Raw genomic sequence first — 54119 nt, 5'->3', positions numbered from 1 at the left:
TTCTTCTTCGTTCCACGCGATGCGCATGCCCTTGCCGCCGCCGCCTGCCGACGCCTTCAGCATCACCGGGTAGCCGATCTGGCCAGAGATCTTGATCGCTTCCTCGGCATCCTCGATCAGGCCCATATGGCCGGGCACCGTGGACACGCCCGCCTCGGCGGCGATCTTTTTCGAGGTGATCTTGTCACCCATGGCCTCGATGGCCCCCGCCGGCGGGCCGACGAAGGCCACGCCAGCGGCCTCCAGCGCCTGGGCGAATTTCATGTTCTCCGACAGGAAGCCATACCCGGGATGCACCGCCTCGGCGCCGGTCTCCTTGATCGCGGCCATGATCTTGTCGATCACGATGTAGCTTTCAGAGGCGGGCGGCGGGCCGATATGCACCGACTCGTCGGCCATCTTGACATGCAGCGCGTGCTTGTCCGCATCCGAATAGACGGCGACCGTCTCGATCCCCATTTTCCGCGCGGTCTTGATCACCCGGCAGGCGATCTCGCCCCGGTTGGCGATCAGCAGCTTCTTGAACATGCGTCCTGTCCCTTCCTTTTGGCCCGGCGCGGCGCGCCCGCGGCATCTCCCAAACAAAAAGGGACCAGCGGGGCGCGATGGCCCCGTTGGTCCCGTGTCAGACGATAAGGGGGACGGGCGGTCAGACGGCCCGCGCGGCCCCGATCAGCAGAGGTTGACGTCGTCGCACAGCGCCCCACCGGCCGCGCCGATGAGGATGCCCGTGCCGACATTGCCGTTGAGCGCGGCAGCAGTGACACCGCCCCCAAGCGCGCCGATCCCGGCGCGTTCGAGGTCGCTGGCCATGCAGCCCGAAAGCGCGATGACAGCGGCGAAAAGGGTCGTGGGAAGAATGAGTTTGGCGCGCATTTTGCGTCTGCTCCTGTCGATATGCCTCGTGCGGTCAGGCATACACGGAACGGGCGTCGTGCAACAGCACCACTGTTGAACGCAACGCGATCGGCGCGGTTCTGCCGAAAAAAAGGCGGTCGGCACAGAAAGCTGGCCGACCGCTTTGAAGGGGAAGGGTAACACGTCTTGTCGTTGCCGGCCCGGAAACCGTTGGGGACAGGGGCCGACATGACGACAATGCCACGGTTTTCAGCACGCAGAAGGGGGCAATCGACTTGCCCGGCGCGATGCGCGCGAAATTGCCCAAGCTGATGATGGCTGCGCGAAATCATGCCGAGCCATCCTCCCATACACCCGAGCCGTCGAAGGCCTCGGGGAAGGAGGCGCGCGCCACATTCTCGTCGATGACCAGAAGCGCCTCGTAGCTTTCGGGATCGAACGGGTCCTCGGCGGCGATCACCTCGCGCCCGAAGAGCCACGACAACCGGCCCGCGTCGAGATTGCCGCGCTCAAACGGCTCATCCCCGAAGAACAGCCACAGCGCCTCCATGAAGGCGGCATCGGCGCGGCGGTCGGCGGGACGCCGGTCGGCATAGCGCTCGCGCCGGATCAGCCTGGTCGCGCCGGACTTGTTCTCGCGGCGGATGGTGAACTGGTAATCCGTGCCCGGCAGGCGCGAGGGGAAACCGCGATGCTTGATCATTGCGCGCCCTCCGAATGAGGCGCGGCAGGTGCAGCGCGCGAAACAGGGTGCGTGACCGGGCGCTCAGACCCGGCCACGACCCGAGGTACAGCTGCAATTGAGCAGCCGAGATCGAAGATACCTTGCCGCGCGACCGATCCACAGAGTTTTCCACAAGCAAACCGCGCCTGTGACTCCGCTGCATCACCTTTCCATTCACATGAAGTATGGATCGCAAGATCTTGTAGCTGCATCACAAAAGTTCCCACATGCAGGAACCGGTCGCGATTGTATAAGCCTCGATGGCCTGCCGAATGCCGGGCGCGGCCTCGCCCCGCGGAAAGGGCGCGGTCATCAGCTGGACCACGATGCGCTCGGGCGGGCGTGCCAAGGCCTCGGCCTGCGGCAGGCCAAGCTCGGTGCAGATCCAGTCGTGATCGCCATGCGTGCCATCGGCATCCGCGGGCGGCAGGTCGGGCGCCACCACGCGCAGGACCAGCCATGTCGCCTCGGTGAAGGGTTGCGGTTCCGGCACCACCTCGCACAGTGTCGCCGCCTGCCCCGAGGGCAAGGTCAGCGCCCGATCCAAGGGGCAGGCAAACGGCGCCTCGCCCCGTGGCCAGAGCAGCACCGTCACCCCAAGCGCCACCGCGCCCAAGGCCGCCCATCCCAGCGGGCTGAGGGGGAGACGGGAGAGGACGTTCATGCACGATCAGCCCCCTCCGGTCGGCGCGCGATGCAGTCGATCTCGACCAGGGCCCCCACCGCCAGGGCGGTCACGCCCACGGTCGTGCGCGCAGGCCGGCGGTCAGGCGCGAAGAAGCCTTGGTAGGTCTCGTTGAAGGCGGCGTAGTCGCGCTCGAACTCGGTCAGGTAGGCGCGCATCTGCACCACGTGCTCCAGGTCCAGCCCCACGCCCCGCAACACCACGCGCAGGTTCTCCATCACCCGCCGCGTCTGCGCCTCCACCCCCTCGGGCAGGGGCGCGTCAGGGGCGGCCGGATCGGTCGGCATCTGGCCCGTCAGGATCACCCAGCCATCCACCTCCACCGCATGGGAAAAGGGGGCAACCGGGCGCGGGCCGCCGGTGATCATGTGAAAGATGGGGTCAGACTTCGATTGCTTGCTTGGCAAACCGCGATAATGCTCATGAACCAAAACCCGATCGACGAGCTCTTTTGATGATATTTTTTCCCTCTCTAAAATCATCCCGCGGTCAATTTGTCGGCCACGAAGGCCCCAGAAACCGTGGTCTAGGTGTTCAAACAGATCATCGGAACGAAAATTAAGGGAGTCACTGGAATGGTCTTCAATTGTCCGGCGTACAGTCGCTTTCCATTGCAGCGTTAATTCACGGTCGGTCGTACGCTCAATATACTCGTAGAGATCCGAATATCGAGCGGCACCGTCTAGAGCTTCAAACGCTCCGACAATTTCTTCAACCCATTTCAATTTAGGTGCCTCACAGCGGGATGTTGTCGTGCTTCTTCCACGGCATCTTCTTTTCCTTGCGCCGCAGCATGGCGAAGGCCCGGGCGACCCGTTTGCGCGTGCTGCGCGGTTGGATCACCTCGTCGATGAAACCACGCTCGGCCGCGACGAAGGGGTTGGCGAAGCGGTCCTCGTATTCCTGCGTGTGATGCGCCGTTTTCTCGGGGTCGCCCAGGTCCGAACGGTGCAGGATCTCGACCGCGCCCTTTGCCCCCATCACCGCGATCTCGCTGGTGGGCCAGGCATAGTTCACGTCGCCGCGCAGGTGCTTGGACGACATCACAACATAGGCCCCGCCATAGGCCTTGCGGGTGATGACCGTGACCTTGGGCACCGTCGCCTCGCCATAGGCGAACAGCAGCTTGGCACCGTGCTTGATGACGCCGTTATATTCCTGCCCCGTCCCGGGGAGGAAGCCGGGCACGTCCACGAGCGTCAGGATCGGGATCTCGAAACAGTCGCAGAAGCGCACGAACCGCGCGGCCTTGCGCGCGCTGTCGATATCCAGCACGCCCGCCAGAACCATCGGCTGGTTGGCGACCACGCCGACCGTCTGCCCTTCGAGCCGGATGAAGCCGGTGATGATGTTGCCCGCGAAATCCTGCTGGATCTCGTAGAAATCGCCCTCGTCCGCGATCTTGGTGATCAACTCCTTCATGTCATAGGGCATGTTGGGGTTGTCGGGCACCAGCGTGTCGAGGCTGTCCTCGATCCGGTCGGGGCTGTCGTAGAAGGGGCGAACGGGCGGCTTTTCGCGGTTCGAGAGCGGCAGGAAATCGACCAGGCGGCGAATTTCGCTCAGCGCCTCGACGTCGTTCTCGAAGGCGCCATCGGCGACCGAGGATTTGCGCGTGTGGGTCGTGGCCCCGCCCAGTTCCTCGGCGGTGACATGCTCGTTCGTCACCGTCTTCACCACGTCGGGGCCGGTCACGAACATGTAGCTGCTGTCCTTCACCATGAAGATGAAGTCGGTCATGGCGGGCGAATAGACCGCGCCGCCCGCGCAGGGGCCCATGATCAGGCTGATCTGCGGCACCACGCCCGAGGCCTCGATGTTGCGCTGGAAGACCTCGCCATAGCCCGCGAGGCTGTCGACGCCTTCCTGGATGCGCGCGCCGCCGGAGTCGTTGATGCCGATCACGGGCGCGCCGTTCTGCATCGCCATGTCCATGATCTTGCAGATCTTCTGCGCATGGGTGGCCGAGACCGAGCCGCCCAGAACCGTGAAATCCTGGCTGAAGACATAGACCATGCGGCCATTGATCGTGCCCCAGCCGGTGACGACACCATCGCCACGGGGCTTGTTCTCCTGCATGCCGAACTCGGTGCAGCGGTGGGTGACGAACATGTCGTATTCCTCGAAGCTGCCCTCGTCGAGCAGCAGTTCGATCCGCTCGCGCGCGGTCAGCTTGCCCTTGGCATGCTGGCTGTCGATCCGCTTCTGTCCGCCGCCCAGACGCGCCTCGCCGCGGCGCTCCTCCAACTCATGCAGGATGTCTTTCATCTCGGTCCCTTCCGTGGCTGGCCTTCCCCCGGGCGGCCGCCTTATGCTGCGCACGCGCCCCCTTTGGCGGCGCACCCTAATGAGGCGCCGGGCATCGGGCGAGTCTGAACTGGCATATTTGCAAATAAATTTGCGAATGACTTTAGAAAACTGCGTAATTGCAAATAATGCAATCAACTGCGCGGTGCTGGAAACCGATGTGCATGGCCGCACATGGACAAGACCCACGCCACGACCTAAGCCCTAGGGAATGAGTATTTCCCCGACGGTCCGCTTTCTCGACCGCTCCACGCCACCGCATATTTTCACCCTCATCGTGCTGACCGGGATCGGCGCGCTGTCGTTGAACATCTTCCTGCCGTCGCTGCCCGCGATGACGACGTTCTTCGACACCGACTACCGGCTTATGCAACTGTCGGTGGCGCTGTACCTCGCCGTGAACGCGGTGTTGCAGGTGGTCATCGGCCCCGTGTCGGACCGCTTGGGCCGACGCCCCGTCCTGCTGGGCAGCGTCGCGATCTTCATCCTTGCGACCATTGGCTGCCTTCTGGCGACGACGGTCGAGGTCTTTCTGGCCTTTCGCATGTTGCAGGCGGTGATCGTGGCGGGGCTTGTCCTTGGCCGCGCGGTGGTGCGCGACATGTACCCCGTCGACCAGGCCGCCAGCCAGATCGGTTATGTCACGATGGGCATGGCCGTGGTCCCGATGATCGGCCCGGCCATCGGCGGCGCGCTGGACGAGACGCTTGGCTGGCAAGCGAATTTCTGGCTTCTGGCCGTGCTCGGTCTGGCCGTCTGCATCCTGATCTGGCGCGACCTGGGTGAAACCGCCGCCCCAGGCCATGGCAGTTTCCGCGACCAGTTCGCGCAATACCCCGAGTTGCTGACCTCGCGCCGCTTCTGGGGCTACTGCATGGCCGCTGCCTTCGCCGGGGGCGCGTTCTTCGCCTATCTTGGCGGCGCGCCCTATGTTGGCTCGGAGGTGTTCGGCCTGTCAGCGGCCGAGGTGGGGTTCTATTTCGGTGCGCCCGCCGTCGGCTATTTCTTCGGCAATTTCATCTCGGGCCGCTTTTCCGTCCGCGTGGGCATCAACGGGATGATCCTGTGGGGCACGGTCCTGACGGCGGGCGGTCTTTGCACCTTGCTGCTACTGTTCCTCCTGGGGTTCAAGACGGCGCTGGTCTTCTTCGGGTTCATGACCTTCGTGGGCCTGGGCAACGGCATGGTCCTGCCCAACGCGACCTCGGGCATGTTGTCGGTGCGGCCCCATCTGGCCGGAACCGCCAGCGGCCTTGGCGGGGCGATCATGATCGGCGGCGGCGCGGCCTTGTCCGCGCTGGCGGGGGCCCTTCTGACCGGGGGAAACGGGGCCTACCCGCTGATCTTCATCATGCTGACCACCTCGATCCTGGCCGTGATCTCGATCCTCTACACCATCCGCCGCGAGCGGCAGGTGAACCCCGGCTGAGGCCTGCGCTTCCATCTCTTTGCAAAACCCACTAGTGATTTTGCAAAGCACCTGGAGCCCCCATGCCCAATCGCAAGCTCTATGCCGGGGCCAAGCTGCGCGAAGTGCGCACGCGGCTTGGCCTCACGCAAAAGGATTTCGCCGGCAAGCTCGGCATCTCGCTGCCCTATCTGAACCAGATGGAGAACAACAACCGCCCTGTCTCGACCACGGTCGTGCTGGGACTGGCGCAGGAATTCGGCCTCGACGTGACCGAGCTGAGTTCCGGCGACACCGAACGCCTCGTCTCGGACATGCGCGAGGCGCTGGCCGACCCCGTCTTTGCCGAGGATAGCCCGCCCCTGGCCGACCTGCGCCTTGCCGCTTCGAACGCGCCGGCACTCGCGCGCGCCTTCCTCGACCTGCACCGCGCCTATCGCCAGACGCACGAGCGGCTCGCCTCGCTGGACGAGGCACTGGGGCACGAGGGGCGCGCCACCCCCAGCCCGTGGGAGGAAGTGCGCGATTTCTTCCATTATTGCGACAACTACATCGACGCCGTAGACCGCGCCGCCGAACGCTTTGCCGGACAGGCGCAAGGGGACCTCGCGCAGCACACGGAGCGCGTCCTTGAGGGCATGGGCGTCCAAATCCGCCACGCTGCGGGCGAAGGCGTGCGCCATTACGACCGCGCCAGCCGAACCCTGACCCTGTCGCCCCGCGCAGCCCCCGAGACGCAGCGGTTCCAGCTTTTGCATCAATACGCGCTTCTGGCGCAAAGCCAGCTGCTTGAAGCCACGCTTGACCTTGCCCGGTTCCAGACCGACACCGCGCGCGAAATCGCCCGCATCGGCATGGCCAATTACTTCGCGGGCGCGGTTCTGATGCCCTACACCCGCTTTGCCGAGGCCGCCGAGGAAACCCGCCACGACCTTGAGCGCATGTCGATCCAGTTCGGCGCCTCGATCGAGCAGATCGCCCATCGCCTCTCGACCCTGCAGCGCCCCGGCGCTAAGGGCGTGCCCTTCTTCTTTGCGCGCGTCGACCAGGCCGGGACCGTCACCAAACGCCACTCGGCCACCCGCCTGCAATTCGCGCGTTTCGGCGGGGCCTGCCCGCTGTGGAACGTGCACCAGGCCTTCGAGACACCCGGGCGCTTCCTGCGCCAACTGGCCGAAACGCCCGATGGCATGCGCTACGTGATCCTGGCCCGCGACGTGTCGAAATCCGGCGGGGCATGGGGCACACCCACTCGCCGTTTCGCCATTTCGCTGGGATGCGAGGTGCGCCACGCGCCCAAGCTGGTCTATGCCGACGGGCTCGACCTCGACCGGGACGAGGCCTTCCAGCCCATCGGCATCTCCTGCCGGATCTGCGAGCGCGCGCATTGCCACCAACGCTCGGTCCCGCCGCTGGAACGGCAGTTGACGGTCGATCCGGACCATCGCGGCACCCTGCCCTACCAGATCGGTGGATAAGCAAAGCCGTTGACGCTTCGACCGTTGCGCCCCTACATCTGGACTGCGACGGACAGGGAGGACGGCCAGAATGGAAATGCACGCGACACGGACGCTGAACGCGGATCGTGAAACCGTTTGGGCGGCGCTCAACGATGCCAGGGTGCTGGAGGCCTGCATCCCCGGCTGCCAGGAACTCCACGGCTCGCCCGAGGAAGGTTTCCACGCCGAGGTGAAGCAAAAGGTCGGCCCGGTGAAAGCGACCTTCAAGGGCGACGTGACCCTGTCGGACGTGAAGCCGCTGGAAAGCTACGTCATCTCGGGCGAGGGCAAGGGCGGCGTGGCGGGCTTCGCCAAGGGCTCGGCCACGGTGATCCTGTCGGATGCCGAGGGTGGCGGAACGGACCTCCACTATGACGTTGACGCCAAGGTGGGCGGCAAGCTGGCGCAGCTCGGCTCCCGCCTGATCGACAGTTTCGCCAAGAAGATGGCCGACCAGTTCTTCGAGCGGTTCCAGGCCCATGTCGAGGGGACCGAGGACGATCCCCTTGCGCAAGGCGATGGCGACGACGCGCCAGCGACCAGCTAACGACCCCGACAGAACGGCGGGCACGGCACCGGTTGCGCGACGGCCGCGTAGCCGCTGCCGAACACGAGAAAAATATCGGAGGGCGCGGCGGCCGCGCCAGTCCCCCGGGCGCGGGGCCGCTGCCCCCCGGACCGCGCCTTCCGATCCACCCGCCAGCCGCCTTGGCCAGGTCGTCCCTTCGCGTGGGATCGGGGCGCAGACGCTGTTGCCGCGGTCAGGCCTTGGCCAGCATGCCCGCGATTTCATCCTTCAGGCGCATCCGCTCCTTGCGCATCTGCGTTTCCGCAGACTGGTCGATGGGCTCGACCCCGGTCTCGGCGCGGTGCACGGCGCGGTTCACCTCGTGATACTCGTCCATCAGCTTCGAAAAATGCGGGTCAGACATCTTGAGCGCATGGATTTTCTCGGCGTCGTTGGGGAATTCATCGGCCAAAAGATGTGGCGTGTTCGACATTGCGTGTCTCCTTCCTGTCGTGTCCGAGAAGGAAGATAGACGGCGCGCACGCAACACGGCCTTGAGCCAGATCAACCGTGGAATGAATCCGGGTCTATTCCGCTGCCGTATCGAGGGTGCCGCGCCAGGCCCGCATCACGGCCTCGGGGCTGAGGACATCGGCGACCGGCAGGCCCTCGAACCCATCGCCGTCGATCTGCGCCATCCGCCCCGGAAAGGCCAGCACCGGCAGGTCCGCCGCCCGCGCGGCCTGCGCCGCCACAAGCGTGTCAGCCACCACGACCGAGCGGCCATTACCGACGCCCAGGCGGCTGACGGCAAGCTGCATCGCCTCCGGGTCGGGGGCCATGCGCTCCACGTCGGGGCGCAGCACCGCCACGTCGAACGAGATCCCCGCCCGCGCCCGCGCCGTCGCCTTCAGAAGCGCGCCCACCGGGGCCTCTTCGGCCCGGCTGACCAGCGCCAGTTTCACCCCGCCGCGCGCCGCCCATGTCAGCACGCGCGCAACGCCCGAACGCAGGGGCACCTCGTCCACGATCATCGCCGCGAAAAGCCGCTGATGCGTCACATCCAAAACCTCGGCCTCGATCACCTGCCCCAGATGGGCGGCATAACGCGCGGCAAGTTGCCTGTCTCCGCCCGGACGCATCAACTCGGCATAGACATCCCAGGACCATTCCCACGGCACGTCGTGCATCCGGAACGCGGCGTTCCACGCGCGCCGGTCGATCTCGGCGCATTCGGCAAGACTTCCCATCCCGCCAAAAATCAAGGCTTCCAGTGTCATCGATACCTCCGTCCTTTCCAGAACGAAGACGTACGACTCTTTCATTCAAGCAACCGGGAGGCGTTTGCGGCAGCGCAGCATCGCCCTTTGTTGGCGCCATGGGCGCAGGACCGGGAGCCTGCCTAATTTACAGGCGCAATCGAAACCATTTCGGACCTATCGCCCCTGCGCCGCACGGCGACGCAACACCGCCTCGCGCCAGGTGATGTAGCTGACCGCCGCGATGATCAGCGCCCCGCCGAGGATCACGAAGATATCCGCCGGCTCGCCGAAAACGACCGCCCCCAGAAGGGTTGCCCAGACCAGTTGCAGGAAGGTGACGGGCTGCGTCACCGTCAGGGGCGCCGCCCGGAAGGCCAGCGTCATCGCGTAATGCCCCCCCGTCGCGAAAACAGCCGTCAGCGACAGCCAGCCCAGGTTCTCCCAGCTGACCGGCACCCAGACCCAGGCCGCGAAGGGCGCCAGCCCCAGCGTCACCGTCACCGACAGCATGAAGACCACCACCTGCGGCGGCGTCTCGTCGGCCATGATCTTGGCGATCAGGTAGCCAACGGCGAAACTCGCCGCCGTGAACAGCATGGCGAAATGGCCGGGGTTCAGCTCGCGGAACCCCGGGCGCAGGATGATCAGCGCACCAACCAGCGCCAGAACCACCGCCATGATCCGCCGAAACGCCATGCGCTCGCCCAGCACGAAGACCGCCAGCACCGAAACATAGACCGGGTTGAGGTAGTTCATCGCCGTCACCTCGGCGATGGGGATCATCGTCATGGCGTAGAACCAGCAGATCACCCCCGCCGTATGCGCCACGCCGCGCACGCCGAACAGGCGCAGGGCCCGCCCGCTCAGCCGCGTCGCGCGCACCGCCGGCAGCATGGGGATCAGGAACACCAGCCCCAGCACGTAACGCAAAAAGGCCGCCTGCGCCGCCGGCACGTCCGAGCCGACCATCTTCACCGTGGCCGTCACAGCGACGAAGCACAGGCCCGTCACGATCATCCAGATCACGCCCAGCACGGGGCGGTGGGGCGGGGCTCTGTCCGGTTTGGCTGGGGGGGACGCGCTTGGTTCCATTTGCGCGAACAGACCCCAAAGCCGCGACAGCCGCAAGCACCCTCAGCCGAAGATCGCGAGCTTTCCCGCCAGCGCCAGCATCGTCGCGCCCACGATCACGTCCAGCACGCGCCACGCCGCCGGCCGGGCAAAGACCGGGGCCAGCCCCCGCGCGCCGTACCCCAGAAGCAAGAAGAACAGGCACGAGGCCGACAACGCCCCTGCGCCAAAGGCCCAATGGTCGGGCCGGTACTGCGCGGCCACCGCGCCGATCAGGCCAACGGTGTCGAGATAGACATGCGGGTTGGCCCAGGTCATCACCAGCGTCGTGCCGATCGCCGCGCGCCGGCTCATCGCAGGCCCGTGGCCGGCGGTCAGCGCCTCGGACACCAGAAGCGCCGCACGCAGGCTTTTCACCCCGTAGACCGTCAGGAACGCGACGCCGCCCCAGCGCATCGCCTCCAGCGCCCAGGGGGCGGCCTCGGCCAGCGCGCCAAACCCGGCCACGCCCGCCGCGATCAGCATCGCCTCCGAGGCACAGCAAACCAGCACGACCCAGCCCACATGCTCGCGCCGCAGCCCCTGCCGCAGGACAAAGGCGTTCTGCGCCCCGATGGCGAGGATCAACGAAAAGGACAGGGCAAAGCCTGCAAGGGCGGCAGTAAACATGGGCGGTCCGGTGAAGGCGTGACGGCACCCTCAATCCCGCATTCGCGGGTCACTGGCAAACGGGAAATTGGGCGTGGGTCCCGAAAGGCCGAACAGCCTTTTCCATCCTGTGCGATTGCCGCGCAGCTAGGCCCTTCGGATCCGGGCCGCGAACCTCGACCGCGGTCCCGTCGCACCCCAAGCAGACCGCAGGGTGCCCCCAGCCTTGGCGCGGCTCACGCGGCGGGGCGGGGCTGGCCCGATCCGAGATCCTTCGCCAATTGCCGGCAGGCCCTGACGGTCATGGCCATGATCGTCAGGGTCGTGCCGCTGACGCCCCCTGTCGGAAATGCGGCGGCGTCCGTCACAAGGATGTTCTGCGCATCGTGGAGGCGGCACCACGGGTCGAGGACCGAGGAACGGGGGTCGGCCCCCATCCTGGCGCCGCCGCTTTCATGGACTGCGCTGCCCATGGCCATGCTGCGTGGGAAAAGCACCCGAAACGCCTGCCGGATGGCGAAGCCCGAGTCGGGAAAGGCGCCCTTGCCCATCTCGGTCAGGCCCAACGGCGAGCCAATGAAGTCCAACTCGCCCCCTGCATCTGCAACCATCTCCTTGAGCGCGTCTTGCATGAGGCGCAAAGTGGCCTCGTCTCCGGAGGAGATCGCGCAGCGGATCCGGGGGATCGGGATGGACAAGGCATCGCGCCGTTTCGGGTCCAGCGTGACCCGGTTGTCGCGATCTGGGGTCATCTGCCCATAGCCCATGAAGGTGAACTTCGACGGGGCGTCTTTCGGTACAGGCGTCCGGGCGATCTTGCCTTGGAACATGTAGGTGCGGGGGCGTCCGCCCGCCTCCTCCGGAAGCAGGCGGGGAATGAAGATACCGGCCGGATCGCCCGAAGCGGCGTCGGTCTCGGCGTAGCCCCGAAACCGCGGCATGGTGCCCACGGCGATACAGTGGAGCTGATCGGCGAAATACCGTCCAAGCATACCGGAGCTGTTGCCGAGACCGCCCCCGCCCGATGGACCCGAATTCAGCAACAGGCGCACGCTTTCGATCGCGGACGCCGACAGGACCACGGCTGATGCGCGAAAGACGTGTTCCTTTCTGGTGATCGAGTCGATGCACGCAACGCCGACGGCTCGTCCGGTGTCAGGATCGATCAGCACTTCTCGGGCGGTCATGTTGTAGCGGATATCGAGACGTCCCGTCGCCAGCGCCGCTGCCAGGGGTTTGGGCACGGGCCCCTCTTCCGGCAGGGTATAGCGCCGTGCCACGACACGCCGCGCCGGATCACGGCTCTCGACCGTCTGCTTGAAAAACGCCTCGGCCTCCGTCAGGCGGGACGGATGCGCGCAGATGGAATCGGGGAGGGTCTCGATCTGGTCGGTCTGGCCGCAAATCCCCAGAAGCTCTTCGACCTCGGCATAGTACGGCGCAAGATCGTCATGGCAGATGGGCCAATCAACGCCCGCACCTGTCCGGCTGAACATGCGGAAATCGTCATCCGACCACCGCGACAAGACCCGCCCGTAAGTGTGCAGCCGACCGCCGGCCTGCCGCCCGCGGAACCAAAGGTAAGGGGCCTCCCGCGGTGTCGTGTAAGGGTGCCGACGGTCATTGACGTAGAGGTCCGAGACCCGGTCGTTGAACAAACCGGCGCGGGACTGAATGTGCTGGCCACGCAAGGTGGCGCGAACGCGTGCGCGCAGGTCCAGGGACGTGCTGTCGCCGCCCTTGGTCCCATCGTCGCCAGGATCCTCTGCGACAATCTCCCTGCCGGCCTCGATTATCTGAACTCTCAGGCCTTGCCGGGTCAATTCCAGCGCGGCGAAGGACCCTGACGCGCCCGATCCGACCACCAGAACATCCGGTTCTTGCGTCGACCTCAAAGCGAAAACCCCACAGCAGTTCTATCGTTCGGACAAATGGACTTTGCGCTGGTTACAATTTCCCTTGCGGGCAACGTGACCCAAGCCGAGGCATTTTCAAGACATGTGCGGACCTTCCGCGAGATGCCGTGTCTGGTCACTCCGGGCACAGGCCGCCCTCCGTTCAGGTTCGATGCCGTGTTTCCCACCGCGATGAGCAGCTTACGGCCCCGGAGGCCAGCGACCCACCCCCCTTGTCATTTTTCACCCGTTTGGGGCCGCGTTTGCATAGAATGCTCGCTATTGCGGCGGATGGCACCCATGCGGGTTACTGCTTCGGCATCGAGGCCATGACCAAAAGGTCGGCTGAGCTCCGCTCGCGTCAAATGCGAACCCGCTCCCTGCGTTCAGATCACGCCCAGACGTCTGAACCGCTGGAATCGAAAAGGAACGCCGCGCCCAAGCGTTCGGCGCGGCGAGCATGAGTCGTGTATGCACGGACTGTGTACGCCCTGTGTACGGGGTGTGACGTGTCGGTTTTCGCAGGGTGGGGCGTGTCCCGCCGCCCCCGCTCAGCCCGCCAGTTGCTCCATCACCTCGTCCGAGATCTCGAAATTCGCGGTGACGTTCTGCACGTCGTCGTCGTCTTCCAAGGCCTCGATCAGCTTCATCAGCTTCTGCGCATCCTCCAGCCCCAGCTCGGTCGTGGTGGTGGGGCGCCAGACCAGCTTGGTCGAGTCGGACTCGCCCAGTTCGGCCTCCAGCGCGTTGGAGACATCGTTGAGATCGGTATCGGCGCACCAGATGACGTGTTCCTCGTCGCTCGATTCCACGTCCTCTGCGCCGGCCTCGATGGCGGCCATCATCACCGTGTCCGCGTCCCCGACCGAAGCCGGGTAGGTCACCTGCCCCTTGCGGTCGAACATGAAGCTGACCGAGCCGGTTTCACCAAGGTTGCCGCCGTTCTTGCCGAAGGTCGAGCGCACCGTACTGGCCGTCCGGTTACGGTTGTCGGTCATCGCCTCGACGATGATCGCAACGCCGTTAGGGCCATAGCCCTCGTAGCGGATTTCCTCGTAATTCTCGGCATCCCCGCCCTGCGATTTCTTGATCGCGCGGTCGATCACGTCCTTCGGGACCGAATTCGACTTGGCCTCTTTCACGGCCAGGCGCAGGCGGGGGTTCTTGTCGGGGTCCGGGTCGCCCATCTTGGCCGCCACGGTGATTTCCTTGGCGAGCTTGGAAAACAGTTTCGACCGCGCGGCGTCCTGACGACCCTTGCGGTGCTGGATGTTCGCCCATTTTGAATGGCCTGCCATGGGTCTCTCCCGGTCGGTGCTGACAATCGCGCGGGTTTTACCCGTGCGCCCGCGTCACCGCAAGGCGCTGCATGTGCTGGCGGTCAGTCGACCTGCGGCGGGGGCGAGGAAAAGCGCCAGGTCTGCCCTTCGGGCCCGGTGATCGCGACCTCGGCCATGGGGTAAAGCAGGCCGTCGGCGCCGATTGCTTCGACCACGGCCTCGACACCCTGACGCAGGAGGTTCGGGTTGGTCTCGAACACGACGGTGTAGGGATAGCTTGCGCTGCATCCCGTCAACCGGCCGGACCATGCCGTCGGCGACCCGGCAGGCGCAGGCCCGGTGCACCGGCTGCCATCCGAGAGGCGCACGTCGATGGCGGCGCGGCTGACCTCAACCGCGACCGGGCGCGGGGACGAGGCCACGCAACCTGTCAGAAGGACGACGATCATCCCCATCAGCACGGTATCGGACAGTTTCGGCAACATGATGCTCAGGTGGTCCTCAGAGCGGCCAGATCAAGGGAATCGTCAGGCAGACGACCACCCCGAGACTGAGGTTAAGCGGAATGCCCGTGCGAAGGAAATCGGTAAATCGATATCCACCCGGGCCGTAGACCAGCATGTTCGTCTGGTACCCGATCGGGGTCGCAAAACAGGCAGAGGCCGCAATCATCACGGCCACGACCAGCGGCCGCGCATCGACGCCGGTCGCGTCCGCCAGCGCGATGGCGATGGGCGCCATGATGACCGCGATCGCGTTGTTCGAGACCAGCTCGGTCAAAACCGTGGTGATGAAATAGACCGCCCAGATCAGGACGACGGGCGGCATGGTCTGCAGCCATGGCGCAACCGCGCCCACGATCAACTCGATGCCGCCGGTATGGTCCAGCGCCGCGCCGACGGCCAGCATGGCGAAGATCAGCGCCAGCAGACGCCCCTCGACGAAGGAAAACGCCTCTTCGGCGTCGATGCAGCCGGTCAGCAGCACCACGGCCACCGCAATCACGGCCAGCGCGAGGATGGGGGCCACGTCGAAGGCCGCCAGCACCACGATCCCCGCCATGGCGGCCACCGCGATGGGCGCCTTGGTCCGGCGATAGGCGCGCTCGGATGGGGTAGTGACATCGACAAGATCCATGTCGGCGGCCAGACGCTGGATATCGGCGGGGTCGCCCTCCAGCAGCAGCGTATCACCCACCCGCACCACGAGGTCGTCGAGTTGCCGGCCGATATTCTGGTTCCGGCGATGCACCGCCAGTGGGTAGACCCCGTAGCGGCGGCGCAGGCGCAGGTTGCCCAGGCTGCGGCCCACCATCTTGCAGCCCGGCGTGATCAGCACCTCGACGGTGGTCGTGCGCACCTGGCTCAGTTTGTCGACGGTCTTGAGCTCCTTGGATTGCTGAAGGCCCAGAACCTCGCTCATGTCGGTGCGCAGAACCACGCGGTCACCCGGCTCCAAAACGACACCCGTCATGTCGCGCCGAAGGGACGCATCCCCGCGCAGCACGTCGATCAGGCGTACGCCCTCGCGACGGAAGAGGTCCACCTCGTTCACGTTCTGCCCGATCAGGGCGGATTCTTCGGGCACGGCGACCTCTGTGAAGAACTTGGCCTTGGAGCGCCCCCTGCCAAGAACCGAGGCCATCGAACTGCGATCGGGCAGCAGGTGCCGCCCGACGACCAGCAGGTAAATCATCCCCCAGGCCACGACGACGAGGCCGATGGGCGTGATCTCGAAAATGGTGAAGGGCTCCAGCCCGCGCGCGCGGGCCACACCATCGACAAGCAGGTTGGTCGAGGTGCCGATCAGGGTCAGCGTGCCGCCCATGATCGCGGCATAGCTGAGCGGGATCAGCAGCTTGGAGGGCGAGCGTTCGAGGATGCGCGCCACCTGCACGAAGACCGGGATCATGATGACCACGATGGGCGTGTTGTTCATGAAGGCCGAGGCAATGGCGACGAAGCCAAGGAGAGTCGCAAGCGCCAGCTTTGGCCGCTTGCCCGCGTTCGACTCGGCGAATTTCGTCAGCCGGTCGAGCGATCCGGTCCGCACCATCGCCCCCATGACGATGAACATCGCCGCGATGGTCCAGGGCGCGGGGTTGGCCAACACCTCGACCGCGGCGTCATAGGGCAACAGGCCAAGGATCAAGAGCGCGGCGACCCCGCCCAAGGCGACGACCTCGGTCGGCCAGATCTCGCGCAGGAACAGGCCGAACATCACGAGCAGCACGACAAGCGCCATCACCCCTTCGCCGGTCTGAGACAGGTTGAGATCGAGCATGAATATCCCTTGCCATCCGGAGAGGCCCCGGCCCGTTGCGCATCATTGACGAGGAACACCGTCGCTGCAAGCCGCGACTGGTGCCGGGCGTTCACTCGGTGTCAGGCGGGGGTGACGGCTGGCTCGGCCCGGCGCGGCTGCACGAGGAACAGGCCCAGCATCATCAACCCGAGCGCCGCCCAGACCCAGGGCGAATAGGTCTCGCCCAGGATGAGCTTGGCCCAGAGGATGCCGAACCCTGTCACGAGGTAGCTGACCTGCGCGGCAAAGACCGCGCCGGCGCGCCGTACAAGCCAGACATAGCCTGCATAGGCGATCGCGTGCGCCGTGGAAGAGCCGACGATGGCCAGATCCGGCGCGCCATAGGGCGGCAGGGGCGAGATCCATTGCCCCGTCATCACCGCCAGCGGCGCGGCAAGGATCAGTCCCACCAACGAGGCACCCAGAAGCACCTGCACCGGGTCCAGCCCTTCGGTGCCGTAGCGGGCGACGAAATTCCCCTCGACCGCGTAGAAGGCGGGCGCGACCAGGGCCAGAGGCAGCCACCACACCATCGCGGGGTCCGGCAAGCTCGCCTCGGGCAGGCCGATCAGGAGGATGGCGGCGAAGCCAAGCAGCAGGCCCATCAGGCGCAGGGCCGAGAAACGGTCCATCCCAAGCGCCAGCGCGATGGGAAAGGACACCATCGGCACGGTCGAAAGCACGATCGACAGGATCCCCGAGGGCAGATGGATCGCCGCCGTGTAACTGGCCGAGTTGGGCAGCAGCGTCCCGATCAGGGCAATGACCGTGTAGAACGCAAGATGGCGCGCTCCCATCGGCAGGCGGCCGCTGCGCAGCCCATTAATGGGCAGCAGGATCAGCGCCCCGAGGGCGAATTGCCAGAAGATGATGCCGAAATGCCTGTAGCCTTCGGAGACAGCGATCTTGGCGAAGGGCTGGGTGATGCCCCAGGCGGCGCCGATCCCGACCAAGAGCGCGATCAGGATCAGGCGGTCACGGTTCAAGGGGTTGCCTCTTGCAGGCGCCCGCCAACGCGGATGGGCGCAACGCGGCTGGCCTTGCCGGTCCGGTCGTCGGTCTCGACATAGACGCCGGACAGGGTGGCAGGCTCACCGGCCGGGGTGAAGCGGCCCTTGGGCATCCCGGTGATGAACCGGCGCAGCGGCTCGTCCTTTTCCATCCCGATGACCGAGTTGTAGTCGCCGCACATCCCGGCATCGGACTGGTAAGCGGTGCCGCCGGGCAGGATCATCGTGTCCGAGGTCGGCACATGGGTGTGGGTGCCGACGACGAGGCTGGCGCGCCCGTCGCAGAAATGGCCCGTGGCCATCTTCTCGCTGGTCGCCTCGGCGTGGATGTCGACGATCACCGCATTGGCCTGCCCGCCGAGCGGATAGGTCCTGAGCGCGGCGTCGAGCGCCGAGAACGGATCGTCGAAGGGCCGTTTCATGAAGACCTGCCCCAGCGCCTGCGCCACCACCACGCGGCGGCCGCCCGGCGCCTCGAAGATCCGGATCCCCTTGCCCGGCGCCTGCTTGGCGAAATTGATCGGGCGCAGGATGCGCGGCTCGCTTTCGATGACCTGCATCATCTCGCGCTGGTCGAAGGCATGGTCACCAAGCGTGATGCAATCCGCCCCGGCCTCGAGGATCGCCTTGGCATGCGCGCCTGACAGGCCCGCGCCGTTGGTCGCGTTCTCCGCATTGACCACGACGAAATCCAGCCGCCAGTCGGCCTTGATGCGGGGGAGATGTTCGGTGATCGCCGTGCGGCCGGCCCGGCCCATCACGTCGCCTAGGAAAAGCAGTTTCATACCATCCGATTATGCCGCAAGGGCGCGCGCGGCAAGGGGGGCGTGACCGGGCTAGGGCCGAATGACGCCCCGCTCTGTCACGATGGCGTCAAGCGGCTGGTCCGTGGGCTCGACCGGCAGATCCGGCAGTTCCTGCGCGGCATAGGCAAAGCCGATCGCCCGGACCGGCCCCGCAGTGCGCAAACGTGAAAGTGTGCGGTCGTAGAACCCTCCGCCATAGCCCAGGCGGTTCAACGCGGCGTCGAACCCCACGAGCGGGACGATCAGCAGATCCGGCACCAGCCAGTCGCCCGTGTCCGGGACCATTGCGCCAAACGGCCCCTCGACCAGCGCACAGCCCGGCGTCCACGCGCGGAAATCAAGCGGCTTGCCCTTGCCCGCGATCACCGGCACGCAAACCCGGGCCCCGGCCTCGTGCAGCGTCGCCATGGCGGGAAGCGGGTCGATCTCGGTGCGAATCGGCATGTAGCCAGACACGGTCCGCCCGGCGGCCTCGCCGATCTCGGATAGCAGGTGGCGGCTTGCGCGTACGACGGCATCCCCCGCCGCCGCATGGGCAGTTTTGCGCGCGGCATAGGCCAGCTTGCGCAACCGGGCTTTGGGGTCGTCGTTCATGGCGGCAGATTTCTTGGTTCCGCGCCGGATCGCAACAGGCGACGCGACCCAAGTGCGGGCTTTTCCGACACGCGCCCGCGCGCTACGCCTTGCCGCGACAGGTATCATGAAGGGGCGGCCATGCTGACACTCGACCATATCGCGATCTCGACCGAGGCGCTGGAAACCGGCGCGGCCGAGGTGGAAGAGAAACTGGGCGTCCCGCTCGCCCCCGGTGGGCAACATGCCGCGATGGGGACATGGAACCGCCTCTTGTCGCTTGGACCCGAGGAATATCTCGAACTGATCGCCATCGAACCCGGCGCGCCCGCCCCCGCGCAGCCGCGCTGGTTCGACCTCGACAATTTCGCGGGCGTGACGCGTACCAGCACTTGGATCTGCCGCTGCGACGACCTCGACGCCGCGCTTGCCGCGGCCCCCGAGGGCACGGGCGTGCCGTGGAGCCTTGAACGGGCCGATTTGCGTTGGCGCATGGCGATCCCGACAACCGGGCTGCTGCCCTTTTCCGGGCTGTTTCCGGCGCTGATCGAATGGAGCGGCCCGGCCCACCCCGCGCCGCGGCTGGAAGACCGCTCGGTGCGCCTGACCGGGCTGCGCCTGATCTCGCCCGATGCGGACGGGTTGTCGGCGGCCCTTGCGCCGATGATCTCGGACGACCGGATCAAGGTCGTGCCCGGAGAGGTGCCGCGCATGGAAGCCGTCCTGGCGACGCCAAGCGGCGAGATCACGCTGTGATCCGCCCGGCGCGCCCCGAGGATGCGACGGCCATCGCCGAGATCTGGAACGCGATCATCCGCGACACCGTCATCACCTTCACGACTGCCGAGAAGGAGCCCGAGGCCCTGGCCAGGATGATGGCTGACGGGACACCCTTCTTCGTCGCCGAGCACGACGGCGCGGTCGCGGGATTTGCCACGGCGGGCCAGTTTCGCGGCGGGCCCGGCTACGCCCATACCTGGGAGCATTCCATCCATGTCGCCGAGGGGGCCCGCGGGCGTGGACTTGGGCGCGCCTTGATGACGGCGGTCGAGGGGGCCTTGCGCGCCATGGACGTGCATTCGGTCTTTGCCGGCGTGTCTGGCGAGAATGCAGAGGGCATCGCCTTTCATGCAGCGCTTGGCTACCGCGAGGTCGCACGCCTGGCCGAGGTGGGGCGCAAGTTCGACCGGTGGCACGATCTTGTGCTGATGCAGAAATACCTCTGAGGATTTGCGCCGGCTTTGCCGTCGCCCGGGGAAGCGGGGCAAGGGGCATCGAGCCCCTTGCCGCGCTGTCGCGCGTTCCGCGCGTTTGCATATTTGAGGGATAAAGATGGGGCGGGGGCGGGATGCGCCTCAGCCGGTCGTGAGGCCCATGCGGTGACAATTCCCCTGCCCCTCGCCGGACGCTTGCGTTAGAAAACCCCCATGTCGCTTTGGTCCCGCATCACGGACGCGCTGGCCGCCCTGACGAAGGGCGAGGGATTGTCGGCTGTCTTCGACAAGCTGCGCACCCCGCCCGAGCGCAGTGTCGCCTTCACCATCGCGGTGATCGCGCTGTCTGCGAAGATGGCCAAGGCCGACGGGCTTGTCACCCGTGACGAGGTGGCCGCCTTTCGGCAGGTCTTTCACATCGCCGCCGAAGATGAACGCGCCGCCGCCCGGGTTTTCAACATGGCGCGCGAGGACGTCGCCGGGTTCGAGGAGTACGCCGCCCGGATCGCGCGCATGTTCCGCTCGGACGATCAGCCCTGCGGGCAGGATTCGGTGCTGTGCGACTTGATGGAGGGGCTGTTCTTCATCGCGACCGCCGATGGCGAGTATCACCCCGGCGAAGATGCCTTCCTCGCCCGCGTCGCCGAGATCTTCGGCATGGAGGACGGGGCCTTTCGCCGGATGCGCGCCCGGCATGTTCCCGATGCGCCGCCGGATCCCTACACGGTGCTCGGGGTGGCGCCGGATACCCCGCTCGAGGAGATCCAGGCGATCTGGCGGGCCGAGGTGCGTGCGACCCATCCCGACCGGATGCTGGCGCGCGGCGTCCCGGAAGAGGCGGTGAGACTCGCCGAGGCGCGGCTTGCCGCGGTCAACATCGCGTGGGAGGCGATCCAATCCGAGCGGAACGGGGCCGCCTGATATGCGGGTCGCCACCTACAATGTCGAGTGGTTCCACGCGCTCTTCGCGGATGACGGCACGCTGCTGAACGACGACCGTTGGTCCGCCCGGCAGGACGTGACGCGCGAGGACCAGATCGCGGCGCTCGCACATATCTACCGCGCCATGGATGCCGACGCCATCATGGTGATCGAAGCCCCCGACACCTCGCGCCACCGCGACGGCACGGTCGCGCTCGAGACCTTCGCCGCGCATGCCGGGATCCGGGCGCGCAAGGCGCTGATCGGCTTTGCCAATCACACGCAGCAAGAGCTGATGCTGCTTTATGATCCTGATGTCATGGCGGCGCGCCACGACCCGCGCGGCAATGCCACGAGCAAGCGCGGGGATCCGGACGCACCGCGGTTCGACGGGGCGTTCCGCATCGACCTTGATATCGACGCGACCGAGGATGTGGTCACCTTCTCCAAGCCGCCGCTGGAACTGGCGTTGGACACCGCGCTTGGACCGATGCGCATGATCGGATGCCACGTCAAATCCAAGGCCCCGCATGGCGCCAGCACACCCGACGAGGTGATGCGCATCGCCATCGCCAACCGCCGCAAGCAACTGGCGCAATGCATCTGGCTGCGTCAGCGCATCGACGGGCATCTGGATGCAGGAGAGCCCCTGATCGTGCTGGGCGATCTCAATGACGGCCCGGGCCTCGACGAGTACGAAAAACTCTTCGGGCGGTCCGGGGTCGAGATCGTGATGGGCAAGGATCTGCCCCCCGATCGCCGCCTCTACGATCCCCATGCCGCCCGCGCCCTGCAAAGCCGCATCGCCGCCCAGGCCACCAGCGCACGCTTTTTTCTCGCCGAGGAGGGGCACTACCTCTCCGCGCTTCTCGACTACATCATGGTCTCGCCCGATCTGCGCCCGCGCGCCCGAAGCTGGCGCATCTGGCATCCGTTCGAAGACCCCGGCTGCTGGCATGATGTGCACCTGCGCGAGGCGCTGTTGACCGCCTCCGACCATTTCCCGGTGACGCTCGACCTGAACAGCGCGCCTTCCTGAGACGGGTCTCAGCCCCTATATTGGACCCATGACGCGATCCCGCCTTATCCCTCTCGCCGTCGCCGCGCTTCTGGCCGCGGCCCCCGCGCATGCCCAGGATGACGATGGCGACATGTCCGAAGGCCTCGGCCTGCTTCGCGAAGGCTCGCGCATGATCCTCGAGAACCTGCTCGACGAGATGCGCCCCATGCTGGAAGAGGCCCGGCCGTTCTTCGAAGACGAGATGCTGCCCTTCCTTCAGGAACTCGGCCGCCAGATCGACGATCTGACCGCCTACGAACTGCCCGAGCGGCTGCCAAACGGCGACATCATCATTCGCCGCTCACCCGACGCACCGCCCATCGAGGAAGACCTGCCCGAGGTCGGCGAGGACGGCGAGGTCGAACTTTAACCCGCACCCTTTGGGCCAGTGCATCCCGCCCCCATCTTTATCCTTCAAATATGCACGGCGCGGAACGCGCCCGCGCCGAAAGGGGCTCAAGGCCCCTTGAGGCGCAGACAGAGCGACGCCGAAGGCGGCGCAACCCCTCAGAAATCCCGGACCCGCCGGGTCGTTTCCGGGTCAAGAAACCCGGCGACCGTCGCCTCGATTTCCAGGTCCATCGCGCGGGTCAGGTCGGGCAGGCCCGCCATGTTCAGCACCCGCTTCATCGACCGCACGGCCAGGGGCGGCAGCTCCGCAAGGCGCTCGGCCACGGCGATCGCCTCGGCCATCAACGCGTCATCCGGCACAACGCGCCAGGCCACGCCCATCTCGGCCAGCTCCGCCGCACCGTAGCGCTCGCCAAAAAACAGCATCTCGCGCGCCTTGGTCATCCCGACCAGGGTGGGCAGGATCGCCGTCACCGCGCCTGTGACAAATACGTTCAGCGACACTTCGGGAAAGAACCCGCGCGCGCTTTCCGCCCAGATCGGGAAATCGCAGTTAATCGCCCATTCGAACCCGCCCCCCACGGCCCAGCCATTGATCGCGCCGACCACCGGCGCCTCGCCCTGCACCAGCGCGACCGTGCAGCGCTGGATCGCCTCAACGAGGTCGCGCGCTTCGGCTTCGCTTTCCGGATGCACATGGTCCTTCCGGTCGTCGCCGGCACAAAACGCCTTGCCCGCCCCGGTCAGCAGGATCACGCGGCAGGCCTCTTCGGCATTGGCGTCATCGACCGCGCGGGCGAGGTCGTCGATCAATTGGCGGTTCATCGCGTTCAGCCGCTCGGGCCGGTTCAGGGTGATGATTCGCACCGCGCCGCGACGCTCGCTCAGGACCGTGTCATAGGTGAAATCGCTCATCCATACCCCCGTATCACGCGCTTCGTCTTGCCCTCGGTCCGCGGCAGCGTACCATGGGGGAGCAGCACCACCTCGGCCGTGGCCCCCAGCCGCGCCTTGATCTCGCGCGCCAAGGCCTCGGCCAATCCGTCGGTCTGCGCGCCCTCGGCCAGCTCGGCCTCTATGGGCAGGCGGTCATAGGGCGGCGGGGTGTCGAGCCGGATACGGTACTCTCCCGACAACTCGACGAAGGAGTTGACCACGGCGGCCACCATCGAGGGGAACATGTTCAACCCCCGCACCACCACCATGTCATCCGAGCGCCCCGCCACGCGGAACCGGAAACCGGTCACACCGCAGGCGCAGGGCTCGGTCGCGACGATTTCCAGGATGTCGCCGGTACGGAACCGCACCAGGGGCTGGCAATCGCGGATCAGGTGGGTCAGCACCAATTCCCCCCGCTGGCCCGGCGCGATGGGGACCACGTCGCCGCTGTCGGGGTCGATCAGCTCGGGGTGCATCACGTCCATACCCATGAAATGCAGCGCCGTGTCATGCGGGCATTCGGCGGCGAAATTGCAGAATACGTCCGACACGCCGTAATTGGCGTTGCGCGCCTGCATGCCCCAGGTCTCCATCATCCGTGCGCGAAAGGCGGGGTCATCCACCCCGGGCTCCCCCCCGAACAAGCCCAGTTTCAGGCCGAGGTCGCGCGGATGGGTGCCGGGAAAGCGCTCGGCGATGACCCGTTCCAGAACCGCCGGGTAGGACGGCGTACAGGAGATCGCGTCGATCCCCACCTCGCGGATCGTGCGCACCAGCAGGTCCGTTTCTCCAACGCCGAAGGGCACGACGAGCGCGCCTGTCTCCTCCAGCGTCATGTGATCCGACAGCCCGCCCATCCACATGCGGTAGTTCAGGCAATGCACGACCCGGTGCGTGGGTCCAAGCCCCGCCGAGGCCTGGCATCGCCCGCCGACCGCCGCCGTGATCCGCGCATCGCGGGCTGACAGCGCAAGGTTCATGGCCTGCCCCGTCGTCCCACTGGTCCGATGCAGCCGCACCGCGTCCGTGACCGGCGCGGCGAGGTAATTGCCGAAGGGCGGATGCGCCGCCTGTGCCACGCGCAGTTGCGACTTGTCCGACAGCGGCAGGTCCGGCAGGTCCTCCAACCGCTCGGGCGGCGCTTGGTCCAGCCACAAGGTCCGATAGAAAACCGAGTTCTCGGCGACATGCACCCTCTGCGCCGCCCAGGCCGTTGCCCGGTGGTCGGCCAGATCCTCGGCACTGGCCCGCTCGGCCCCGGTCACGCACTCCATCCCCGCACCCCGCTGTCATCCCGCACGATGATCGGACCAGCGCGGCGGCCCTGCGTCAAGCGCGGGCATCGCGGCTTTCTGCCCCTTTCGCCTTGAGACGGGCGGACACGGGGCGCATATCTTGCCTCAACGCAGATGAAACAACGACAGCCGAGGTTTCCCAGATGAACTTGCCCTTCCCCGCCGCCCTGCCCCGCGACGCCGCAACCGAGGCCGGGGGCGTGCCGCTTGGCGACCTGCCGGAATGGAACCTCGACGATCTTTATACCGCGCAGGACGCCCCCGAGTTGAAGCGCGACCTTGACTGGCTGGAAGAGGCCTGTGCCAGTTTCGCCGCCGATTACGAGGGCAAACTGGCCGATCTGGACGCCACCGCCCTCCTGGACTGCGTGCTGCGCTACGAGAAGATCGACCTGATCGCGGGGCGCATCATGTCCTATGCCGGCCTGCGCTATTACCAGCACACGACCGACGCCGAGCGCGCCAAGTTCATGTCCGACATGCAGGACAAGATCACGACCTTCACCACGCCGCTGGTGTTCTTCAGCCTGGAATTCAACCGCATCCCGGATGAGCGTTACGACGCGCTGATGGCCGAGAACGCGGACCTCGCCCGCTACAAGCCCGTCTTCGACCGGATGCGGGCGATGAAGCCCTACCAGCTGTCGGACGAGTTGGAGAAATTCCTGCACGACCAGTCGGTGGTCGGCTCGTCGGCGTGGAACAAGCTGTTCGATGAAACCATCGCGGGGCTGAGCTTCGAGGTCGATGGCGAAACCCTTGGCATCGAGGCCACGCTGAACCTGCTGACCGAACAGGACCGCACCAAGCGCGAGGCCGGCGCCCGCGCGCTGGCCGAGACGTTCCAGTCCCGCCTGCCGCTCTTTGCCCGCGTGCACAACACGCTGGCCAAGGAAAAGGAGATCGAGGATCGCTGGCGCGGCTTGCCGACCCCGCAGATGGGCCGTCACCTCGCCAACCATGTCGAGCCCGAGGTGGTCGAGGCCCTGCGCAACGCGGTCGTCAACGCCTACCCGCGCCTGAGCCATCGCTATTACAAGCTGAAAGCCAAGTGGCTGGGCCTCGACACGCTGCAAGTCTGGGACCGCAACGCGCCGCTGCCGATGGAAGAAACCCGCATCGTCGGCTGGGACGAGGCGCGCAAACTGGTCTCCGACGCCTATGCCGGGTTCGACCCGCGCATGGCAGAATTGGCCGAGCCGTTCTTTACCGATGGCTGGATCGACGCCGCCGTGAAAGAGGGCAAGGCGCCGGGCGCCTTCGCGCATCCCACCGTCGTGGACGTGCACCCTTACGTGATGCTCAACTACCTCGGCAAACCGCGCGACGTGATGACGCTCGCGCATGAGTTGGGCCATGGCGTGCACCAGCGCCTTGCCGCCGGTCAGGGCGAATTGCTGTCCTCCACCCCCCTGACCCTGGCCGAAACGGCGAGCGTCTTTGGCGAGATGCTCACCTTCCGCAAGATGCTGGCCGAGGCCAGGGACGACCAGCAGAAGAAGGTGATGCTGGCGGGCAAGGTCGAGGACATGATCAATACGGTCGTCCGCCAGATCGCCTTCTACGATTTCGAATGCAAACTGCACGACGCGCGCCGCGGCGGGGAACTGACCCCCGACGATATCAACGCGCTCTGGATGAGCGTGCAGGCCGAAAGCCTCGGGCCGGTCTTCGAGTTCATGGAGGGCTACGAGACCTTCTGGGCCTATATCCCGCACTTCGTGCATTCGCCCTTCTACGTCTACGCCTATGCCTTCGGCGATGGCCTCGTGAACGCGCTCTATGCCGTCTACGAAGAAGGCACGCCCGGCTTCGAGGAAAAGTATTTCGAGATGCTCAAGGCGGGCGGGTCCAAGCACCACAAGGAATTGCTGGCGCCCTTCGGTCTCGATGCCTCCGACCCCGCGTTCTGGGACAAGGGTCTGAGCATGATCGAGGGCTTCATCGACGAGTTGGAAGCGATGGAGTGACGGGTTCTCACCATCCCGACTGCAAATGGCCGCCCTTGGGCGGCCATTTCTTTAGGTGCTTTGCGCCATCGTGTCCCGAGTTCGGATCAAAACGTCACCGATCCGGCGGAAGACCTCGGACCGTGCGCTTGTCTTTCGCCACGCCAGCACGACCTGCCGCGGGCAGGCCTCGGGCAAGGGCGTCAGGGCCACCGCGCCGCCTGACGCGACCCCAGCGTCCACGGCGAGGTTCGGCAACAGCGTGATCCCCAACCCTTCGGACACCATGGCGATCAGGGTGGTCAGGCTGGTGGCGGAAAAGCTTTCGTCCTGTTCCAGATGGCGGTCGGGAAAGGCCTGAAGCGCGTGGCGTTGCAGGCAGTGGCCCTTTTCCAGGAGCATGACCTGCCCGCCCTCCTGTAGCGCCGCAGGGCCGTTCACGGCCATCGGACCGGGCGGCGTCGCCAGTTGGTAACCGTCCTCGAACAGTGGCATGTGATCCAGCGACCCGATTTCGAAAGGCAAGGCGATCAGGATCACGTCGAGCCGCCCCTCGCTCAGCCCGGCGATCAGGCTTTCGGTGATCTCTTCGCGCAGGTAGATCTTGAGCCTCGGAAAGGCCGCGCGCAAAGCGGGCAGAGCGGGCGGGATCAGGTAGGGACCGATCGTCGGAATCGCCCCAAGCCGCAACTCTCCCTCGTCCGGCCGCAGATGCGCCTCGGCCAGCTTGTCGATCTCCTCGGCCTCCAGCAGCAGGCGTCGCCCGCGCGCCACGACCTCCTCGCCCAAAGGGGTCAGCATCACGCTGCGCCGCGTGCGTTCGACCAATTGCACGCCAAGACGCTCCTCCATCTCCTTGATGCCTGCACTCAGCGTCGGCTGGGTCACGAAACAGGCCTCGGCCGCGCGCGAGAAATTCAACTGGTCGGCCACGGCAACCAGGAAACGGAGGTGGCGGAGGGTCACCATTAGTTATTGCCTTTCTCGATATCTGAAAGCTTTTTAATTGATTTCACCAAAGTTGCGCCACCCCTTATCTCTTCCTCATCGAAACACACCAACCCCATCGGAGACAGAGATGACTGACCAGATCCAGCCCACCGGCCCCCGCCTGAACGAAACCGCCCCGGCCTTTGACGCGCCCACCACCCACGGTCAGAAGACCCTCGAAGACTACCGGGGCAAGTGGCTGATCCTGTTCTCGCACCCGGCCGATTTCACGCCCGTCTGCACCACCGAGTTCATCGCCTTCGCCAAGAAACAGGATGAGTTCAACGCGCTGAACACCGAGCTTTTGGGCCTGTCGATCGACAGCCACTACAGCCACATCGCGTGGATGCTGAACATCAAGGAAAAATTCGGCGTCGAGATCCGCTTCCCGATCATCGCCGACCTCAACATGGCGGTGGCGCAGGCCTATGGCATGATCCAGCCCGGCGCCTCCGACACGGCGGCTGTCCGCGCGACCTTCATCATCGACCCCGAGGGCGTTCTGCGCGCCATGGTCTACTACCCGATGAACGCGGGCCGCTCGGTCGATGAGATCCACCGCCTGCTGGTCGCCCTGCAAACGGCGGACGCGAACGCCTGCGCCATGCCCGAAAACTGGAAGCCGGGCGACGAGGTGATCGTGCCGACGCCGAAAACCCCGGAAGAGGCCGCCGCCCGCGCCGGCGAAGGCTACAACACGGTCGATTGGTATTTCTCGACCCGCGCCCTCTGACCCGGCCTCACGCAAGCTCACGACCGCGTGAGCGGGCCGACCTTCTCGGCCCGCTCCGCATTGACCCTGCAAAAGATTGACCGCGACAAGGAAAGGGACATCCCATGACCAACCCGATCGTCAAAGCCTTCTGGGACGAACCGACCGGAAGCTGGCAATACGTCTTTCACGACCCCGAAACGATGAAGGGCGCAATCGTGGACCCGGTTCTGGATTACGACGCCAACGCCGGCGCCACCTACACGAAGAACGCGCAAGCGATCCTCGACTATGTCCGCGACACGGGCATCAAGGTCGAATGGATCCTCGACACCCACCCCCATGCCGACCATTTCTCGGCCGGGCCCTGGCTGAAGGAACAGCTGGGCGCCCCGACGGCCATCGGCGAAAAGGTCGTGGGCGTTCAGAAACTGTGGCAGGTCATCTACAACCTGCCCGAGGATTTCCCGACCGACGGCTCGCAATGGGATCATCTCTGGGCCGATGGCGACACGTTCAAGGTCGGCACTATCGATGTCCGCGTGATCTTTTCACCGGGCCACACGCTTGCCTCGGTCACCTATGTCGCGGGCGACGCGGCCTTCGTGCATGACACGCTGATGATGCCCGACAGCGGCACCTCGCGCGCCGACTTCCCGGGCGGGTCGTCCAGGGACCTTTACGAGACGATCCAGAAGATCTTGTCCCTGCCCGACGAAACCCGCGTGTTCATTGGCCATGACTACGCCCCCAAGGGCCGCGAGGCGCAATGCGAGGCAACCGTGGGCCAGCACAAGGCGATGAACATCCACCTGCGCAATGCCCCGTCCGAGGCCGAGTATCGCGAGGTGCGCGATGCCCGCGATGCCACCCTGCCGCTGCCCAAGCTGATGCTGGCCGCGCTTCAGGTGAATGTCCGGGGCGGGCGCTTGCCTGAACCCGAGGGGAACGGGCGCTCCTACCTCAAGGTGCCTATGAACTATTTCGAGCCGCGCTGAGACGCGGATCATCGGCCCGAATGTCGATGAGGCCAAACCCGATGCCTCACCGTTCGCCTGGTCGATGCCGCGTTGCCCCCGAAACAAGAAATGGCCGCCGAAAGGCGGCCATTTTCGATCGGTGCAGTTGTCGTCGGCTCAGAACCGGTACGCGACGTTCAGGCCGAGGGTCAGCGCGTCCAAGTCGGCGTCATCGGCCGGGCCCATATCCTCGAAGGTGTGGTGCAGCAACTCGGCGCCGATGGTGACGTTATCCGTGGCGAGGAAATCCATGCCGACGCCCCAGAAATAGCCGGTGCCATCATCGTCCGCGCCACCACCCGGCGGTGCAATCGTGATGCTTGCATAGCCGGCGGTCCCGTAAGCAAAGATGCTGCCAAGATCGAAGCCGGCCTCAACGCCAACACGCAAGAGGCTATCGATGTCGAAGTCTTCGCCGATGCCCCCAATGTCAAGCTCGCCGTCTCCCATCATCAGGTCGACTTCCGCGCCGATCACGAAGGTGCCGAAGTCATGACGATAGCCGCCGAAGATGCCGTAGAGCGTCCCGTCCACATCCGGCTCTTCGCCCTGCGGACCACAGCACAGCGACCCATCAAGAATGGTGCCAAACTGCAGACCGCCGTAGGCGCCGGTCCAATCCGTTCCCGGGTCAGCCGGAATGATGACGGGGGGCTCGACCGGTTCGACAACACCGCCGGCAAAAGCCGGTGCGGCAAGAACAAGCGCGAGCACGGAAAGGGAAAAACCTTTCATCGCTGAACTCCTAGGATTCCACTTCGTTTCAAAGGAGATTTTATTTCTCTTCGCTGCCCTTGTCGAAGGCTGCTAAAATAATTTCTCGCGACAATCAATTTCGTTGCAACCAAGACACACCCAAGTTTGCGATGCCCCTGTGGTGCCGATACCCCCACCCGTTTCCGAACCGCCCATAGGGCCAACGTGGCATGGCCCGGCCGCACCGCAACTGCCCGTACTGCCAACGACACGCGGAGCGGCGCGTTCACTTCAACTGGCTGTCCTTGGAGCCGCGCCGGTTGATCCCGCCACGCGCCTCGGGGCGCGAATCGCGCTGGCTCGCACAGTCGATGCAGAGCTTCACGCCGGGGATCGCCCTGCGCCGCGCCTCGGGGATTTCCTCGTCGCACTCGACGCAATGGGTGGCGCTGTCGCCTTGCGGCTGCTTGCGCGCCTTGAGGCGTTTCAACTCATCCTCGATCGAGGCTTCGATCTGTTCCGATACAGCGCCATCACGCGCCCATCCGCCTGCCATGGCCGCCCCCCCCTGACCGGATCAGCCTACGCCCGTGCGGCCCGAGCCTGCAAGCGACCCGGCGGGGCGCAGGTCAATCAAGCTCCGTCCACGGCCAAGGCTTCACCTCGGACGCCGCCGATTGATAGCGCGCAGCCTTGGCCATCCAGATGCCCAGATCGGTCCCGAAATCCGCCAACCGCGCGTTCTTTTCGCCGTTATTGACCAGCATGGTGATGAATTGCACGACCGTCAGCACCGTCAGGACGGTCTGGGAGATCGATAGCATGAAGGCGATCAGCAGCATGTAGATCAACCGCATGCCGAGGTTGTCTTTCTCGGCATCCGGCTGTTCGCCGTGAAGCCGCCCTTCGATCTTGTCGTCGTCCGCCACAGCACCCGTCCTTGAAGCTGGCCCATCGTATTCAGGGTGGGCCTATTCTGTCCGCGCCGCAACCGTTGACGAACGGCAAGCCACCCGCAGCTTCAGAGCGACGCGAACACCTTGTCGATGAAGGCTTGCGTGCCGCGGGATAATTCCAGCGGGCAGGCGTATTCGGCACCTTCGAGCACACTGGCGGCCACCGCTTCGACCTGGTTTTTATATTGCTGCTCGTTGGGATAGCGGATCAGGTCCTCATCCAGCCCGGCCCTGCGCCAGCGGATCGCGGCCTCACCATAGCTGCCCGCGTTGAACGGCGCTTCGACCACGAGACTGCCCTCGCTGCCGTGAAACACCATTTCCTGCCGCAGCCCCGCGCGCATCGAGACGTAGAAGGAAAACCGCGCGTCGCCCAGCCGGGCCTGCACCCAGGTGCTCGAATCGACCCCCTTCTCGATGATGGCATCGGCCCATGTCAGCTCCGGCTCAAGCCCCGTCGCGATCCGCGCCGCCCCGATGGGATAGACGCCGATGTCGCGCAGCGCGCCGCCACCCAGGGCCGCATCGTTGCGCACATTCGCGGCGCCCGCGGGCAGCGGATAGGTGAAGACCCCTGCAACGGTGTGGAGCTTGCCGATCCCGCCCTCGGCGAGGATCTCTCGTATGCGGGCCCATTGCGGATGATGGGCGGGCATCCACGCCTCGGCGATGAACACGCCTGTCTCGTCGCGCAGGGCGATCAGGCGGTCGATATCGCCCGCCGTCATCCCGATGGGCTTTTCGCACAGCACCGCTTTGCCGGCTTGAGCTGCCTTCTCGCTCCACTCGACATGCAGCGCGTTCGGCAGGGGGATGTAGACCGCGTCGATCTCGGGGTCGGCCAGCAGGTCGTCATAGCTGGCATGGGCCCGAAGACCGGGGGCAAAGCTTTGAAACGGCGCCGCTTTGGCAGCGTCCCGCGTGGCCACGGCAGCAAGCTCGGCCCGGTCGGCGGCATGGATGGCGGGGGCCATCGTCTTGCGGGCGAAGTTGGATGCCCCCAGAACGCCCCAACGCAGGTAATCGCGCATCTGTCTTGCCCCTTCCGATCGGCTTGGTTGTCCGGCTCAGCCTATCCTGCGGGCCTGCACGGGCGCAAACAGGATTGCCGAGCGTCCTCTCGCGCCGCCACCGACAAAAGCAAGCAGCCCGACATCAAAAAGGCGCCGGATTTCTCCGACGCCTTTTGGCATCTGGTCTCGAATGGGTCAGGCGCTCGCCAACATGCCCTGTTCGCGCGCCAGTTCCCGCATCCGCTTTTGGAGCTTTTCGAACGCGCGCACCTCGATCTGGCGAATGCGCTCGCGGCTGACATTGTAGACGCCCGACAGGTCTTCGAGGGTGACCGGGCTGTCTTGCAAACGCCGCTGGGTGAGGATGTCGCGTTCGCGCTCGTTCAGCACTTCCATGGCCTCTTCCATCATGGCCATGCGCTGGCTGAACTCGTCCTTCTCGGCATAATCCTCGGCCTGGTTGGCGCTTTCGTCCTCCAGCCAGTCCTGCCACTGGGTCGAGCTGTCATCCTCGGTGCCGATGGTCGCGTTCAGCGAGGCATCCCCCCCCGACAGGCGACGATTCATCGAGATGACCTCGTCCTCGGTCACGCCAAGATCGTTGGCGATACGGGCCACGTTCTCGGGCCGCATGTCGCCGTCTTCCAGCGCACCGATGCGGGCTTTGGCCTTTCGCAGGTTAAAGAACAGCTTTTTCTGCGCGCTGGTGGTGCCCAGCTTCACAAGGCTCCAGGACCGCAGGATGTATTCCTGGATCGCGGCGCGGATCCACCACATCGCGTAGGTCGCAAGGCGAAAGCCCTTTTCGGGGTCGAAGCGTTTGACGGCCTGCATCAAGCCCACGTTCGCCTCGGAAATCACCTCGGCCTGCGGCAGGCCATAGCCACGATAGCCCATGGCGATCTTCGCGGCGAGACGCAGGTGGCTGGTGACCATCTTGTGCGCCGCCTCGGTATCCTGGTCCTCGACCCACCGCTTGGCCAGCATGTATTCTTCTTCCGGTTCCAGCATCGGGAACTTGCGGATTTCCTGCAGGTAGCGGTTCAGCCCCTGCTCCGGCGACGGCGCCGGCAGATTTGCAAAATTGCTCATATATCGGTCCCCCTGTTCGACCGTGTTGAGACTTATGTAAACCGGATTAACTTTATTTCAAGTCTCCCCGGCTTCGCGATCCCTTCGTGTATGCGCCGCGCACAATCGAACAGCAATACAGATTACAAGCCGATCACGTGCAATTGCGCACAGGTTACAGGCCCGTATCGCGCAGCAGGTGCAAAAGGCCTGCCATGTCCTCTGGCAAATCCGCATCGAAACGCATCATCTCGCCGCTGACGGGATGCACGAAGCCAAGGCTTGCCGCGTGAAGGGCTTGGCGATTGAAACCGTTCAGGGCCTCTGCCGGTTCCCGCCCAAGCACCTTTTCCGCCACTTTCCGCCGCCCGCCATAGACCGGGTCGCCGATCAGCGCATGGCCGACATGGGCCATGTGCACGCGGATCTGGTGGGTGCGCCCGGTCTCCAACCGGCAGGAGACGCGCGACACCACCCCGGCAAAGCATTCCTCGACCCGCACGCGCGTGACCGCGTGCCGCCCGCCGGAAAACACCACCGCCTGCCGCTGCCGGTCGGTCTTGTGGCGCCCCAGGTGCGTGGTGATCTTCATCACGCCACCCTCTTCGAAGCTGACCCCGCGCACGCCGCGCAGTCGCGGGTCCGCCGGGTTCGGCACGCCGTGGCAGAGCGCGACATACTCCCGCTCGGCACTGTGGGCCGCGAATTGATCGGCCAGCCCATGATGCGCCCGGTCCGATTTCGCCACGACCAGCAGGCCGCTCGTATCCTTGTCGATCCGGTGCACGATGCCAGGGCGTTTTTCGCCCCCCACCCCCGACAGGTTGCCGCCGAAATGGTGCAGCAGTGCATTGACCAGCGTTCCGCCGGGCGTCCCCGGCGCGGGATGCACCACCATGCCTGCGGGCTTGTTGACGACGATGAGGTCGTCATCTTCATGAAGGATGTCCAGGGCGATCGCCTCGGGCCGGGTTTCGACCTCGGCGGCCTCTTCGACCGTGATTTCGATCAGGTCACCCTCAGACAGTTTGGCCCGCGCATCGGTGACGACGGTCCCGTTCACCGACACCGCCCCGCCCTCGATCAGGCGCGCAAGGCGGGATCGGCTGAGGCTCTCGCCCTCTGGCACGTCGCGGGCCAGTGCCTTATCAAGACGCGGGGCCGGGTCCGGCCCGATGGGAAACGAGACAAGGCGGGCAGAAGTGGACATGGACGACGCTCCGAAGGACCAGGCCGGCCTGCCGCGCGAGTTGCGTTTCCTGAAAACGCTCGTGACGATCCTGACCGTGGTGATGATCGCAGGCGTGATAACGATCACGGCGCTGCTTGTCATCCGACTCAACGATACGGGAACCGCGCCGGTGATCACCGTCGCGCCCGGCGACTTCGACCTGCCCGACGGTGTTGGGGTCACGGGGTTCCAGCTGGCAGGTCAGCACGTCATCGTCATCGGCGATGACGGGATGGTCCGCGTGTTCGACGCCGAAAGCGGCGCGCAAGTGCAAGAGCTTGCACTGCCCGAGGGCTGAGTGTTCTCGCTTATGCGGTGGGATGGTACCAGCGCCCCGGCTCGAACGGGGGACCTCCTGATCCACAATCAGGCGCTCTAACCAACTGAGCTACGCCGGCACTGCGTGGCGAAATACTCGTGCCGCGCGAGCATTGCAAGGGGGTTTTGGGCAGGTTTTCGCAGTCAGTCTCTCGCCAGATCGAGACGCCATTCCTGTTCCACCAGATCGACCCCGAAGGAGTGGACCGGCTCGGACCGGACCAGCGTAAACCCGGCCTTTTCATAGAGCGCGCAGGCCGCCCGATGGCTTTCATGCGTCCAGAGGGCTATGGTGCCATAGCCCTTGTCGCGGGCATAGGCGATACATTCGGCCAGCAGCCGCTTGCCAAGGCCGGTGCCCCGCGCCTCGGGGCGGATCAGGAAAAGGCGCAGTTTCGCGAGCCCCGGTTCGGGCCCTTTGACGCAAAAGATCGAGCCGAGCCGTTGACCCCCGCGCCACGCGATCCACGCCCGCTCGCAGTCCGCATCGCGGGTTTCGATGTAATCGGCGAGGATGCGGGCGACCAGCGGCTCGAAACTGGCGTCGAACCCCTCTTCCCGGTGATAGAGCTCGGCATGTTGCTGGATCAGCCAGCCCGCATCCCCGATCCCGAGGTCCCGCAACTCGATCTCGCCCTCGGCCATGCGGCCCTCCCTTGCCTTGGACGGGCGAAGCGACTACGCCCTCAGCCAGTTTGACGGAGGCCGGACATGGGCATCAACAGCGAAAGCGATATCGAGGCCAATCTGCAGATCGGACCGACGACGCTCGGGATGGTGCGGATCTACCTTGAGGGCAATGGCATCGACCTGCCGCTGGATTTCGACCCCGAGGAAGCGGAAGAGATCGCCGAAGAACTGCGCGCCGCGGCGGCGGCCGCCCGCAAGATGGGCAAGAAGGGCAAGGGCTGATCCGGGGGCTGGCGGAAATCTCGAGATTTCCGGTCCGAAAAACCCGGGTTTTTCGGCTGAGGGGCGTGCGCGACCCGAAGATGGCATCACCTGCCCTTGGACGAGCCACCCGCCATGGATGAGATCGCCCGCCTTTTCGTGACACTCGGCGCCCTGTTCCTTGCGGGGCTGGCCGCCGATGCGCTGGGGCGCCGCACCCGGTTGCCGCGTGTCACCCTTCTTCTGCTGATCGGCGTGGCGGCGGGCCAATCGGGGCTTGGCCTGATCCCGGCCGAGGCGGGCGACCTGTTCGAGATCCTGTCCACGGCGGCCCTCACCCTTGTGGCCTTCCTGCTTGGCAATGCATTGACGCGCGAGAAACTGGCCGCGCATGGCCGGGCGATCCTGATCCTGTCCTGGTCGGTCGTCGGCATGACCCTGATGATGGTCGCGCCGGGGCTATGGCTGGCTGGCATGCCGCCCGCGCTGGCGCTGATCCTGGCCGCCATCGCCACGGCCACCGCCCCTGCCGCGACCGCGGACATCCTGCACCAATCGGGCGCGACGGGTGGCTTTGCCGATCGCATTCGCGGCATCGTGGCCGTGGACGATGCCTGGGGCCTGATCGTGTTCAGCCTCGTCCTCGTGGCGGCGGGCGCCCTCTCGGGCGATGGCGAGGGCGGCAGCGCGCTGATCCACGCCGCGCGAGACCTCGGGGGCGCGGTCCTTGTCGGCCTGCTGGTGGGCCTGCCCGGCGCGGCCCTGACCGGGCGGCTTTCACCGGGCGAGCCGTTGCAGACCGAGGCGCTTGGCCTCGTCTTCCTGACCGCAGGGCTGGCCGCGTGGCTGGACGTGTCGATCCTGATCGCGGGTCTGGTCGCAGGCGCCAGCATCGCCAATCTCGCCCGCCACCACGATCGCGCCTTTCACGAGATCGAGCATCTGCAATGGCCGTTCATGCTTCTGTTCTTCGTCATGGCGGGCGCCGTGCTGGAGGTTGAAGGCCTGGTCCATCTCGGCGCGCTTGGGGCGGCCTATGTCTGCCTGCGGATCGCGGCGCGGCTTCTGGGCGGCTGGATCGGCGGGCGCATGGCCGGGCTGGACGCCACGGAATGTCGCTGGATCGGCCCGGCCCTCATGCCGCAGGCCGGCGTCGCCGTCGGCATGGCGCTGGTGGCCGGCGAGGCCTTCCCCGACTGGCGCGAGACGATCCTGACCCTGACCGTCGGCACCACCGTGATCTTCGAGTTGATCGGCCCGCCCCTGACGCTGCTGGCGCTGACCCGTGTCGGGCGCGCTCAGAGCACCGCGCCGGGGTCGCGCAACAGCTGAAGCCGCTGCGCCGCGATGCGGGCGAAGCGCTGCGTCACGGCCTTGCGCCGCGCGCCGGCCAGTTTCGTTTCCGGCCCCATGCGCAGGATCTCGGCGTCATAGCCATCGGCGATGATCAGCCCTGTTTCAGGCGGCAGAAGGTCGGTCGGAAACCCCTCGTCCACCGCCCAGAAATACCGGTCGCCCCAATCGAGGTAACCCTGCCACTTGGCGTCCGAGGTGAAATCCGCCCGACTCGACTTGCACTCGATCACCCACAACTCGCCCTTGGGGCCAAGCGCCATGACGTCCAGCCGCTTGCCACGGTCGGGCGTGAACTCCTCGATGCAGGCGAAGCCATGGCTGGCCAGGTGCCGACAGACGCCACGGGCTAAAACCTGGCCGGGCATCATCCCCTCGACAGCGGCTTGTGCGGCAAGATCAACCATGCGGCGAGAATGGAACATTTGCGGAACATATACAAGCGCGTGAAGACCGACGCACGCCCTTGTCCCACATGGCCATGCGCCTTATGTGCTGTCGGGACGGGTTCTGCCCTTCTCGTACCTGTGGCAAAATTCCAGTGGCCTTAAGCATTTCCGAGGGAGCTGGCTCTGTCCGGGCCGTGGCTCGGTTACCTGGCGCCCACCTGTAATTACAGGCTCTCGGGAATTCACGCCTCTACGGTTGGTGCGGTCCCGTCACCCCGCAAGACACGAAAACGCCGGCCACGATGGGCCGGCGTTTCGTTTTCTCTGTCCCAGGTCTCAGGCGCGGCGGTCGTCGGCCTTGACCGGGATCGGGATCGCGATGGCGTCCAGCACCGGGATCGCGTCGCGCTTGCCGCCCTTCGGCTCGTCGTCATCGTTTTCCTCGGCCATCATCATGATGCGGAACCCGATCTGCGCCGATCCGAAGGTGATGGTGCAGAACACCACCAGCATGATCAGGGCGACCGGCCCTTCCGCCGTGTGGGTCACAAGGTGCCACAGGTTCGCGATATTGAGGTAGAGAAGCCCGCCCACGAAGGCGAGCGACAGCAGAAAGCCGATGAAGGCATGAAACAGGATCAGCTTGATATGGTCGGGCATCTTGGCCTCCCTCGCGGTCATTCATTGACAAAGGTAACAGCAAAGCGACGCGGGACAAGCCCTTGCGTCGATCTGCGCGGGGATCGGCCTAGGCCGATGCGGCAAGCCAGCCGATATACCCCGCATACCCGGCCAGCAGGGCCAAAGCCGCCCCCCTGCCGATCCGGCCAAGCGCAATCAGGCCCACCAGCACAAGCGCCGAGACCGCCAGCACGCCCCCGTCGGCCAACCCGATATCCGGCGGCACCACCAACGGGTGGCTGAGCGCCGTCAGCCCGAGGATGCCCGCGACGTTGAAGATGTTCGATCCGAGGATGTTGCCAAGGCTCATCGCCCCTTGCCCGCGCAGGGCCGCAACGACGCTGGTGGCCAGTTCCGGAAGCGAGGTTCCCACCGCCACCAGGGTCAGGCCGATCACGGCCTCGGACACGCCCAACCCTTGCGCGATCCGCGTCGCACCACCCACCAGAAGGCTTGCCCCGAAGACCAGCACGGCAATCCCCACAAGGGCGAGGGCAAACCCCCTCCAAAGGGGCATTGTTGCACCCTCCACCGGCAGCTCCCCCTCCGCCGGCGCGGGTCGGTCCGTGCGCAGCACCACCCAGAGATAGGCAACCACGCCCATCAGCAGCAGGGTGCCGGCAAGACGCCCGGCTTCCCCCAGCAGCAGGATCAGGACCCCGGCCGCCGTGGCAATCAACAGGCCGATGACATCGGACACGGGCGCAACCCCGCGCAGCGCCATGGGAGAGATCAGCGCAGCACAGCCAAGGATCAGAAGGATGTTCGCGATGTTCGAGCCGACGACATTGCCGATTGCGATACCCGGCGCCCCGTCGAAAGCCGCGCGGAGCGAGGTCACGAGTTCAGGCGTCGAGGTGCCGAACCCCAGAACCGTTGCGCCGATCACCGCACTGGGCAGGCCGAGCCTTTGCGCAAGACCGACGCCGCCGCGCACGAGCACCTCGCCCCCCGCAACCAGCATCGCAAGGCCAATACCGACAAAAAGAAAATCCATGTCGCCTTCACTCCCTCCACGGGCTCGGGACAGCCGACCATGGGTGCAGCGCAGATGGGGCGTGCGCGCCATCCTGCTAAGGAGCGCGGCAAGGTTTTTTCGCCCCTGTCGACAGACGATCTGCGCGCGCCGTCAGGTCAGCCCGGCCTCTTCAAGGTAAACGCGCACCGCCTCCTGCACGTGGCGGAACCGATCACCCCCCAAATGTTTGCCGCCATACCAGCGCGTGACCACGACGATATGCCCCTGCACGCCTTCGCGCTCCAACATGCGCAGGATGACCATGCCCGCCCCGGCCTCGCCATCGTCATTCTTCAGCGGGCCGTCCGCTGTCACCACGCCCCATGTGTTATGGGTCGCCTTGGCGAATTTCTTTTTCCGCTTCAGCTCTTTCAGGAAGGCCGCCGCCTCCTCGGCTGTGGCGCAAGGACCACCCGAGACGGCGTATTTCGACCCGCGATCGCTGATGATGTTGTCGAGTGTCAGCACACGGGGCGGTTTAAGCCGCCCGCGCCAGCGCCACAAGCGACAGACCCGAGGTCAGGAAGTGCAGGCCCATCAGAAGGCCAAGCGCCCAAGCCGCCGTGCCCGGCAAGCCCGCGATCAGCAGAACACCCAACCCCACGGACAAAATACCCGACCCGAGCAGCCATCCCCAGCCGCGCCGGGCCCGGTTTTGCAGCGCGATCATGGTCTCGAACACGCCTTGCATCAGGAACACAACGCCCAGGACCAGCGTCAGGCCGACCAATCCCGTCAGCGGAAAAAAGGCGAGGTAGACACCCGCTGCCAGAAGCAGCACGGCGATCAGCCCATTCCAGAGGGCCGACTCCCACCTGCGCGTGTGAAACGCGTGCCACAGCGTCAGCCCGCCCATCGCCAGCATGAGCCAGCCGAACAGCAGCTTGGCGGCGATGCTGGCAATCAGGGGAAAGACAATGGCCGCGACACCCGCAACGATCAGGGCGACGCCAAGCGCGATGAAGGTGCCGCGATGGGCGCGGATCGCGTCCAGAACCTCGGGCGGCGGCGGCGGGCCACCCGTTCCGAACCCATTGCCATTCTGATCGGACATCGCCTTGATCCTCCGTTCCGCGGGGCCACCCAGGCGGCCCCCTTTTCACGTGGTAGGAACGGCAGACAACCGCAAGGGGTTCCACCGTGGCGCGTTCAGAACGCCTCGGGCTTGGCCTCGCGCGCCATGTGATCGAGCACGGCGTTGACGAACTTGGGCTCGCGCCCCTCGGGGAAAAAGGCGCGCGCGACATCCACGTATTCGGTGATGACCACCTTCGGCGGCGCCGAGCCTTCGACCAGTTCCGCCCCCGCCGCGCGGAACAGCGCCCGCAAGGTCGGGTCGATCCGGTCGATGGGCCATTTCGCCACCAGCGCGCGGTCGGTCATCTGGTCGATCCGGGCCTGCCGCGTGACGGCATCTTCCAGCGTCTTGGCAAAGAGGTAAGGGTCGCCCTCGGCCATCTCGTCGCCTTCGTAGACGGCGCCGAAACGGTGCGTCTCGAACTCGCGCCGCACCTCGTCGAAGGTCTGGCCCGAGACTTCCATCTGGAACAGCGCCTGCACCGCGTAGAGCCGCGCAGCCGAACGCATCTGGCGCTTCTCCTCCCGGCTGGGTTTCGGCATCTGGCGCGGGGCGCCTTCGGTCGTATCGTCTTCGTCGCTCATGCGGTGGCGGGCCCTTCGCTGCCCCCCGCGATCTCGATCGTCTCGGCGCGGGGTTTGAATCCGACGCCGCCCTTAGGCCGTCCGAACCGGCGCGTCAACGCGATCAGGTGGAGCGCCGCCGCAGCAGCCCCGCCGCCCTTGTTCTGATCCTCGGGATTCGCGCGCACCGCGGCCTGGTCGTAATTCTCGACGGTCAGGATCCCGTTGCCGATACAGGCCCCTTCGAGGCCCAGCAACTGGATCGCCCGCGAACTGTCATTGCAGACCGTGTCGTAATGAGTCGTCTCGCCCCGGATGACGCAGCCAAGGGCCACGAACCCGTCGAAATTCGACTGGCGATAGGCGATGCGGATGGCGGTCGGCACTTCCAGCGCGCCGGGCACCTCGATCACCTCGTAGCTGCCGCCGACCTTCTCGATCTCGGCCTTGGCGCCCGCGATCATCCAATCGGCGATTTCCTTGTAATAGGGCGCCACCACGATGGCGAGTTTCACCGGCTTGTCGAATTCCGGCAGCGGAAGGACGTAATGAGAAGCTCCGGCCATTATCCCAGCTCCGAGATCTTGCGCGTGTCGAGGATGCTCAGCCCGTAGGCGTCCAGCCCCACCACCTTGGGTTTCGGCGAATTGGTCAACAGGATCATGTCCGAGATCCCGAGCGAGGACAGGATCTGCGCCCCCAGCCCATATTGCCGTAGCGTCTGCGGAGAGGCCTCTCCCTCGACCGTCAGTTTCATCGTCAGATCCCGCAGCAGGACGACCACGCCGCGCCCCTCTTCGGCAATCAGGCGCATGGCATCGGCGAACTCGCCCGCGCGGCCCTTGGGACCGACGCCCACGATATCCATCAGCGGGTCCAGCGCGTGCATCCGCACCAGAACCGGCTCGTCCGTCTCGATATCGCCCTTGATCAGCACGATATGTTCAGCGCCCTGCGTCTCGTCGGTGTAGATGCGCATCCGCCATTCGCCACCGAACTCGCTTTCGATGACCTCCTCGGCGCGCACCTTGACCAGGTTGTCATGGCGGCGACGGTAGGCGATCAGGTCGGAAATCGTCCCGATCTTGAGGTTGTGACGCTGTGCAAAGGCGATCAGGTCGGGCAGGCGCGCCATCGACCCGTCCTCGTTCATGATCTCGCAGATCACGCCCGAGGGGTTCAGCCCCGCCAACCGCGAGATATCGACCGCCGCCTCGGTATGGCCCGCGCGCACCAGCACGCCGCCATCCCGCGCGCGCAGCGGGAACACATGCCCCGGCGTCGCGATGTCGGCCGCGCCCTTGGACGCATCTATGGCCACCTGCACCGTTTTCGCGCGGTCGGCCGCCGAGATGCCCGTGGTCACGCCCTCGCGCGCCTCGATCGAGATGGTAAAGGCCGTCTCGTGCCGCGACGAGTTGTTCGTCGACATCAGTTGCAGGCCCAGTTGTTCAATCCGGTCGCTGGTCATCGACAGGCAGATCAACCCGCGCCCGTGCATGGCCATGAAATTGATCACGTCCGGCGTCGCCCATTGCGCGGGGATCACGAGGTCCCCCTCGTTCTCGCGATCCTCGTGATCGACAAGGATGAACATGTGCCCGTTGCGGGCGTCGTCGATGATCTCCTCGATCGAGGAGATGGCGTCGGACCAGTCCCGCTCGACCGGGCCCGGGGTTTCATATGCTTGCGTCATGGCCGCCCTTCACGCGTCATTTCCCGCTGGCAGATAGACCATGGCGCGGGACTTTGCCAGACACGCCGCCCCGCGACGCGGCAGCGCGGGGGTCAGGGCGCGGGGGCGAAGAAGCGCTCGGCCGGAACCGACCCGGCCAGACCGGCCGTCGCACACCACTCCGCCTCGATGCTGGTGGCGGGCACCAGGACGACACCGTCGAGCGGCAGCCCTTCCTCCCGGATCAGGCCCCGCAAGGTCTCTCGCGTGTTGCGCCAGGATGCCGTCATCTGCGGTGCAGGTCCGGCTGCCTCCAGCCGTGCGCCATTCACGGCCAGCACGTCTGCCGGCGCGTGATAGACGGCCCCGAGCCGCGCCGCCGCGCCGGACAGGCCGTCAAGCCGCCCGGCTTCCACCTCCGGCATCTCGATGCGCCGCGCCGTCAGGCCCAGAGAATTGCCCGAGAACAGGAAGGCCACGATATCGCGCCCCGCCGTGGCCCGGATCGTCGCATAGGTCTGGTAGGGCAGGCCCAGGCGCCTGGCTCGCGCCACGCGCACCCGAACCACCTCCAGCGGCAGGGCAGGCAACAACGACCGGCGCGCTTTTTTCCACGCCAGCTTGCGAAACCCGTAGCCCGCCTCCATCGACGGCCCGCCATTATGTCCGATCCCGGTCATGCGCGATCCTCCTCGGCCAACCATGCCACCGCACGCCGCGCCGCGGCAAGGGCCTCCGCCTCCGATGCGACCCCGCCCGAAGGCGCAGCCACGCGTCGCCAGCCGTGGCCGTCTTCGGGATCGCGGCGGCATTCGACGAAAGCCCAATCACCGCTCGCAAGACGGATCAGGTCGACGCAACGCTGCGCCGAGCCGTCCTCGATGGAGCGCATCACCACGTCCCGCGCCATCCCGCCCCCTCTTTATCCCGAAAAATATGCCCGCCGGAGGCGTCCCCGGCCAGGCAACCGAGGTCGTTCCGACGACAAGGCGCGCCGCTGACACAGGCCCGGCCGGCGACAGCCCGGCCAGCGCCCGCCAAATGTGCCCGGAGGGCGCGTGCGGCGGGCGCTCCCCCCGGCCCGGCCCTCAGCCCGGCCAATCCTGCAACCGCGCGACATAGCGCGCGAGCGTGTCGATCTCGAGGTTCACCCGGTCCCCTGCTTTGGCCTTACCCCAGGTTGTCATCTGCTTGGTGTGCGGGATGATGTTCACCCCGAACTCGACCCCGTCCACCTCGTTCACGGTCAGGGAGGTCCCGTTCAGCGCGACCGAGCCTTTCGGCGCGATAAAGCGCGCCAGCGCCTCGGGCGCGCGGAAAGTGAACCGCGTCGACTCGCCCTCGTCCCGCGTGGCCACGATCTCGGCCACGCCATCGACATGGCCAGACACGATATGCCCGCCCAATTCGTCGCCCACACGCAGCGCGCGCTCGAGGTTCACGCGCTTGCCCTCGGCCCACGCGCCAAGCGTCGTTTTCGAGACCGTCTCGGCCGAGATATCCACCTCGAACCAGTCGTCCCCCTTGGCGGTCACCGTCAGGCAGACGCCGTCGCAGGCGATCGACGCGCCGATCTCGACCGTCGCCATGTCATATCCCGTGGCGATCCGCGCATGCAGGTCGCCGCGATGGTCGACCCCGCGCAGGGTGCCGATATCGGTAATCAGTCCGGTGAACATGGGCAGGCCTCCAAGCCAAATGACGTCGGACCTGACCTAGCCCCGGTTCGCGGGGTCCTGCAAGGGTGCGGCTTGGGGCCACAGGCTTGCCGCATTGGCGCCCTGCGCAGGCCGCAAGGAATTGTTCCCCTCCCTGCGAAGGTCTATCACCCACTCAAAGGCCCGCGGGGCTTGCTCCACGCGCCGTAAAGGTACTCGTCATGGCCCCGCGCCCGTCCAATCGCGTCTTTCTGGTCCTGCAGGGCCCCCACGGACCGTTCTTCGACCGTCTCGGCCGGATGCTGACCGCCGCAGGCGCCACCGTCTGGCGCGTGGGCTTCAATCGCGGCGACGAGGTGTTCTGGTCCGACCGCGCGCATTTCATCCCGCAAACCGGCCCGATCGACAGCTGGCCCGAGCGTGTCGCCACCCTGCTCGAAGAAAAATCGGTGACCGACCTCGTGCTGTACGGGGACACGCGCCCGATCCACGCGACAGCGATCGAGGCTGCCCGGGCCCGCGGCCTGACCGTTCACGTGTTCGAAGAAGGCTACCTGCGCCCCTACTGGGTGACCTACGAGCGGGGCGGCGCCAACGGCAACTCCCGCATCATCGACACGGATGTCGGGGATATGCGCCGCGCGCTCAGGGATCTCGACCTCGACCTGCCCGACGCCCCCGCCCGCTGGGGCGACATGCGCCAGCATGTCTTCTACGGCGCGCTCTACCATTGGCTCCTGATGGTCGGAAACCGGCGCTACACCGCCTTTCGCCCGCACCGCACGCTGACCGTCCGCGAGGAGTTTCGCCTCTACCTGCGGCGGCTGGCGCTGATGCCGTTCCACTGGGCGGATCGCCGGCGCGCCACCCGGCGCATCAAGACCGGCGGGTTTCCCTATCACCTTGCGCTGTTGCAACTGGAACATGACGCCAGTTTCCGCGACCACGGGCCGTTCTCAAGCATGACCGAGTTCCTCGAAGTGCTGATCGAAGGATTCGCGGAAGGCGCGCCCACGCATCATCACCTCGTCTTCAAGGCGCATCCGCTCGAAGATGGCCGCGTTCCGATCCGCGCCGAGATCCGTCGACTCGCCGCCCGGCACGGTGTGGGCGGGCGCGTGCATTTCGTGCGCGGGGGCAAGCTTGCGCCGCTTCTCAACGATGCCCGCAGCGCGGTCACGGTCAATTCCACCGCCGCGCAACAGGCGCTCTGGCGCGGGCTGCCGCTCAAGGCCTTCGGGCAAGCCGTCTACCTCAAGCCGGAATTCGTCTCGACCCAACCGCTGGCCGAGTTCTTCAGCAACCCGCAGCGCCCCGACAGCCGCGCCTATCGCGATTATCGCCACTACCTTCTGGAGACCTCGCAGATCACGGGCAGCTTCTACTCGGCGCGCGGCCGGCGCCAGTTGCTGCGGCAAGTGGTGGACATGATGCTCAGCCCGGACGATCCCTATGACGCGCTCGACGCCGGCAGACCGGCACCACGGCAACACCTCAACCTCGTGAAATGACGCCGGGGCTTCCCCAATTGGTCGAATTTGGCTAAGGTCCCGCCCAATAAAAAAATATTCGAGGCAGTTTCAGGCAGTAAGGAGCCAACTCCGTGACATCGCTGGTGTTGAAAACGGCCCGGTCGGCCGTGCTTTTTGCCGTTGTGTCGGCTGTCTCGTCATGCGGGATGCTGAACGGGTTCCTTCCCTCCTCGGGGCCGACACGAAACCAGATCTTTGCAGGATCGGTCCAACGCGAGGGCGACGCTTTCGTGGTCGAGGTCAATAGCCGCGTGACCGCCGTCACCTCGGCCGTGCCCGCGCTTGGCTTCCCGCCGTCGCTGCTCAATGCCGCCAGCGCCAATACCGATATCATTCGCCCCGGCGACACCCTGACGCTGACGATCTATGAAAACGTCAATGACGGCCTGTTGTCGGGCGAAAACGCCAATGCCTCGGCCATCAGCTCGATCCAGGTCGACGGGGCCGGCTTCATCTTCATTCCCTACGCGGGCCGTATTCGCGCCGCGGGCAACACGCCCGACCAGTTGCGCGAGATCATCACCCGCAACCTCGACGAACAGACGCCCGATCCGCAGGTGATCGTGATCCGCGAAGTTGGCGACGGCGCCACCGTGACCGTCTCCGGTGAAATCGGCGGGGAGGGCATCTATCCGATCGAACGGCCCACCCGTCGGCTTTCGGGCATCCTCGCCGCTGCCGGTGGCGTGACGCCCGACCCCGAGATCACGCAGGTGACCGTCATTCGCGGCGGCCAGTCCGGCACGGTCTGGTACGAGGACATCTTCCTGGAGCCGCAGGTCGACATTGCCATGCGCGACGGCGACCGCATCCTGGTCGAGGAAGACAGCCGCAGCTTCACCGCGCTTGGCGCGACGGCGGCGCAAACCCTCGTGCCTTTTGAGAGCCGCACCATTTCCGCGCTCGAGGCCATTGCCTCGGTCGGCGGCCTGAACCCCAGCCTTGCCGATCCGACCGGCGTTTTCGTGCTGCGCAACGAGCCCGAGGAAATGGCCAATGCCGTCCTTGGCCGCTCGGACCTGATCGGCACGCAACGCTTCGTCTACGTGCTGGACCTGACCGCGCCCACCGGCATGTTCGAGGCGCGAGATTTCGCCATCCGCGACGAGGACACGGTCTATGTCACCTCGGCCCCGATCACGCAGTGGAATAACGCCATCAGCGCGCTGACCGGGACACTGACCAGCGCCGCGGGCACCGCGAACACGCTGTCCTCCCTCGGCCAATAGAGCGATGGCGGCCACGGCCGATCCGACGGAGCGCAGCGCATCGCACCTGTCGCGCCGCCGCGCCTTTCATTTCAACGCAGGCTTCCTGACCAATGCCCGCGTCCGGCGTATCCTGACGCTGGCGGGCTACGACCTGCGCATCGGCCTGCCCGGCCCCGAGGACGCGGTCATGGTCTGGGGGCATTCCCCCTATGCCCCGCGCGGCGAGAAAGCAGCCGACAGCACGGGCGCAGAGTTGATCCGCATCGAGGATGCGTTCCTGCGGTCGCTGCATCCGGGCCGGTCCGGCGAGCCGCCCCTCGGCCTCGTGATCGACCGCAAGGGCATGTATTTCGACGCATCTCGCCCCTCCGACCTGGAAGACATCCTTGCCCATCACCCGCTGGACGACACCGCGCTTCTGGACCGCGCGCGCGAGGGGATGGCGCGGATCGCGGCAAGCCGCCTTACGAAATACAGCGCGACCGACCTCACGCTGAGCCCCCCCGCACCGGGATATGTTCTGGTCATCGACCAGACCCGCGGCGATGCCTCGATCCGGCTGGGCGACGCGGATGCCAACAGTTTTGCCGAGATGCTGACATGGGCGCAGCAGGACCACCCCGGCGCGCAGATCGTCATAAAGACCCACCCCGAAACCCGCGACGGGCATCGCGCGGGGCATTTCGACCCGGCCACCCTGCCCGACGGCGTGGTGATCGAGGATCGCCCCCTGCCGCCGCAAACGCTCTTTGAAGGCGCGCGCGCGGTCTACACCGTCACCTCGCAACTGGGGTTCGAGGCGATCCTCGCTGGCCATCGCCCGGTGACTTTCGGCACGCCCTTCTACGCGGGCTGGGACCTGACGGACGATCGTCGCCCCGTGCCCGCCCGCCGCGCGCGCCGTCTCAGCCGGGCGCAACTGGTGGCGGCCGCCCTCATCCTGTACCCGACCTGGTATGATCCTTACAGAGACCGGCTTTGCGACCTCGAAACCGTCCTCGGCACCTTGGAGGCAGAAACCCGCGCCTGGCGCGAGGATCGCCGGGGATATGTCGCCCTCGGCATGCGCGCATGGAAGCGCGGCCACCTGAAATCCAGTTTCGAGGCGGACGGCGGACGGATGCAATTCGCTGACGACCCCGGTGATGCGTCATCCAGCACCCGCCCCGTCATGGTCTGGGCCGGGGCCGAGACCAAACGCCTGCGCGATACCTGCACCGAAAGCGGGATGCCCCTTTACCGCGTCGAGGACGGGTTCCTGCGCTCGCGCGGACTGGGTGCGGAACTGGTGCCGCCGCTCTCGCTGGTGCTGGATGACCTCGGCATTTACTACGACCCCAGCCGGGAAAGCCGCCTCGAACGCCTGATCGCCGACAGCGCCCATGCCCGCCCCGAGGCGCTGCGCCGCGCCGACCGCCTGATGGGCCGCCTGCGCAAGCTGGGTGTCACGAAATACAACCTCGGCGGCGCTGCCGATCTGCCGCCCCCGCCCGAGGGGCGCAGCGTCATCCTCGTCCCCGGCCAGGTCGAAAACGACGCCTCGATCCTGCTGGGGGCTGGCGATGTCGCCACGAACGAGGAGCTTCTGCGCACCGCCCGTCGCCTGCACCCCAGGGGGTGGATCGTGTTCAAGCCGCACCCCGATGTGGAGGCCGGGCTGCGCCCGGGCGCGGTGCCGGACGAAACTCTGACCGCCTTGGCCGACCATGTCGCGCGGGGGACCGGCGCGCAGGCCTGCCTCGCGCAAGCCGACCGGGTCGTCACCATGACCTCGGGCCTCGGGTTCGAGGCGCTGATCCGCGGCATCCCCGTCACGACCCTCGGCGCGCCGTTCTACGCCGGTTGGGGCCTGACCAACGACCTCGGGCCTGTGCCGTCACGGCGGCAGGCCCGCGTCTCGCTCGCCGGGTTGGTGCACGCGGCGCTGATCGCCTACCCGCGCTATCACGATCCGGTCACGAACCGCCCTTGCCCGGTCGAGGTCGCAATCGACAGACTCGCCGACCCGACCGCGGCCCCGCAGCCGCCCCGCTTGCGTGCCTTGGCCAAGCTCCAAGGCTGGTTCGCGGGTCAAAGCTGGATCTGGCGACGCTGATTTTCTGCACCTCTCCACAGGCCCGGCTCACTTACTCACAGCATGGGCGAAAATTTCGGCCTCCACTCACAGGCTGTGAGTATATCCGCCGCTCCCTACCCGGCCTCTCTGACCCACAGGCTCAGCGCGTCGCCGCCCAGGTCCCGCGTCTCGATCAGGCGGAACCGCGTGGCTTCCGACAAGGCCGCAACGCCCATCGCGCCGACCGCCGGTGTCCCCTCCGCGCCCAAGGTCAGGCCCGCCGAGACCACGGCAAGATCATCGACCAGGTCACCCGCGATCAACCCGGCCGCGAGGCTACCACCGCCCTCGCAAAAGACACGGGTCAGGCCCGCCTCTCCAAGCGCCACCATGGCCGCCGACAGGTCCAACTGCCCGCCCGGGCCGGTCGCCACCTCGATCAATCGCGCCCCGGCGTCACGCCACGCCGCCCGTGCCGCCTCCGGCGCATCGGCCCCGTGACACAGCCAGACCGGCACCTCGCGCGCCGTGCGTCCCAAATGACTTTCCACCGGAACATCGAGACGCCGCGACAGCACCACCCGGACCGGCTGATGCGCGATGCCCAATCCCCGCACGGTCAAGGAGGGGTCGTCGGCCCGCGCCGTGCCCGCGCCCACCATCACCGCGTCATGCCGCGCCCGTTGCCCATGCACCCAGCGGCGTGCCTCGGGCCCGGTGATCCACTGGCTCTCGCCCGTCGCGGTCGCGATCCGCCCGTCCAGCGACGCCGCCAGTTTCAGCGTCAGGGCCGGACGACCCGCGCGAACCTTGCTGAAGAAGCCGCGATGATCCCGCGCGGCCTCGTCCTCCAGCACCCCGGTCTCCACCGCGATCCCCGCGGCGCGCAGCCGCGCGGCCCCGCCCCCATCCGTCCGCGGGTCCGGGTCCGTCGCGGCAATCACCACCCGCGCGACCGAGGCCGCGACCAGCGCCTCGGAACAGGGCGGTGTCTGTCCATAGTGGTTGCAGGGCTCGAGGCTGACATAGGCCGTCGCGCCATGCGCCGCGTCGCCTGCCTGCGCCAAGGCCACGACCTCGGCATGGGGGCGGCCGCCCGGTTGGGTCCAGCCCCGCCCCAGCACGCGCCCCTGCTTGACGATCACGCAGCCGACCGCCGGATTGGGCCAGCACCGCCCCTGCCCGCGCCGCCCCAGGGCCAGCGCCAGCCGCATCCAGCGCGCGTCTTCGGCGATGGAGACCATGGCTCAGTCGCCGGGCTGAACCGGCGGCCGCAGCTCTGCCAGGAAATCCTCGAAATCGTCGGTGGCCTGGAAATTCTTGTAGACGCTGGCAAAGCGGACATAAGCGACCGAGTCGATCGCGGCCAGGCGCTCCATCACGATCTCGCCGATGGTCTTGGACGGGATATCCGTCTCGCCCATGCTTTCCAGACGCCGCACGATGCCCGAGATCATCTGATCCACGCGCTCCGGTTCCACCGGGCGTTTCTGCAACGCGATCCGCACCGAACGCTCCAGCTTGTCACGCTCGAAATCCTCGCGCTTGCCATTGGATTTCACCACGACGAGGTCGCGCAACTGCACCCGCTCGTAAGTGGTGAAGCGTCCGCCGCAGGCCGGGCAGAACCGCCGCCGCCGGATCGCCACGTGATCCTCCGCGGGGCGTGAATCCTTCACCTGAGTATCAACATTTCCGCAAAACGGGCAGCGCATCGCCGTCCCCTTTCCTGTCCCATTGCGCGGGGATCTCGCCGCGCCTGCCTCATCCCTTGGGTCTGATGCCCACTTATCCACAGGCACTATAGGTCAGAGGTCAGGGATTGGGTAGAGGGCAAATCCCGCCACAAGATCAGGGGTGGCGAAAGAGACTCACCCCGCGCGATCCGCACTGAAATGCGCCGCCACGCGCCGCCGATGTGGCCGCGCACGATGCTCGAAAAGGTAGATCCCCTGCCACGTCCCAAGCCGCATCCGTCCGTCCCTCACCGGGATCTGCAAGGACACCGGCAACAGGGAAGCCTTGATATGCGCGGGCATGTCGTCGGGCCCCTCCAGCACATGGGTCAACCAGCGCATCGAGGGGTCGTCTCCGGCGGGCACCAGGCGCTCGAAGAACCCCAGCAGGTCCACCTGTACGTCCGGGTCCGCATTCTCCTGGATCAGCAGGCTGGCCGAGGTGTGCCGCACCATCAGCGTCAGCACCCCGTCGCCCTGTCCTGACACCCATCGCGCCACCTGGCCGGTAAACTCCACCAACCCCGCGCCGCGCGTCTCGATCTCGAATTCCGTCTGCAAGATGCCCCTCCCGCCCCGATCTTTATCCTTCAAATATGCCCCGCGCGACGCGCGGCAGCGGTGCAGGGGGCTCGATGCCCCCTGCACCGCTTCCCCGGGCGACGCCAAAGGCGGCGCAACCCCTCAACCGATGGCGCTCAGCCGCTGGCAACGGCCCGCCCCGCCGCGCTCAGATCGTAGATCCCGGTCTCCACCTTCACAAACCAGCCATAGTGGTTGTCGCGCATGATCGTGGTCGCGCGCGCCACGCCCGTGGCCTCTTTCACCACGGCCCCCTTGCAGGCACCCGCCCCCGCCAGGTGCTGCACGCAAGCCAGCGCGTCCTGACGATAGGCGGTCATCCGCACCCCTTGCGTGCCGCCCGCGCTCGGGTCGCCCCGCCGCCGCGCGAATTCCGACAGCATCGCCGCCCGCCGCCGCGCATTCTTGCGCGGCGCATAAGGCCCGGGGTCGCAATGCACCTCGACCAGCCCGGTTTCCACACGCACCGTCAGCAGGCCCAGGCCCAACCGCCGCGCCAGTTTCACGTTCTCGGCAAGCGCGCGGGCAAAAACCCGGCCGGTCTTGCGCGGCACGGCGACATAGACACGATCGCTGATCGACAACCGCGCGATCCCCTGGTGGAACAGGGCCAGCGAAAAGCCGGTCTTCAGCTCGACGATCACCGGGTCCTCGCCCTCTTTCACGCCCATCACGTCGGCGGGGCCGATCTCGCCCTTCACCTCGTAGCCGGCCTCTTCCAGGAAGGCCTTGATGGGGGGATAAAGATCCGTCTCGCGCATGATGGCCCCAGTTTAGCCAGCGCCGCGGCCGTGACAATCGCGTCCGGCGGAACCGGGCCGCCCAAGAGACGTTGGCAGGCCAAGGACAAAGGAGACTGCCCCATGACCAAGACCCTCTTCATCACCGGCGCATCCACCGGGATCGGCGCCGCCACCGCCCATGCCGCCGCCAAGGCCGGCTGGAACGTCGCCCTCTTCGCCCGGTCCAGGGACAAGCTCGACGCGCTGGCCGCCGAGATCGGGGACCAGGCCCTCGCCCTGCCCGGCGACGCGACATCCTATGACGACCAGGCGCAGGCCATGCAAAAGACCGTCGATCATTTCGGCCGCCTCGATGCCGCCTTCGCCAATGCGGGCCGCGGCCTCGACACGCCGGGGACCGAGGCCGGCGACCCCGAGGAATGGCGCAGCCTCGTCGATCTCAACATCATGGGGTTGCTCTACACCGCCAAGGCGGCGATTCCCCACCTCAAGCCCCACAAGGGCAGCATCGTGCTGACCGGCTCGGCTGCGGGACGCCGTCACCTCAAGGGCTCGATCTACGGCGCGTCCAAGTGGTTCGTGCATGGCTATGCCGGCAACCTGGCCGAGGAAATGCGCGAATGGGGCGGGCGCTGCACCGTGATCGCACCCGGCATGGTGGACACGCCCTTTTTCTCCGAGGCCAAGCCTGACAAGCTCAAGCCCGAGGATGTCGCCGACGCGGTCATGCACGCGCTTCAGGCCGACCCGCGCAACACGGTGCTCGAGATCCATCTCTTTCCGACGAATTGACGCCACCCTGGCCCGATTCCCGGCTTGACACCTCAAGGTGGCCCGCTTAAAGCCACCGCAGATTTATTGGGCGTGGAGGCCCCCTCCGCGCCCTTTTGGTTTCCGCAGCGCCGGCGCCCGGCCCAGATGGTTCGATCACACCGGCCCGCTGCCCAGAACGAGGACGAAGACCATGTCGCGTGTCTGCGAACTGACCGGCAAGGGCCCGATGACTGGCAACAATGTCAGCCATGCCAACAACAAGACCCGGCGCCGTTTCCTGCCGAACCTGAGCGAAGTGACGCTCGGCTCGGACGTCTTGGACCGTCGCTTCCGCCTGCGCGTCTCGAACGCCGCGCTGCGCACTGTCGACCATCGCGGGGGCCTCGATGCCTTCCTGACCCGCGCGAAAGAGGCCGACCTGTCGCCCAAGGCCGTCAAGATCAAGCGTGAAATCGAAAAGGCGCAGGCCGCTCAGGCCTGATCTTTCGGTCACCTGCGAATCGCGCGCGCCCCGCCGGCCTTGGCCTGCGGGGCGCTTGCGTATGTCGCGCAGCACCGCCCATTGTCGTTTTGCCGCAGCGCGGACGCAGGCCTGCATCCCTAGATTGAGTGCGATGAGAACGACCCGCGTCATCCTCGGCATCGCGCTTGCGCTGCTCATGTCCGTCACGGGCCTCGCCGCCTCCATGGCGCGTGGCGCGATGGCGGCTGACGGGGTGCTTTGCGGCTATAACACGCCCCAGATCGTTTTGGCGGTGGATGGGCTGCCGCTCTTCGACGACGCGGGCGAGCCGGTCGAACTGACCGAACACCCCTGCCCCGACTGCATCGTCGGAGCCCTCGCGCTTGCACCGGATACGCCCGTGGCGCAGCCAGTGGCCGGGTCCGAGTCCACCCTTTCCGAAACGACCTACGCCGCTCTCGCTCCGACGCTCTGGCGCTTGGGGGGACAGGGACGCAGCCCGCCTGCCGCGGCCTGACCCCACCCAACCAAACCCAGACCATCCGGACAGACGGAGATGACCATGTCCTTCAAAACCCTTGTTCTCGCGGGCGCCTGCGCGCTCGTCCCCGCGCTCGCCTCGGCCCAGATGGCCGTCGAAGACCCTTACGCCCGCGCCGCCAGCGCCATGGCGATTTCCGGCGCGGCCTTCATGACCATCACCAACGAAGGCGAGGCCGATGACCGCCTGATCGCCGCCGCCTCGGATGTGGCCGAACGGGTGGAGCTTCACACCCACATCATGGAAGGCGACGTGATGCGCATGGTCGAGGTGGAAGAAGGCTTTGCCGTGCCCGCGGGCGAAACCATCCACCTGCAGCGCGGCGGGATGCATGTCATGTTCCTCGGCCTGCGCGAGCCGCTGGAAAACGGCAATGAGATCGAGGTCACCCTGACCTTCGAGAATGCCGGCGACATGACCGTGACCATCCCGATCGACAATGACCGGATGCCCGCCCAGATGGGAACCGGCGGCATGATGCACGGCGCGCCTGCCAATGCGGGCGGCCGCATGATGATGGACAGCGACGGCTGACATCGCCCCATCCGGGCGCGGTGGCCGGTCCCTTGGTCGCCGCCCCGGCCCCGAGCCCCCGCAAGGGG

At 66.3% G+C, this 54119-nt stretch carries 62 protein-coding genes, 1 tRNA gene and 1 pseudogene (1 of these 64 only partly in view); 21 read left to right on the top strand and 43 right to left on the bottom strand.

Annotation, left to right across the window (positions count from 1 at the left end; genetic code table 11):
• From KUV65_RS13030 to KUV65_RS13005, 6 genes are all read right to left on the bottom strand, one after another.
• A protein-coding gene (locus KUV65_RS13030) for an acetyl-CoA carboxylase biotin carboxylase subunit (protein WP_222191116.1) crosses the window boundary here: on the bottom strand, positions 1 to 528 show its 5' portion. It extends 1518 nt beyond the left edge of the window; the window shows 528 of its 2046 coding nt (coding positions 1–528); its start codon is at positions 526 to 528; its stop codon lies beyond the left edge, outside the window.
• Positions 529 to 672: 144 nt separating this feature from the next.
• A complete protein-coding gene (locus tag KUV65_RS13025; RefSeq protein ID WP_222191115.1) occupies positions 673 to 876 on the bottom strand; it encodes a hypothetical protein in 204 nt (67 codons plus the stop codon).
• A 310-nt stretch (positions 877 to 1186) separates the two neighbouring features.
• Complete coding sequence (locus KUV65_RS13020) at positions 1187 to 1561, bottom strand: hypothetical protein (protein ID WP_222191114.1); 375 nt, start codon at positions 1559 to 1561, stop codon at positions 1187 to 1189.
• Positions 1562 to 1793: 232 nt separating this feature from the next.
• On the bottom strand, positions 1794 to 2246 hold the full coding sequence (locus KUV65_RS13015) for a DUF6497 family protein (RefSeq protein WP_222191113.1): 453 nt from the start codon (positions 2244 to 2246) through the stop codon (positions 1794 to 1796).
• The gene (locus tag KUV65_RS13010) at positions 2243 to 2635 is read right to left on the bottom strand and encodes a RidA family protein (protein WP_222191112.1); all 393 of its coding nucleotides are present in this window, start codon (positions 2633 to 2635) and stop codon (positions 2243 to 2245) included. The genes KUV65_RS13015 and KUV65_RS13010 overlap by 4 nt, the downstream gene beginning before the upstream one ends.
• 367 nt (positions 2636 to 3002) lie before the next feature.
• Entirely contained in the window at positions 3003 to 4535 is a 1533-nt protein-coding gene (locus KUV65_RS13005; RefSeq protein ID WP_222191111.1) for an acyl-CoA carboxylase subunit beta, read from the bottom strand.
• Between the two features lie 250 nt (positions 4536 to 4785).
• On the opposite strand from KUV65_RS13005, the gene KUV65_RS13000 reads away from it, so the two are divergent.
• The 3 genes from KUV65_RS13000 (at position 4786) to KUV65_RS12990 (ending at position 8028) form a co-directional block, all read left to right on the top strand.
• On the top strand, positions 4786 to 6003 hold the full coding sequence (locus KUV65_RS13000; protein WP_222191110.1) for a multidrug effflux MFS transporter: 1218 nt from the start codon (positions 4786 to 4788) through the stop codon (positions 6001 to 6003).
• Positions 6004 to 6065: 62 nt separating this feature from the next.
• Positions 6066 to 7460 (top strand): helix-turn-helix domain-containing protein, encoded by a 1395-nt coding sequence (locus KUV65_RS12995; RefSeq protein WP_222191109.1) that lies wholly within the window; start codon positions 6066 to 6068, stop codon positions 7458 to 7460.
• 70 nt (positions 7461 to 7530) lie between these two features.
• Positions 7531 to 8028 (top strand): CoxG family protein, encoded by a 498-nt coding sequence (locus tag KUV65_RS12990; RefSeq protein ID WP_222191108.1) that lies wholly within the window; start codon positions 7531 to 7533, stop codon positions 8026 to 8028.
• 214 nt (positions 8029 to 8242) lie between these two features.
• Here the strand turns inward: KUV65_RS12990 and KUV65_RS12985 are convergent, their stop codons facing one another.
• From KUV65_RS12985 to KUV65_RS12935, 11 genes are all read right to left on the bottom strand, one after another.
• The gene (locus KUV65_RS12985; RefSeq protein WP_222191107.1) at positions 8243 to 8482 is read right to left on the bottom strand and encodes a YdcH family protein; all 240 of its coding nucleotides are present in this window, start codon (positions 8480 to 8482) and stop codon (positions 8243 to 8245) included.
• Positions 8483 to 8576: 94 nt separating this feature from the next.
• Positions 8577 to 9269, bottom strand: coding sequence for an HAD family hydrolase (locus tag KUV65_RS12980; protein ID WP_222191106.1), 693 nt, complete (start codon positions 9267 to 9269; stop codon positions 8577 to 8579).
• A 156-nt stretch (positions 9270 to 9425) separates the two neighbouring features.
• Positions 9426 to 10277, bottom strand: coding sequence for a DMT family transporter (locus KUV65_RS12975; protein WP_222191105.1), 852 nt, complete (start codon positions 10275 to 10277; stop codon positions 9426 to 9428).
• Between the two features lie 108 nt (positions 10278 to 10385).
• Positions 10386 to 10991, bottom strand: a complete 606-nt coding sequence (locus KUV65_RS12970) for a LysE/ArgO family amino acid transporter (RefSeq protein WP_222191104.1) — start codon at positions 10989 to 10991, stop codon at positions 10386 to 10388.
• Positions 10992 to 11206: 215 nt separating this feature from the next.
• The gene (locus KUV65_RS12965; RefSeq protein ID WP_222191103.1) at positions 11207 to 12865 is read right to left on the bottom strand and encodes a GMC oxidoreductase; all 1659 of its coding nucleotides are present in this window, start codon (positions 12863 to 12865) and stop codon (positions 11207 to 11209) included.
• A gap of 551 nt (positions 12866 to 13416) precedes the next feature.
• On the bottom strand, positions 13417 to 14163 hold the full coding sequence (locus KUV65_RS12960) for a YebC/PmpR family DNA-binding transcriptional regulator (protein ID WP_222191102.1): 747 nt from the start codon (positions 14161 to 14163) through the stop codon (positions 13417 to 13419).
• 83 nt (positions 14164 to 14246) lie between these two features.
• Positions 14247 to 14630 (bottom strand): hypothetical protein, encoded by a 384-nt coding sequence (locus KUV65_RS12955; protein WP_222191101.1) that lies wholly within the window; start codon positions 14628 to 14630, stop codon positions 14247 to 14249.
• 16 nt (positions 14631 to 14646) lie between these two features.
• Positions 14647 to 16428 carry an SLC13 family permease gene (locus tag KUV65_RS12950; protein ID WP_222191100.1) on the bottom strand — a complete coding sequence of 594 codons (1782 nt, stop codon included), beginning with the start codon at positions 16426 to 16428 and terminating at the stop codon, positions 14647 to 14649.
• A gap of 101 nt (positions 16429 to 16529) precedes the next feature.
• On the bottom strand, positions 16530 to 17435 hold the full coding sequence (locus KUV65_RS12945) for a DMT family transporter (RefSeq protein WP_222191099.1): 906 nt from the start codon (positions 17433 to 17435) through the stop codon (positions 16530 to 16532).
• Positions 17432 to 18244 (bottom strand): TIGR00282 family metallophosphoesterase, encoded by an 813-nt coding sequence (locus KUV65_RS12940; protein ID WP_222191098.1) that lies wholly within the window; start codon positions 18242 to 18244, stop codon positions 17432 to 17434. Before KUV65_RS12940 ends, KUV65_RS12945 begins: the two co-directional genes overlap by 4 nt.
• Positions 18245 to 18295: 51 nt before the next feature.
• Entirely contained in the window at positions 18296 to 18859 is a 564-nt protein-coding gene (locus KUV65_RS12935) for a 5-formyltetrahydrofolate cyclo-ligase (RefSeq protein ID WP_222191097.1), read from the bottom strand.
• Between the two features lie 120 nt (positions 18860 to 18979).
• Between KUV65_RS12935 and KUV65_RS12930 the strand changes: the two genes are divergently transcribed.
• The 5 genes from KUV65_RS12930 (at position 18980) to KUV65_RS12910 (ending at position 22403) form a co-directional block, all read left to right on the top strand.
• Positions 18980 to 19594: a VOC family protein gene (locus KUV65_RS12930; RefSeq protein WP_222191096.1), complete on the top strand. Its 615-nt coding sequence runs from the start codon at positions 18980 to 18982 to the stop codon at positions 19592 to 19594.
• The gene (locus tag KUV65_RS12925) at positions 19591 to 20064 is read left to right on the top strand and encodes a GNAT family N-acetyltransferase (RefSeq protein WP_222191095.1); all 474 of its coding nucleotides are present in this window, start codon (positions 19591 to 19593) and stop codon (positions 20062 to 20064) included. Before KUV65_RS12930 ends, KUV65_RS12925 begins: the two co-directional genes overlap by 4 nt.
• A 201-nt stretch (positions 20065 to 20265) precedes the next feature.
• The gene (locus KUV65_RS12920) at positions 20266 to 20973 is read left to right on the top strand and encodes a molecular chaperone DjiA (RefSeq protein ID WP_222191094.1); all 708 of its coding nucleotides are present in this window, start codon (positions 20266 to 20268) and stop codon (positions 20971 to 20973) included.
• Position 20974: 1 nt separating this feature from the next.
• Positions 20975 to 22012, top strand: coding sequence for an endonuclease/exonuclease/phosphatase family protein (locus tag KUV65_RS12915; protein WP_222191093.1), 1038 nt, complete (start codon positions 20975 to 20977; stop codon positions 22010 to 22012).
• Between the two features lie 28 nt (positions 22013 to 22040).
• Positions 22041 to 22403 (top strand): hypothetical protein, encoded by a 363-nt coding sequence (locus tag KUV65_RS12910; protein ID WP_222191092.1) that lies wholly within the window; start codon positions 22041 to 22043, stop codon positions 22401 to 22403.
• 137 nt (positions 22404 to 22540) lie between these two features.
• Here the strand turns inward: KUV65_RS12910 and KUV65_RS12905 are convergent, their stop codons facing one another.
• Together KUV65_RS12905 and KUV65_RS18215 are read right to left on the bottom strand one after the other, a co-directional pair.
• Positions 22541 to 23299: an enoyl-CoA hydratase/isomerase family protein gene (locus KUV65_RS12905; RefSeq protein ID WP_222191091.1), complete on the bottom strand. Its 759-nt coding sequence runs from the start codon at positions 23297 to 23299 to the stop codon at positions 22541 to 22543.
• The gene (locus KUV65_RS18215; RefSeq protein WP_222191090.1) at positions 23296 to 24588 is read right to left on the bottom strand and encodes a phenylacetate--CoA ligase family protein; all 1293 of its coding nucleotides are present in this window, start codon (positions 24586 to 24588) and stop codon (positions 23296 to 23298) included. Before KUV65_RS18215 ends, KUV65_RS12905 begins: the two co-directional genes overlap by 4 nt.
• A 173-nt stretch (positions 24589 to 24761) precedes the next feature.
• Between KUV65_RS18215 and KUV65_RS12895 the strand changes: the two genes are divergently transcribed.
• Positions 24762 to 26588 (top strand): M3 family oligoendopeptidase, encoded by a 1827-nt coding sequence (locus tag KUV65_RS12895; protein WP_222191089.1) that lies wholly within the window; start codon positions 24762 to 24764, stop codon positions 26586 to 26588.
• A 51-nt stretch (positions 26589 to 26639) separates the two neighbouring features.
• Here KUV65_RS12895 and KUV65_RS12890 read toward each other — a convergent pair whose 3' ends face one another.
• The gene (locus tag KUV65_RS12890) at positions 26640 to 27536 is read right to left on the bottom strand and encodes a hydrogen peroxide-inducible genes activator (RefSeq protein WP_222191088.1); all 897 of its coding nucleotides are present in this window, start codon (positions 27534 to 27536) and stop codon (positions 26640 to 26642) included.
• 109 nt (positions 27537 to 27645) lie between these two features.
• On the opposite strand from KUV65_RS12890, the gene KUV65_RS12885 reads away from it, so the two are divergent.
• Positions 27646 to 28290: a peroxiredoxin gene (locus KUV65_RS12885; RefSeq protein WP_222191087.1), complete on the top strand. Its 645-nt coding sequence runs from the start codon at positions 27646 to 27648 to the stop codon at positions 28288 to 28290.
• Positions 28291 to 28394: 104 nt separating this feature from the next.
• The gene (locus KUV65_RS12880) at positions 28395 to 29267 is read left to right on the top strand and encodes an MBL fold metallo-hydrolase (protein ID WP_222191086.1); all 873 of its coding nucleotides are present in this window, start codon (positions 28395 to 28397) and stop codon (positions 29265 to 29267) included.
• Between the two features lie 138 nt (positions 29268 to 29405).
• Here the strand turns inward: KUV65_RS12880 and KUV65_RS12875 are convergent, their stop codons facing one another.
• The 6 genes from KUV65_RS12875 to KUV65_RS12850 form a co-directional block, all read right to left on the bottom strand.
• Positions 29406 to 30023, bottom strand: a complete 618-nt coding sequence (locus tag KUV65_RS12875; RefSeq protein ID WP_222191085.1) for an outer membrane protein — start codon at positions 30021 to 30023, stop codon at positions 29406 to 29408.
• A 247-nt stretch (positions 30024 to 30270) separates the two neighbouring features.
• Positions 30271 to 30540 (bottom strand): DksA/TraR family C4-type zinc finger protein, encoded by a 270-nt coding sequence (locus KUV65_RS12870; protein WP_222191084.1) that lies wholly within the window; start codon positions 30538 to 30540, stop codon positions 30271 to 30273.
• Positions 30541 to 30613: 73 nt separating this feature from the next.
• Entirely contained in the window at positions 30614 to 30913 is a 300-nt protein-coding gene (locus tag KUV65_RS12865; RefSeq protein WP_222191083.1) for a DUF4389 domain-containing protein, read from the bottom strand.
• Between the two features lie 92 nt (positions 30914 to 31005).
• Positions 31006 to 31971, bottom strand: coding sequence for a Gfo/Idh/MocA family protein (locus KUV65_RS12860; protein WP_222191082.1), 966 nt, complete (start codon positions 31969 to 31971; stop codon positions 31006 to 31008).
• A 177-nt stretch (positions 31972 to 32148) separates the two neighbouring features.
• Positions 32149 to 33045, bottom strand: coding sequence for an RNA polymerase sigma factor RpoH (gene rpoH, locus KUV65_RS12855; RefSeq protein WP_222191081.1), 897 nt, complete (start codon positions 33043 to 33045; stop codon positions 32149 to 32151).
• Between the two features lie 154 nt (positions 33046 to 33199).
• Entirely contained in the window at positions 33200 to 34234 is a 1035-nt protein-coding gene (locus KUV65_RS12850; RefSeq protein ID WP_222191080.1) for an RluA family pseudouridine synthase, read from the bottom strand.
• On the opposite strand from KUV65_RS12850, the gene KUV65_RS12845 reads away from it, so the two are divergent.
• Positions 34233 to 34553 (top strand): DUF6476 family protein, encoded by a 321-nt coding sequence (locus KUV65_RS12845; RefSeq protein WP_222191079.1) that lies wholly within the window; start codon positions 34233 to 34235, stop codon positions 34551 to 34553. The two genes, KUV65_RS12850 and KUV65_RS12845, sit on opposite strands and share 2 nt — an antisense overlap.
• A gap of 23 nt (positions 34554 to 34576) precedes the next feature.
• On the opposite strand, the gene KUV65_RS12840 is transcribed toward KUV65_RS12845, so the two are convergent.
• Positions 34577 to 34653, bottom strand: a tRNA-His gene (locus tag KUV65_RS12840).
• A 64-nt stretch (positions 34654 to 34717) separates the two neighbouring features.
• Positions 34718 to 35218 carry a GNAT family N-acetyltransferase gene (locus tag KUV65_RS12835; RefSeq protein WP_222191078.1) on the bottom strand — a complete coding sequence of 167 codons (501 nt, stop codon included), beginning with the start codon at positions 35216 to 35218 and terminating at the stop codon, positions 34718 to 34720.
• 66 nt (positions 35219 to 35284) lie between these two features.
• Here KUV65_RS12835 and KUV65_RS12830 point away from each other — a divergent pair, with 66 nt between their 5' ends.
• The gene (locus KUV65_RS12830; protein ID WP_222191077.1) at positions 35285 to 35485 is read left to right on the top strand and encodes a DUF6324 family protein; all 201 of its coding nucleotides are present in this window, start codon (positions 35285 to 35287) and stop codon (positions 35483 to 35485) included.
• A gap of 114 nt (positions 35486 to 35599) precedes the next feature.
• The gene (locus tag KUV65_RS12825) at positions 35600 to 36796 is read left to right on the top strand and encodes a cation:proton antiporter (RefSeq protein WP_222191076.1); all 1197 of its coding nucleotides are present in this window, start codon (positions 35600 to 35602) and stop codon (positions 36794 to 36796) included.
• Here KUV65_RS12825 and KUV65_RS12820 read toward each other — a convergent pair.
• From KUV65_RS12820 to KUV65_RS12770, 11 genes and pseudogenes are all read right to left on the bottom strand, one after another.
• Positions 36763 to 37224 (bottom strand): MmcB family DNA repair protein, encoded by a 462-nt coding sequence (locus tag KUV65_RS12820; RefSeq protein ID WP_261331746.1) that lies wholly within the window; start codon positions 37222 to 37224, stop codon positions 36763 to 36765. The two genes, KUV65_RS12825 and KUV65_RS12820, sit on opposite strands and share 34 nt — an antisense overlap.
• Positions 37225 to 37542: 318 nt before the next feature.
• Positions 37543 to 37866, bottom strand: coding sequence for a hypothetical protein (locus tag KUV65_RS12815; RefSeq protein ID WP_222191075.1), 324 nt, complete (start codon positions 37864 to 37866; stop codon positions 37543 to 37545).
• A gap of 88 nt (positions 37867 to 37954) precedes the next feature.
• Entirely contained in the window at positions 37955 to 38884 is a 930-nt protein-coding gene (locus tag KUV65_RS12810; protein ID WP_222191074.1) for a calcium/sodium antiporter, read from the bottom strand.
• A gap of 132 nt (positions 38885 to 39016) precedes the next feature.
• Positions 39017 to 39373 (bottom strand): YigZ family protein, encoded by a 357-nt coding sequence (locus KUV65_RS12805; protein WP_222191073.1) that lies wholly within the window; start codon positions 39371 to 39373, stop codon positions 39017 to 39019.
• Positions 39374 to 39383: 10 nt separating this feature from the next.
• Positions 39384 to 39959, bottom strand: coding sequence for an HdeD family acid-resistance protein (locus tag KUV65_RS12800; protein ID WP_222191072.1), 576 nt, complete (start codon positions 39957 to 39959; stop codon positions 39384 to 39386).
• Between the two features lie 95 nt (positions 39960 to 40054).
• On the bottom strand, positions 40055 to 40567 hold the full coding sequence (gene nusB, locus KUV65_RS12795; protein WP_261331745.1) for a transcription antitermination factor NusB: 513 nt from the start codon (positions 40565 to 40567) through the stop codon (positions 40055 to 40057).
• Positions 40568 to 40647: 80 nt separating this feature from the next.
• Positions 40648 to 41112, bottom strand: a pseudogene (locus KUV65_RS12790) (6,7-dimethyl-8-ribityllumazine synthase); the annotation flags it as partial.
• Positions 41112 to 42242, bottom strand: a complete 1131-nt coding sequence (ribB, locus tag KUV65_RS12785; RefSeq protein WP_222191070.1) for a 3,4-dihydroxy-2-butanone-4-phosphate synthase — start codon at positions 42240 to 42242, stop codon at positions 41112 to 41114. The pseudogene KUV65_RS12790 and the gene ribB, both read right to left, overlap by 1 nt.
• Before the next feature lie 92 nt (positions 42243 to 42334).
• Positions 42335 to 42901, bottom strand: coding sequence for a hypothetical protein (locus tag KUV65_RS12780; RefSeq protein ID WP_222191069.1), 567 nt, complete (start codon positions 42899 to 42901; stop codon positions 42335 to 42337).
• Positions 42898 to 43131: a hypothetical protein gene (locus KUV65_RS12775; RefSeq protein WP_222191068.1), complete on the bottom strand. Its 234-nt coding sequence runs from the start codon at positions 43129 to 43131 to the stop codon at positions 42898 to 42900. Before KUV65_RS12775 ends, KUV65_RS12780 begins: the two co-directional genes overlap by 4 nt.
• 178 nt (positions 43132 to 43309) lie before the next feature.
• Positions 43310 to 43900: a riboflavin synthase gene (locus tag KUV65_RS12770; RefSeq protein WP_222191067.1), complete on the bottom strand. Its 591-nt coding sequence runs from the start codon at positions 43898 to 43900 to the stop codon at positions 43310 to 43312.
• Between the two features lie 200 nt (positions 43901 to 44100).
• Between KUV65_RS12770 and KUV65_RS12765 the strand changes: the two genes are divergently transcribed.
• The 3 genes from KUV65_RS12765 to KUV65_RS12755 all read left to right on the top strand — a co-directional run bounded on the left by KUV65_RS12765 (position 44101) and on the right by KUV65_RS12755 (position 48717).
• Complete coding sequence (locus KUV65_RS12765) at positions 44101 to 45390, top strand: capsule biosynthesis protein (protein WP_222191066.1); 1290 nt, start codon at positions 44101 to 44103, stop codon at positions 45388 to 45390.
• 92 nt (positions 45391 to 45482) lie between these two features.
• A complete protein-coding gene (locus KUV65_RS12760; RefSeq protein WP_222191065.1) occupies positions 45483 to 46640 on the top strand; it encodes a polysaccharide biosynthesis/export family protein in 1158 nt (385 codons plus the stop codon).
• A 4-nt stretch (positions 46641 to 46644) separates the two neighbouring features.
• Positions 46645 to 48717 carry a capsular polysaccharide biosynthesis protein gene (locus KUV65_RS12755; RefSeq protein ID WP_222191064.1) on the top strand — a complete coding sequence of 691 codons (2073 nt, stop codon included), beginning with the start codon at positions 46645 to 46647 and terminating at the stop codon, positions 48715 to 48717.
• Between the two features lie 95 nt (positions 48718 to 48812).
• Here the strand turns inward: KUV65_RS12755 and ribD are convergent, their stop codons facing one another.
• The 4 genes from ribD to KUV65_RS12735 form a co-directional block, all read right to left on the bottom strand.
• Entirely contained in the window at positions 48813 to 49922 is a 1110-nt protein-coding gene (ribD, locus tag KUV65_RS12750) for a bifunctional diaminohydroxyphosphoribosylaminopyrimidine deaminase/5-amino-6-(5-phosphoribosylamino)uracil reductase RibD (protein WP_261331744.1), read from the bottom strand.
• A 3-nt stretch (positions 49923 to 49925) separates the two neighbouring features.
• Positions 49926 to 50393: a transcriptional regulator NrdR gene (gene nrdR, locus KUV65_RS12745; RefSeq protein ID WP_222191063.1), complete on the bottom strand. Its 468-nt coding sequence runs from the start codon at positions 50391 to 50393 to the stop codon at positions 49926 to 49928.
• A gap of 156 nt (positions 50394 to 50549) precedes the next feature.
• Positions 50550 to 50978, bottom strand: a complete 429-nt coding sequence (locus KUV65_RS12740; RefSeq protein WP_374107078.1) for a secondary thiamine-phosphate synthase enzyme YjbQ — start codon at positions 50976 to 50978, stop codon at positions 50550 to 50552.
• A 134-nt stretch (positions 50979 to 51112) separates the two neighbouring features.
• Positions 51113 to 51757 carry a DUF2161 domain-containing phosphodiesterase gene (locus KUV65_RS12735; RefSeq protein ID WP_222191061.1) on the bottom strand — a complete coding sequence of 215 codons (645 nt, stop codon included), beginning with the start codon at positions 51755 to 51757 and terminating at the stop codon, positions 51113 to 51115.
• 102 nt (positions 51758 to 51859) lie between these two features.
• On the opposite strand from KUV65_RS12735, the gene KUV65_RS12730 reads away from it, so the two are divergent.
• The 4 genes from KUV65_RS12730 (at position 51860) to KUV65_RS12715 (ending at position 54051) form a co-directional block, all read left to right on the top strand.
• Positions 51860 to 52531, top strand: coding sequence for an SDR family oxidoreductase (locus KUV65_RS12730; protein WP_222191060.1), 672 nt, complete (start codon positions 51860 to 51862; stop codon positions 52529 to 52531).
• Positions 52532 to 52703: 172 nt separating this feature from the next.
• On the top strand, positions 52704 to 52994 hold the full coding sequence (rpmB, locus tag KUV65_RS12725; RefSeq protein WP_222191059.1) for a 50S ribosomal protein L28: 291 nt from the start codon (positions 52704 to 52706) through the stop codon (positions 52992 to 52994).
• 124 nt (positions 52995 to 53118) lie between these two features.
• Positions 53119 to 53493, top strand: coding sequence for a hypothetical protein (locus tag KUV65_RS12720; RefSeq protein WP_222191058.1), 375 nt, complete (start codon positions 53119 to 53121; stop codon positions 53491 to 53493).
• Between the two features lie 45 nt (positions 53494 to 53538).
• Positions 53539 to 54051, top strand: coding sequence for a copper chaperone PCu(A)C (locus tag KUV65_RS12715; RefSeq protein WP_222191057.1), 513 nt, complete (start codon positions 53539 to 53541; stop codon positions 54049 to 54051).
• Positions 54052 to 54119: the final 68 nt, after the last annotated feature.

Origin of the sequence: Maritalea mobilis, assembly GCF_019800885.1 — a bacterium.
In the GTDB taxonomy this organism is placed as follows: Bacteria; Pseudomonadota; Alphaproteobacteria; order Rhodobacterales; family Rhodobacteraceae; genus Roseibacterium; species Roseibacterium beibuensis.
This window is presented reverse-complemented; position numbering and strand designations above follow the sequence as displayed.

Bases quoted from the DNA above. Each gene is read 5' to 3' on its own strand.
- KUV65_RS12960 (WP_222191102.1), bottom strand. From the start codon at position 14,163: ATGGCAGGCCATTCAAAATGGGCGAACATCCAGCACCGCAAGGGTCGT.
- KUV65_RS12910 (WP_222191092.1), top strand. From the start codon at position 22,041: ATGACGCGATCCCGCCTTATCCCTCTCGCCGTCGCCGCGCTTCTGGCC.
- KUV65_RS13010 (WP_222191112.1), bottom strand. From the start codon at position 2,635: ATGATCACCGGCGGCCCGCGCCCGGTTGCCCCCTTTTCCCATGCGGTG.
- rpoH (WP_222191081.1), bottom strand. From the start codon at position 33,045: ATGAGCAATTTTGCAAATCTGCCGGCGCCGTCGCCGGAGCAGGGGCTG.
- KUV65_RS12770 (WP_222191067.1), bottom strand. From the start codon at position 43,900: ATGTTCACCGGACTGATTACCGATATCGGCACCCTGCGCGGGGTCGAC.
- KUV65_RS12990 (WP_222191108.1), top strand. From the start codon at position 7,531: ATGGAAATGCACGCGACACGGACGCTGAACGCGGATCGTGAAACCGTT.
- KUV65_RS12935 (WP_222191097.1), bottom strand. From the start codon at position 18,859: ATGAACGACGACCCCAAAGCCCGGTTGCGCAAGCTGGCCTATGCCGCG.
- KUV65_RS13020 (WP_222191114.1), bottom strand. From the start codon at position 1,561: ATGATCAAGCATCGCGGTTTCCCCTCGCGCCTGCCGGGCACGGATTAC.
- KUV65_RS12775 (WP_222191068.1), bottom strand. From the start codon at position 43,131: ATGGCGCGGGACGTGGTGATGCGCTCCATCGAGGACGGCTCGGCGCAG.
- KUV65_RS12870 (WP_222191084.1), bottom strand. From the start codon at position 30,540: ATGGCAGGCGGATGGGCGCGTGATGGCGCTGTATCGGAACAGATCGAA.
- KUV65_RS12820 (WP_261331746.1), bottom strand. From the start codon at position 37,224: ATGGTTGATCTTGCCGCACAAGCCGCTGTCGAGGGGATGATGCCCGGC.
- KUV65_RS13005 (WP_222191111.1), bottom strand. From the start codon at position 4,535: ATGAAAGACATCCTGCATGAGTTGGAGGAGCGCCGCGGCGAGGCGCGT.
- KUV65_RS12915 (WP_222191093.1), top strand. From the start codon at position 20,975: ATGCGGGTCGCCACCTACAATGTCGAGTGGTTCCACGCGCTCTTCGCG.
- KUV65_RS12810 (WP_222191074.1), bottom strand. From the start codon at position 38,884: ATGGATTTTCTTTTTGTCGGTATTGGCCTTGCGATGCTGGTTGCGGGG.
- rpmB (WP_222191059.1), top strand. From the start codon at position 52,704: ATGTCGCGTGTCTGCGAACTGACCGGCAAGGGCCCGATGACTGGCAAC.
- KUV65_RS13015 (WP_222191113.1), bottom strand. From the start codon at position 2,246: ATGAACGTCCTCTCCCGTCTCCCCCTCAGCCCGCTGGGATGGGCGGCC.
- KUV65_RS12845 (WP_222191079.1), top strand. From the start codon at position 34,233: ATGGACGACGCTCCGAAGGACCAGGCCGGCCTGCCGCGCGAGTTGCGT.
- KUV65_RS12730 (WP_222191060.1), top strand. From the start codon at position 51,860: ATGACCAAGACCCTCTTCATCACCGGCGCATCCACCGGGATCGGCGCC.
- KUV65_RS12995 (WP_222191109.1), top strand. From the start codon at position 6,066: ATGCCCAATCGCAAGCTCTATGCCGGGGCCAAGCTGCGCGAAGTGCGC.
- KUV65_RS12930 (WP_222191096.1), top strand. From the start codon at position 18,980: ATGCTGACACTCGACCATATCGCGATCTCGACCGAGGCGCTGGAAACC.
- KUV65_RS12950 (WP_222191100.1), bottom strand. From the start codon at position 16,428: ATGCTCGATCTCAACCTGTCTCAGACCGGCGAAGGGGTGATGGCGCTT.
- KUV65_RS12920 (WP_222191094.1), top strand. From the start codon at position 20,266: ATGTCGCTTTGGTCCCGCATCACGGACGCGCTGGCCGCCCTGACGAAG.
- KUV65_RS12895 (WP_222191089.1), top strand. From the start codon at position 24,762: ATGAACTTGCCCTTCCCCGCCGCCCTGCCCCGCGACGCCGCAACCGAG.
- KUV65_RS12815 (WP_222191075.1), bottom strand. From the start codon at position 37,866: ATGCCCGACCATATCAAGCTGATCCTGTTTCATGCCTTCATCGGCTTT.
- KUV65_RS12875 (WP_222191085.1), bottom strand. From the start codon at position 30,023: ATGAAAGGTTTTTCCCTTTCCGTGCTCGCGCTTGTTCTTGCCGCACCG.
- KUV65_RS13000 (WP_222191110.1), top strand. From the start codon at position 4,786: ATGAGTATTTCCCCGACGGTCCGCTTTCTCGACCGCTCCACGCCACCG.
- KUV65_RS12880 (WP_222191086.1), top strand. From the start codon at position 28,395: ATGACCAACCCGATCGTCAAAGCCTTCTGGGACGAACCGACCGGAAGC.
- KUV65_RS12825 (WP_222191076.1), top strand. From the start codon at position 35,600: ATGGATGAGATCGCCCGCCTTTTCGTGACACTCGGCGCCCTGTTCCTT.
- KUV65_RS12780 (WP_222191069.1), bottom strand. From the start codon at position 42,901: ATGACCGGGATCGGACATAATGGCGGGCCGTCGATGGAGGCGGGCTAC.
- KUV65_RS12890 (WP_222191088.1), bottom strand. From the start codon at position 27,536: ATGGTGACCCTCCGCCACCTCCGTTTCCTGGTTGCCGTGGCCGACCAG.
- KUV65_RS12800 (WP_222191072.1), bottom strand. From the start codon at position 39,959: ATGTCCGATCAGAATGGCAATGGGTTCGGAACGGGTGGCCCGCCGCCG.
- nusB (WP_261331745.1), bottom strand. From the start codon at position 40,567: ATGAGCGACGAAGACGATACGACCGAAGGCGCCCCGCGCCAGATGCCG.
- KUV65_RS12850 (WP_222191080.1), bottom strand. From the start codon at position 34,234: ATGTCCACTTCTGCCCGCCTTGTCTCGTTTCCCATCGGGCCGGACCCG.
- KUV65_RS12715 (WP_222191057.1), top strand. From the start codon at position 53,539: ATGTCCTTCAAAACCCTTGTTCTCGCGGGCGCCTGCGCGCTCGTCCCC.
- ribD (WP_261331744.1), bottom strand. From the start codon at position 49,922: ATGGTCTCCATCGCCGAAGACGCGCGCTGGATGCGGCTGGCGCTGGCC.
- ribB (WP_222191070.1), bottom strand. From the start codon at position 42,242: ATGACGCAAGCATATGAAACCCCGGGCCCGGTCGAGCGGGACTGGTCC.
- KUV65_RS12755 (WP_222191064.1), top strand. From the start codon at position 46,645: ATGGCGGCCACGGCCGATCCGACGGAGCGCAGCGCATCGCACCTGTCG.
- KUV65_RS12885 (WP_222191087.1), top strand. From the start codon at position 27,646: ATGACTGACCAGATCCAGCCCACCGGCCCCCGCCTGAACGAAACCGCC.
- KUV65_RS12970 (WP_222191104.1), bottom strand. From the start codon at position 10,991: ATGTTTACTGCCGCCCTTGCAGGCTTTGCCCTGTCCTTTTCGTTGATC.
- KUV65_RS12830 (WP_222191077.1), top strand. From the start codon at position 35,285: ATGGGCATCAACAGCGAAAGCGATATCGAGGCCAATCTGCAGATCGGA.
- KUV65_RS12905 (WP_222191091.1), bottom strand. From the start codon at position 23,299: ATGAGCGATTTCACCTATGACACGGTCCTGAGCGAGCGTCGCGGCGCG.
- KUV65_RS12860 (WP_222191082.1), bottom strand. From the start codon at position 31,971: ATGCGCGATTACCTGCGTTGGGGCGTTCTGGGGGCATCCAACTTCGCC.
- KUV65_RS12765 (WP_222191066.1), top strand. From the start codon at position 44,101: ATGGCCCCGCGCCCGTCCAATCGCGTCTTTCTGGTCCTGCAGGGCCCC.
- KUV65_RS12980 (WP_222191106.1), bottom strand. From the start codon at position 9,269: ATGACACTGGAAGCCTTGATTTTTGGCGGGATGGGAAGTCTTGCCGAA.
- nrdR (WP_222191063.1), bottom strand. From the start codon at position 50,393: ATGCGCTGCCCGTTTTGCGGAAATGTTGATACTCAGGTGAAGGATTCA.
- KUV65_RS12835 (WP_222191078.1), bottom strand. From the start codon at position 35,218: ATGGCCGAGGGCGAGATCGAGTTGCGGGACCTCGGGATCGGGGATGCG.
- KUV65_RS13025 (WP_222191115.1), bottom strand. From the start codon at position 876: ATGCGCGCCAAACTCATTCTTCCCACGACCCTTTTCGCCGCTGTCATC.
- KUV65_RS12985 (WP_222191107.1), bottom strand. From the start codon at position 8,482: ATGTCGAACACGCCACATCTTTTGGCCGATGAATTCCCCAACGACGCC.
- KUV65_RS12940 (WP_222191098.1), bottom strand. From the start codon at position 18,244: ATGAAACTGCTTTTCCTAGGCGACGTGATGGGCCGGGCCGGCCGCACG.
- KUV65_RS12955 (WP_222191101.1), bottom strand. From the start codon at position 14,630: ATGTTGCCGAAACTGTCCGATACCGTGCTGATGGGGATGATCGTCGTC.
- KUV65_RS12735 (WP_222191061.1), bottom strand. From the start codon at position 51,757: ATGCGCGAGACGGATCTTTATCCCCCCATCAAGGCCTTCCTGGAAGAG.